55 protein-coding genes (2 of these 55 running past the window's edge) are annotated in these 55,419 nt (G+C 66.4%); 41 read left to right on the top strand and 14 right to left on the bottom strand.

Annotated features, from left to right (window positions below; genetic code table 11):
* From ACX3PH_RS15170 to ACX3PH_RS15190, 5 genes are all read left to right on the top strand, one after another.
* Positions 1-1,399 carry the 3' end of an FtsK/SpoIIIE domain-containing protein gene (locus ACX3PH_RS15170; RefSeq protein WP_459093531.1) on the top strand. 1,538 nt of this gene lie to the left of the window's left edge, so only the last 1,399 of its 2,937 coding nucleotides appear in the window; its start codon lies off the left edge, out of view; it ends in the stop codon at positions 1,397-1,399.
* Positions 1,400-1,630: 231 nt separating this feature from the next.
* Positions 1,631-2,839 carry an ABC transporter substrate-binding protein gene (locus ACX3PH_RS15175; protein WP_459093532.1) on the top strand — a complete coding sequence of 403 codons (1,209 nt, stop codon included), beginning with the start codon at positions 1,631-1,633 and terminating at the stop codon, positions 2,837-2,839.
* Positions 2,840-2,841: 2 nt separating this feature from the next.
* Positions 2,842-4,038 (top strand): ABC transporter ATP-binding protein, encoded by a 1,197-nt coding sequence (locus ACX3PH_RS15180; RefSeq protein ID WP_459093533.1) that lies wholly within the window; start codon positions 2,842-2,844, stop codon positions 4,036-4,038.
* Between the two features lie 2 nt (positions 4,039-4,040).
* A complete protein-coding gene (locus tag ACX3PH_RS15185) occupies positions 4,041-4,952 on the top strand; it encodes an ABC transporter permease (protein WP_459093534.1) in 912 nt (303 codons plus the stop codon).
* On the top strand, positions 4,949-5,749 hold the full coding sequence (locus ACX3PH_RS15190; RefSeq protein WP_459093535.1) for an ABC transporter permease: 801 nt from the start codon (positions 4,949-4,951) through the stop codon (positions 5,747-5,749). The genes ACX3PH_RS15185 and ACX3PH_RS15190 overlap by 4 nt, the downstream gene beginning before the upstream one ends.
* Here the strand turns inward: ACX3PH_RS15190 and ACX3PH_RS15195 are convergent, their stop codons facing one another.
* A complete protein-coding gene (locus ACX3PH_RS15195; RefSeq protein ID WP_459093536.1) occupies positions 5,750-6,718 on the bottom strand; it encodes an asparaginase in 969 nt (322 codons plus the stop codon).
* A 36-nt stretch (positions 6,719-6,754) separates the two neighbouring features.
* Here ACX3PH_RS15195 and ACX3PH_RS15200 point away from each other — a divergent pair, with 36 nt between their 5' ends.
* From ACX3PH_RS15200 to ACX3PH_RS15210, 3 genes are read left to right on the top strand one after another with little or no spacing between them, the layout of a single operon-like run.
* Positions 6,755-7,231, top strand: a complete 477-nt coding sequence (locus ACX3PH_RS15200; protein WP_459093537.1) for an OsmC family protein — start codon at positions 6,755-6,757, stop codon at positions 7,229-7,231.
* A gap of 30 nt (positions 7,232-7,261) precedes the next feature.
* Positions 7,262-8,257 carry an FKBP-type peptidyl-prolyl cis-trans isomerase gene (locus tag ACX3PH_RS15205; RefSeq protein ID WP_459093538.1) on the top strand — a complete coding sequence of 332 codons (996 nt, stop codon included), beginning with the start codon at positions 7,262-7,264 and terminating at the stop codon, positions 8,255-8,257.
* A 5-nt stretch (positions 8,258-8,262) separates the two neighbouring features.
* A complete protein-coding gene (locus ACX3PH_RS15210; RefSeq protein ID WP_459093612.1) occupies positions 8,263-9,342 on the top strand; it encodes a 1-deoxy-D-xylulose-5-phosphate reductoisomerase in 1,080 nt (359 codons plus the stop codon).
* A gap of 8 nt (positions 9,343-9,350) precedes the next feature.
* Here ACX3PH_RS15210 and ACX3PH_RS15215 read toward each other — a convergent pair whose 3' ends face one another.
* Positions 9,351-9,794 carry a hypothetical protein gene (locus ACX3PH_RS15215; protein ID WP_459093539.1) on the bottom strand — a complete coding sequence of 148 codons (444 nt, stop codon included), beginning with the start codon at positions 9,792-9,794 and terminating at the stop codon, positions 9,351-9,353.
* The gene (locus ACX3PH_RS15220; protein WP_459093540.1) at positions 9,791-10,921 is read right to left on the bottom strand and encodes a serine/threonine-protein kinase; all 1,131 of its coding nucleotides are present in this window, start codon (positions 10,919-10,921) and stop codon (positions 9,791-9,793) included. The genes ACX3PH_RS15215 and ACX3PH_RS15220 overlap by 4 nt, the downstream gene beginning before the upstream one ends.
* Before the next feature lie 160 nt (positions 10,922-11,081).
* On the opposite strand from ACX3PH_RS15220, the gene ACX3PH_RS15225 reads away from it, so the two are divergent.
* Complete coding sequence (locus ACX3PH_RS15225) at positions 11,082-12,410, top strand: M50 family metallopeptidase (RefSeq protein WP_459093541.1); 1,329 nt, start codon at positions 11,082-11,084, stop codon at positions 12,408-12,410.
* A gap of 141 nt (positions 12,411-12,551) precedes the next feature.
* Here the strand turns inward: ACX3PH_RS15225 and ACX3PH_RS15230 are convergent, their stop codons facing one another.
* The 3 genes from ACX3PH_RS15230 to ACX3PH_RS15240 form a co-directional block, all read right to left on the bottom strand.
* The gene (locus ACX3PH_RS15230; RefSeq protein ID WP_459093542.1) at positions 12,552-13,091 is read right to left on the bottom strand and encodes an RNA polymerase sigma factor; all 540 of its coding nucleotides are present in this window, start codon (positions 13,089-13,091) and stop codon (positions 12,552-12,554) included.
* Positions 13,092-13,129: 38 nt separating this feature from the next.
* Positions 13,130-13,753 carry a hypothetical protein gene (locus ACX3PH_RS15235; RefSeq protein ID WP_459093543.1) on the bottom strand — a complete coding sequence of 208 codons (624 nt, stop codon included), beginning with the start codon at positions 13,751-13,753 and terminating at the stop codon, positions 13,130-13,132.
* A 177-nt stretch (positions 13,754-13,930) separates the two neighbouring features.
* The gene (locus ACX3PH_RS15240; protein ID WP_459093544.1) at positions 13,931-15,112 is read right to left on the bottom strand and encodes an acetyl-CoA C-acetyltransferase; all 1,182 of its coding nucleotides are present in this window, start codon (positions 15,110-15,112) and stop codon (positions 13,931-13,933) included.
* Between the two features lie 144 nt (positions 15,113-15,256).
* Between ACX3PH_RS15240 and ACX3PH_RS15245 the strand changes: the two genes are divergently transcribed.
* The 17 genes from ACX3PH_RS15245 to paaZ all read left to right on the top strand — a co-directional run bounded on the left by ACX3PH_RS15245 (position 15,257) and on the right by paaZ (position 32,524).
* A complete protein-coding gene (locus ACX3PH_RS15245; RefSeq protein WP_459093545.1) occupies positions 15,257-16,447 on the top strand; it encodes a substrate-binding domain-containing protein in 1,191 nt (396 codons plus the stop codon).
* A 22-nt stretch (positions 16,448-16,469) separates the two neighbouring features.
* Entirely contained in the window at positions 16,470-17,225 is a 756-nt protein-coding gene (locus tag ACX3PH_RS15250) for an ABC transporter ATP-binding protein (protein ID WP_459093546.1), read from the top strand.
* A complete protein-coding gene (locus ACX3PH_RS15255; protein ID WP_459093547.1) occupies positions 17,222-17,989 on the top strand; it encodes an ABC transporter ATP-binding protein in 768 nt (255 codons plus the stop codon). The genes ACX3PH_RS15250 and ACX3PH_RS15255 overlap by 4 nt, the downstream gene beginning before the upstream one ends.
* Positions 17,986-18,861 (top strand): branched-chain amino acid ABC transporter permease, encoded by an 876-nt coding sequence (locus ACX3PH_RS15260; protein ID WP_459093548.1) that lies wholly within the window; start codon positions 17,986-17,988, stop codon positions 18,859-18,861. Before ACX3PH_RS15255 ends, ACX3PH_RS15260 begins: the two co-directional genes overlap by 4 nt.
* Positions 18,858-19,943, top strand: a complete 1,086-nt coding sequence (locus tag ACX3PH_RS15265) for a branched-chain amino acid ABC transporter permease (protein ID WP_459093549.1) — start codon at positions 18,858-18,860, stop codon at positions 19,941-19,943. The genes ACX3PH_RS15260 and ACX3PH_RS15265 overlap by 4 nt, the downstream gene beginning before the upstream one ends.
* Positions 19,943-21,517: an AMP-binding protein gene (locus ACX3PH_RS15270; RefSeq protein WP_459093550.1), complete on the top strand. Its 1,575-nt coding sequence runs from the start codon at positions 19,943-19,945 to the stop codon at positions 21,515-21,517. The genes ACX3PH_RS15265 and ACX3PH_RS15270 overlap by 1 nt, the downstream gene beginning before the upstream one ends.
* On the top strand, positions 21,514-22,176 hold the full coding sequence (locus ACX3PH_RS15275; protein ID WP_459093551.1) for a TetR/AcrR family transcriptional regulator: 663 nt from the start codon (positions 21,514-21,516) through the stop codon (positions 22,174-22,176). The genes ACX3PH_RS15270 and ACX3PH_RS15275 overlap by 4 nt, the downstream gene beginning before the upstream one ends.
* Positions 22,173-22,922 (top strand): 3-hydroxybutyrate dehydrogenase, encoded by a 750-nt coding sequence (locus ACX3PH_RS15280; protein ID WP_459093552.1) that lies wholly within the window; start codon positions 22,173-22,175, stop codon positions 22,920-22,922. Before ACX3PH_RS15275 ends, ACX3PH_RS15280 begins: the two co-directional genes overlap by 4 nt.
* Positions 22,919-23,839: an alpha/beta fold hydrolase gene (locus ACX3PH_RS15285; RefSeq protein WP_459093553.1), complete on the top strand. Its 921-nt coding sequence runs from the start codon at positions 22,919-22,921 to the stop codon at positions 23,837-23,839. Before ACX3PH_RS15280 ends, ACX3PH_RS15285 begins: the two co-directional genes overlap by 4 nt.
* Positions 23,840-23,890: 51 nt before the next feature.
* Positions 23,891-24,664, top strand: coding sequence for a CoA transferase subunit A (locus ACX3PH_RS15290; RefSeq protein ID WP_459093554.1), 774 nt, complete (start codon positions 23,891-23,893; stop codon positions 24,662-24,664).
* A gap of 2 nt (positions 24,665-24,666) precedes the next feature.
* Positions 24,667-25,308 carry a CoA transferase subunit B gene (locus tag ACX3PH_RS15295; protein WP_459093555.1) on the top strand — a complete coding sequence of 214 codons (642 nt, stop codon included), beginning with the start codon at positions 24,667-24,669 and terminating at the stop codon, positions 25,306-25,308.
* On the top strand, positions 25,305-26,357 hold the full coding sequence (locus ACX3PH_RS15300; RefSeq protein WP_459093556.1) for an alpha/beta fold hydrolase: 1,053 nt from the start codon (positions 25,305-25,307) through the stop codon (positions 26,355-26,357). The genes ACX3PH_RS15295 and ACX3PH_RS15300 overlap by 4 nt, the downstream gene beginning before the upstream one ends.
* A 42-nt stretch (positions 26,358-26,399) precedes the next feature.
* Positions 26,400-27,548: a flavodoxin-dependent (E)-4-hydroxy-3-methylbut-2-enyl-diphosphate synthase gene (ispG, locus tag ACX3PH_RS15305; RefSeq protein ID WP_459093557.1), complete on the top strand. Its 1,149-nt coding sequence runs from the start codon at positions 26,400-26,402 to the stop codon at positions 27,546-27,548.
* 98 nt (positions 27,549-27,646) lie between these two features.
* Complete coding sequence (locus tag ACX3PH_RS15310; RefSeq protein WP_459093558.1) at positions 27,647-28,831, top strand: acetyl-CoA C-acyltransferase; 1,185 nt, start codon at positions 27,647-27,649, stop codon at positions 28,829-28,831.
* The gene (locus ACX3PH_RS15315; RefSeq protein ID WP_459093559.1) at positions 28,831-29,577 is read left to right on the top strand and encodes an enoyl-CoA hydratase/isomerase family protein; all 747 of its coding nucleotides are present in this window, start codon (positions 28,831-28,833) and stop codon (positions 29,575-29,577) included. Before ACX3PH_RS15310 ends, ACX3PH_RS15315 begins: the two co-directional genes overlap by 1 nt.
* The gene (locus tag ACX3PH_RS15320) at positions 29,574-30,470 is read left to right on the top strand and encodes a 3-hydroxyacyl-CoA dehydrogenase family protein (RefSeq protein WP_459093560.1); all 897 of its coding nucleotides are present in this window, start codon (positions 29,574-29,576) and stop codon (positions 30,468-30,470) included. Before ACX3PH_RS15315 ends, ACX3PH_RS15320 begins: the two co-directional genes overlap by 4 nt.
* Entirely contained in the window at positions 30,467-32,524 is a 2,058-nt protein-coding gene (paaZ, locus tag ACX3PH_RS15325; RefSeq protein WP_459093561.1) for a phenylacetic acid degradation bifunctional protein PaaZ, read from the top strand. Before ACX3PH_RS15320 ends, paaZ begins: the two co-directional genes overlap by 4 nt.
* Positions 32,525-32,528: 4 nt before the next feature.
* Here the strand turns inward: paaZ and paaK are convergent, their stop codons facing one another.
* The gene (gene paaK / locus ACX3PH_RS15330) at positions 32,529-33,848 is read right to left on the bottom strand and encodes a phenylacetate--CoA ligase PaaK (RefSeq protein ID WP_459093562.1); all 1,320 of its coding nucleotides are present in this window, start codon (positions 33,846-33,848) and stop codon (positions 32,529-32,531) included.
* 173 nt (positions 33,849-34,021) lie between these two features.
* Between paaK and ACX3PH_RS15335 the strand changes: the two genes are divergently transcribed.
* The 4 genes from ACX3PH_RS15335 to ACX3PH_RS15350 are packed head-to-tail and all read left to right on the top strand — an operon-like array spanning position 34,022 to position 38,697.
* Positions 34,022-35,212, top strand: a complete 1,191-nt coding sequence (locus ACX3PH_RS15335) for an ABC transporter substrate-binding protein (protein ID WP_459093563.1) — start codon at positions 34,022-34,024, stop codon at positions 35,210-35,212.
* A gap of 4 nt (positions 35,213-35,216) precedes the next feature.
* Positions 35,217-36,098: a branched-chain amino acid ABC transporter permease gene (locus ACX3PH_RS15340; protein ID WP_459093564.1), complete on the top strand. Its 882-nt coding sequence runs from the start codon at positions 35,217-35,219 to the stop codon at positions 36,096-36,098.
* On the top strand, positions 36,095-37,990 hold the full coding sequence (locus ACX3PH_RS15345; protein ID WP_459093565.1) for a branched-chain amino acid ABC transporter ATP-binding protein/permease: 1,896 nt from the start codon (positions 36,095-36,097) through the stop codon (positions 37,988-37,990). Before ACX3PH_RS15340 ends, ACX3PH_RS15345 begins: the two co-directional genes overlap by 4 nt.
* Complete coding sequence (locus ACX3PH_RS15350) at positions 37,987-38,697, top strand: ABC transporter ATP-binding protein (protein WP_459093566.1); 711 nt, start codon at positions 37,987-37,989, stop codon at positions 38,695-38,697. Before ACX3PH_RS15345 ends, ACX3PH_RS15350 begins: the two co-directional genes overlap by 4 nt.
* Here ACX3PH_RS15350 and ACX3PH_RS15355 read toward each other — a convergent pair.
* Both ACX3PH_RS15355 and paaI read right to left on the bottom strand, forming a co-directional pair.
* Positions 38,694-39,302, bottom strand: a complete 609-nt coding sequence (locus tag ACX3PH_RS15355; protein WP_459093567.1) for a TetR/AcrR family transcriptional regulator — start codon at positions 39,300-39,302, stop codon at positions 38,694-38,696. The genes ACX3PH_RS15350 and ACX3PH_RS15355 overlap by 4 nt on opposite strands.
* Positions 39,295-39,729, bottom strand: a complete 435-nt coding sequence (gene paaI, locus ACX3PH_RS15360; protein WP_459093568.1) for a hydroxyphenylacetyl-CoA thioesterase PaaI — start codon at positions 39,727-39,729, stop codon at positions 39,295-39,297. The genes ACX3PH_RS15355 and paaI overlap by 8 nt, the downstream gene beginning before the upstream one ends.
* Before the next feature lie 112 nt (positions 39,730-39,841).
* Here paaI and paaA point away from each other — a divergent pair, with 112 nt between their 5' ends.
* Genes paaA through ACX3PH_RS15390 form a run of 6 tightly spaced genes read left to right on the top strand, consistent with a single transcriptional unit; the run spans position 39,842 to position 44,364 of the window.
* Positions 39,842-40,816 (top strand): 1,2-phenylacetyl-CoA epoxidase subunit PaaA, encoded by a 975-nt coding sequence (gene paaA / locus ACX3PH_RS15365; protein ID WP_459093569.1) that lies wholly within the window; start codon positions 39,842-39,844, stop codon positions 40,814-40,816.
* The gene (paaB, locus tag ACX3PH_RS15370) at positions 40,813-41,118 is read left to right on the top strand and encodes a 1,2-phenylacetyl-CoA epoxidase subunit PaaB (protein ID WP_459093570.1); all 306 of its coding nucleotides are present in this window, start codon (positions 40,813-40,815) and stop codon (positions 41,116-41,118) included. Before paaA ends, paaB begins: the two co-directional genes overlap by 4 nt.
* Positions 41,115-41,930 (top strand): 1,2-phenylacetyl-CoA epoxidase subunit PaaC, encoded by an 816-nt coding sequence (gene paaC, locus ACX3PH_RS15375; RefSeq protein WP_459093571.1) that lies wholly within the window; start codon positions 41,115-41,117, stop codon positions 41,928-41,930. The genes paaB and paaC overlap by 4 nt, the downstream gene beginning before the upstream one ends.
* Before the next feature lie 5 nt (positions 41,931-41,935).
* Positions 41,936-42,460: a 1,2-phenylacetyl-CoA epoxidase subunit PaaD gene (paaD, locus tag ACX3PH_RS15380; RefSeq protein WP_459093572.1), complete on the top strand. Its 525-nt coding sequence runs from the start codon at positions 41,936-41,938 to the stop codon at positions 42,458-42,460.
* Positions 42,460-43,584: a 1,2-phenylacetyl-CoA epoxidase subunit PaaE gene (paaE, locus tag ACX3PH_RS15385; RefSeq protein WP_459093573.1), complete on the top strand. Its 1,125-nt coding sequence runs from the start codon at positions 42,460-42,462 to the stop codon at positions 43,582-43,584. The genes paaD and paaE overlap by 1 nt, the downstream gene beginning before the upstream one ends.
* Positions 43,585-43,593: 9 nt before the next feature.
* Positions 43,594-44,364: an enoyl-CoA hydratase/isomerase family protein gene (locus ACX3PH_RS15390; protein WP_459093574.1), complete on the top strand. Its 771-nt coding sequence runs from the start codon at positions 43,594-43,596 to the stop codon at positions 44,362-44,364.
* A gap of 198 nt (positions 44,365-44,562) precedes the next feature.
* Here the strand turns inward: ACX3PH_RS15390 and ACX3PH_RS15395 are convergent, their stop codons facing one another.
* From ACX3PH_RS15395 to ACX3PH_RS15410, 4 genes are all read right to left on the bottom strand, one after another.
* Positions 44,563-45,909 (bottom strand): dihydrolipoamide acetyltransferase family protein, encoded by a 1,347-nt coding sequence (locus tag ACX3PH_RS15395; protein ID WP_459093575.1) that lies wholly within the window; start codon positions 45,907-45,909, stop codon positions 44,563-44,565.
* Positions 45,909-46,901, bottom strand: coding sequence for an alpha-ketoacid dehydrogenase subunit beta (locus ACX3PH_RS15400; RefSeq protein ID WP_459093576.1), 993 nt, complete (start codon positions 46,899-46,901; stop codon positions 45,909-45,911). Before ACX3PH_RS15400 ends, ACX3PH_RS15395 begins: the two co-directional genes overlap by 1 nt.
* Positions 46,898-48,010 (bottom strand): thiamine pyrophosphate-dependent enzyme, encoded by a 1,113-nt coding sequence (locus ACX3PH_RS15405; protein WP_459093577.1) that lies wholly within the window; start codon positions 48,008-48,010, stop codon positions 46,898-46,900. The genes ACX3PH_RS15400 and ACX3PH_RS15405 overlap by 4 nt, the downstream gene beginning before the upstream one ends.
* A gap of 108 nt (positions 48,011-48,118) precedes the next feature.
* Positions 48,119-48,601, bottom strand: coding sequence for an Lrp/AsnC family transcriptional regulator (locus tag ACX3PH_RS15410; RefSeq protein ID WP_459093578.1), 483 nt, complete (start codon positions 48,599-48,601; stop codon positions 48,119-48,121).
* 65 nt (positions 48,602-48,666) lie between these two features.
* On the opposite strand from ACX3PH_RS15410, the gene ACX3PH_RS15415 reads away from it, so the two are divergent.
* The 5 genes from ACX3PH_RS15415 to rbfA all read left to right on the top strand — a co-directional run bounded on the left by ACX3PH_RS15415 (position 48,667) and on the right by rbfA (position 55,390).
* Positions 48,667-50,454 (top strand): proline--tRNA ligase, encoded by a 1,788-nt coding sequence (locus ACX3PH_RS15415; RefSeq protein WP_459093579.1) that lies wholly within the window; start codon positions 48,667-48,669, stop codon positions 50,452-50,454.
* A 96-nt stretch (positions 50,455-50,550) separates the two neighbouring features.
* A complete protein-coding gene (nusA, locus tag ACX3PH_RS15420; RefSeq protein ID WP_459093580.1) occupies positions 50,551-51,561 on the top strand; it encodes a transcription termination factor NusA in 1,011 nt (336 codons plus the stop codon).
* A gap of 19 nt (positions 51,562-51,580) precedes the next feature.
* Entirely contained in the window at positions 51,581-51,850 is a 270-nt protein-coding gene (locus tag ACX3PH_RS15425) for a YlxR family protein (protein WP_459093581.1), read from the top strand.
* A gap of 141 nt (positions 51,851-51,991) precedes the next feature.
* Positions 51,992-54,667 carry a translation initiation factor IF-2 gene (gene infB, locus ACX3PH_RS15430; protein WP_459093582.1) on the top strand — a complete coding sequence of 892 codons (2,676 nt, stop codon included), beginning with the start codon at positions 51,992-51,994 and terminating at the stop codon, positions 54,665-54,667.
* A gap of 231 nt (positions 54,668-54,898) precedes the next feature.
* On the top strand, positions 54,899-55,390 hold the full coding sequence (gene rbfA, locus ACX3PH_RS15435; RefSeq protein WP_459093583.1) for a 30S ribosome-binding factor RbfA: 492 nt from the start codon (positions 54,899-54,901) through the stop codon (positions 55,388-55,390).
* A gap of 18 nt (positions 55,391-55,408) precedes the next feature.
* Here the strand turns inward: rbfA and ACX3PH_RS15440 are convergent, their stop codons facing one another.
* Positions 55,409-55,419, bottom strand: partial view of a phosphoribosylanthranilate isomerase gene (locus ACX3PH_RS15440; protein WP_459093584.1) — the end only. The gene runs 577 nt beyond the window's last position; the window shows 11 of its 588 coding nt (coding positions 578-588); its start codon lies beyond the right edge, outside the window; the stop codon is at positions 55,409-55,411.

Genomic DNA, 55,419 nt, shown 5'->3' on the forward strand with positions numbered 1-55,419 from the left:
CGGAATCCACCTCATCCTGTGCACGCAGCGTCCAGCAGGTGTCGTTCGCGACTCCGTTCTCGCCAACTGCTCGCTGCGCCTGTCGCTGCGGGTGAACAACGGCGCGGACAGCACTGCCGTTGTCGGGACACCACATGCTGCCGAGCTTCCGGTGCACCCGGCCGGCCGCTGCCTGGTCAGTATCGGCGGAGGGCCGCCGGTTGCGATCCAGGTCGCGCTCGCCACAGGCGACGATGTCGCCGAGGCCTCCGAACGACACGCCTCCGAACGACACGCCGCTGATCGACACCGTGCCGACCGGCATCCGGTGCGCCGGCCGTGGTGCGAGCCGTTGCCGCCGGTCCTTCCGCTCGACGTCGTCCTCGCCGGGTACACCGGACCCGGACTGCCGTTCGGCCTGGCAGACGTTCCGGAGGCGCAGAGCCAGCCTCCTGCCGTCTACGACCCGGAGAAGGACGGCAACCTGGTCGTTCTGGGCGCGCTGGGCTCGGGGAAGACCGGAACCCTGTCGACCCTTCAGGAGGCGTGCCGGGTGCGATCCCTGAACACGGTGCGCATCCCGTCCGACGTCGAGGGCGCATGGGACACAGTCGCTGCCGCCGTCGATGAGCTCGGCGCCGTCGATGAGCTGGGCGTGGCCGCGGGAGCCCCCAGGCTGTACCTGCTCGACGACGTCGACACGCTGGTCGGGCGGTTCGGCGTCGATCACCAATCGGCGTTCATCGACCTGCTGACCCGCCTGATGCGAGAAGGCGCGGGCCGGGGACGCGCGACGGTGCTGAGCGCCGGCAGGGTGACCTCCAGCATCCAGTCGGTGGTGGCCAACTGCGACACCCGGCTCATCCTGCGAATGCAGAACCGCCAGGAGCACCTGCTGGCCGGCGCCGATGCGGCACTGTTCAACGTCGAGTCGGCGCCGGGGGCGGGCGTATGGCGCGGTCACCGGATGCAGGTCGCCCTGGGCCCTGCCGAGCCGCTGCGATCGCCATCCGCCGGCTCGGCCAGGGCCGAATGGCCGTTACAACGCGAGCAGGGTTTCGCGCTGGTCGCCCCGGCTCCAGCGGCGACCGCCGAGCGGATTCGGTCCGCGCACCATCCGGAGCCGGCAGCGCTCACGGTCATCGACGTGTCAGGCCAGCCTGATCGAAGCCTCCAGATCACCGCTGACAGGGGTGCGCAGGCGCTCATTCTGGCGGCCAACCCGGGGGACTGGCAGTCGCAATGGGGCCTTTTCGCAACGGCGAGGTCCACCGGCCCCGTCGTGTTCGTCGGCTGCACTGTCGCGGAATTCCGCACGCTGGTCGGTACCAGGCAACTACCGCCGCCGCTGGGTTCCGCCCCCGGGGCCGCGTGGGTCCTGGGACGTGACGGGTCCGTCATCCGCGCACAATTGCCCTAGTGGATGACATTTCCGCACCGGCGCATGCTGAACCTCCTCGATCGCAATTGATTCCGCATCAAAACCGTCCCAACTCTGCTGATTTCGTTAGAAATTCAAGGTATCGAGGATGTTTCCGAAGTTTTCGGGTACAACTCTCCCCGCGGTTGTGCCAGTATCGACAGACACGGAACACTGCAGTTCCGCTACCCGGCGCTGAGTAGGTCAGCAGCACGTCGAGAAGGAGCAGCCATGACGAGGCAACTGCCAGAAGACCCGATGATCCGCGAGCTGATCAGGCAAGCACGCCGGGCCCAACTCTCCCGCCGCACGGTACTCGCCGGTGCCGGTGCTGGAGCGACCGCGCTGGCGCTCGCCGCGTGCTCCACCGGTGGAGACGAGGCACCGAGCGCCGCGAAGGACAACTCCGCCAACGACAAGACCCTCACCTGGGCGAACTGGGCCGCCTACATTGACGAAGACGACAATGGCGACTACCCGACAATCATGAAGTTCGAGGAACAGACCGGGATCAAGGTCACCTACGACGTCGCGGTAGACGACAACAACACCTACTACGGCAAGGTCAAGGACCAGCTCGCGCTCGGCCAGGACATCGGTGCGGACGTGGTCTGCCTGACCGACTGGATGATCAGCCGCCTGATCCGCTTCGGGTATGTCCAGGACCTCAACCACAGCAACATCCCGAACATCAAGAACCTTGTCCCTGACCTGGAGAACCCGGACTTCGACCCTGGACGCAAGAAGTCCATTCCGTGGCAGGGCGGCTTCGCCGGCATCGCCTGGAACAAGGAGAAACTGCCGGATGGCCTGAAGTCGGTGTCCGACCTCTGGGATCCCTCGCTCAAGGGGCGAGTCGGCGTGCTCTCCGAGATGCGCGACACCATGGGCGTGCTGATGGCCGAGAACGGCGTCGACATCAGCAGCGACTGGGGTGGCGACGAATTTTACGCCGCACTGGACACCTTCAAGGAGCAGGTGGAGAACGGCCAGATCCGCAACATCAAGGGCAACGCCTACCTGGAAGACCTGAAGAGCGAAGACACCCTGGCCGCCATCGTGTGGTCCGGTGACATCACCATTATCAATGCCGAGGCCGGCGACAAGTGGGAGTTCGCCATCCCCTCCGGGGGAGGAACCCTGTGGAACGACAACTTCGTCGTTCCCATCGGTTCGACGCGCAAGGCCAACGCTGAAGCGCTGATCAACTACTACTACGAGCCGGAGGTCGCCGCCGAGGTTGCCGCCTGGGTGAACTACATTCCCCCGGTCGTCGGTGCGAAGGAGGCAGCCATCGCGATCGACCCTGAGCTGGCCGACAACCAGCTGATCTTCCCGAGCGACGAAACGCTGGCAACCACCAAGATGTTCAAGACGCTGGACGGCTCAGAAGAGAGCGAATACGGCGCGGCATTCCAGGCTGTGCTCCTGGGCTCCTGATCATGGTTGGTTCATTCGCTGAGGCCGGCGCCGACCTGGAACTGATCGGCATCCACAAGCGCTTTCCCGGGTTCACCGCGATCGAGGAACTCGACCTGAAGATCCCGGCCGGGTCCTTCTTCGCGCTTCTCGGGCCGTCCGGTTGTGGCAAGACCACGACCCTCCGCCTGGTCGCCGGGCTCGAGGACGCGACCGCAGGCAAGATCCTGATCGGTGGGAAGGACGTCACCAGGACCAAGCCGTTCCAGCGTCCGGTCAACACCGTGTTCCAGAGCTATGCACTCTTCCCGCACATGACCATTCTCGAGAACGTCGCGTTCGGGTTGAAGCGACGGAAGATCGCGGATGCCGTTGCCAAGGCCCACGAGGCGCTGCGCCTGGTGGAACTCGATCACCTGGCCGGCCGGAAGCCTTCCCAGTTGTCCGGCGGGCAGCAACAGCGGGTCGCCCTGGCCAGGGCCGTGGTGAACCGCCCAGCCCTGCTGCTGCTGGACGAGCCGCTCGGCGCCCTCGACCTGAAGTTGCGCAGGCAGATGCAGCTGGAGCTGAAGTCGATCCAGGAGGAGGTCGGCCTCACCTTCCTGCATGTCACCCACGACCAGGAGGAGGCCATGACCATGGCTGACACGGTTGCGGTCATGAACAAGGGCCGCATCGAGCAGCTTGGTGCACCTGAGCTGCTGTACGAGCTGCCGCGGACCGCCTTCGTCGCCAACTTCCTCGGCCAGTCGAACCTGTTCGGCGGGGAGGTGGTCGCCACCACGGCTGACAGCATCACCGTCGCGGTCGCCGGCGGCAAGATCGTGGTACCGAAGTCCAGGGCCCACCGCCACACCGGGGACGTGACCGTCGGAGTGCGACCTGAGAAGCTGAGCCTCCACGAAACCGAACCAGCCGCATCCGCCAGCCGCAACTCGCTCGGCCCCGGCCGCGTGATCGACGTCTCGTTCAGCGGCGTGAGCACCCAGTACCTGATCGAGGTCCCCGGGGCGGGCAGGGTCGTCGTCTTCGCCCAGAACATGGCCTTCGGGCCGACGGTGAACGAGGGCGCCGAGGTCTGGGTGTCGTGGCAGGTGGAGCACGGTTTCGGACTGGAAGACGAACCGGAGGCCGCTCCCCGTTTCCCGGCGGATGCCGACACGGCCACCATCGCCACCGAGCGCAAGCGTGCGCTCGCCTCGGAGCTCGGGGAAGCCTGAGCATGGCATTCGGTGCATTCGCGTCCGGCGTCGAGGTAGAGCAGAAGCCACGGAGATTCAGCAAGATCGCGCTCCTGCTGCTGTTGCCGGGCATCCTCTACCTGGCGCTGTTCTACCTGGTACCGCTGGTCTCCCTGTTGATCACCTCGCTGCAGGCTCCTGCGGAGTTCGGCGACATCGGCGAGTACGAGACGGCCTTCCGGTGGGAGAACTACCAGACCGTCATCGGCCTCTACGGCGAGCACATCATCCGCTCGTTCGTCTACGCGATCCTCGCGACGATCTTCGCCCTGCTCTTCAGCTACCCGCTCGCCTACTTCATCGGTGTGGTCGCCCGCCCGTGGCCGCTGGTGCAGAAGCTCGCGCTGGTGCTGGTGATCGCCCCGTTCTTCATCAGCTTCCTGCTTCGTACGCTCGCCTGGAAGCAGCTGCTGTCCGATGAATCGCCGCTCGTCGGCATCCTGAAGAACCTGACGATCCTGCCGGCGGACGCCCATGTCACCGGTACCGCGTTCTCGGTGGTGTTCGGCCTGACCTACAACTTCATCCCCTTCATGACGCTGCCGATCTACGCATCGCTCGAGCGCCTCGACACCCGCTACCTGGAGGCCGGAAGCGACCTGTATGCGAAGCCGGCCACCACCTTCTTCACGGTGACGGTGCCCCTGTCGATGCCCGGCATCGTCGCAGGCGTGCTGCTGACGTTCATCCCGGCGGCCGGCGACTACATCAACGCCAGTTCGGCGTTCCTCGGCGGCTCGGGTACGGCGATGGTGGGCAACGTGATCGAGAGCAACTTCCTGATCGTGCTCAACTATCCGGCGGCGGCTTCACTTTCGATCATCCTGATGGCGGCGATCCTGGTGATGGTCGTCGCCTATGTGAAGCGAAGTGGAACGGAGGACCTGCTGTGAACCGGTTCTCCTTCGGCAAGTGGCTACTGCCGATCTACGCCGTGCTGGCGCTCGCGTTCCTGCTCGTTCCGATCGTCTACACCTTCGTGTTCTCGTTCAACGATTCGATCAAGTCGAACATCGCCTGGCGCGGTTTCACCTGGGAGAACTGGCTGAACGTCTGCAACAAACAGGATGTCTGCGAGGCGTTCGGAAACAGCCTCCTGGTCGGAGTCACCGCCACTGTCATCGCGACAGCGCTCGGCACGATGATCGCCATCGCCCTGGTGCGGTATCGGTTCAGGTTCCGCTCCTCGATCAGCCTGCTGCTGTTCCTGCCGATGGCGACCCCGGAGGTCGTGCTCGGTGCCGGACTCGCAGCCGAGTTCCTCATGGTGGGCATGCAGAAGGGCATCGTGACGATCATCATCGCGCACACCATGTTCTGCATCAGCTTCGTGGTGGTAACGGTGAAGGCGAGGGTGGCCAGCCTCGACCCGGCGCTGGAGGAGGCCGGACGCGACCTGTACGGCTCCCCACGCCAGGTTTTCTGGCGCATCACCTTCCCGCTCCTGCTTCCCGGCATCGTCGCAGCGGCATTGCTGTCGTTTGCCCTGAGCTTCGACGACTTCATCATCACCAGCTTCAACTCGGGCTCGGCGACGACGTTCCCCAAGTTCGTCTATACGGCGGCCGCTCGCGGGATCCCGGCTGAGGCGAACGTGATCGCGTCGGCAGTGTTCCTGCTCGCGATCATCCTGGTCGTCAGCCAGCAGGTGACCTCCGCCCTGCGGGCGAAGCGCATGCGGTCCAGGTAGCTAGAACGCCACGCGCAGCTCGCCGACCGGCTCTCCGCCACCGAGCACCCGCTCCGTGGCGAGTTCGGCGACGCGCCTTGCCTGCGCGGCGTCCACCGCGCCGACGGAGGCCAGCAACTCGAGCGCCACCATGGTGGTCGCTCGTCCATTGCCGTCCAGCATCTTCACGGCGACCGATGTGCCGTCCCTGGCAGCCATGACGTTGACCCCTTCAGCACCCAGCTTGGCGACCAGCCCTAGTTCCTCGATCACGATGGTGTTCGACCTGCCTGGACCGTCGATCGCCCAGGGGTGCTGCAGGAGCGCCGACACCAGGCGGGCGGTGGCGTCCTCCGTGCCGCGGGCCACCCGCGACAGGGCGATCGCCAGGGCACGCAGGCTGATGCCGAAAAGCGGTGCGCCGCACCCGTCCGTGCCGAAGTGGGCAATCGGTGCTCCGGTGAATTCTTCGACCACAGCCTGGATGCGCCTCTGCAGCGGATGCAGCGGATCGAGGTAGTCGTCGATCGACCACCCGTTGTGCGCGCAGGCCAGGAGGAACGCGGCGTGCTTACCCGAACAGTTCATGGCCAGTCGTCGTGGCCCGCCGGAGGTCCGTGCCGTCGCCTCGGCCGCCGGGTCCGATGGCCAGTCCTCAGGGCAGCCCAGGTCGTTTTCGCCCAGCCCGGCCCTGGCCAGCATCTCGCCCGCGACGCGCTGGTGGGCGGCGGTACCGGAGTGGCTGGCGGTCGCCAGGGCGAGCTGCTCTCCGTCGAGATCGACGCCAGAGCGCAGCACCGCGACGGCCTGGAGCGGCTTGAGGGAGGACCGCGGGTAGATGAGCGCATCAGCGTTGCCGAGCATCCGCAGTTCTTCGCCATCCGGGGACAGCACGATGGCTGCGCCCAGGTGGCGGGACTCGATCATTCCGCTGCGTTCGAGGACGGCCAGTTCGACGGTGTCGCGTGTGGTGAGTGGTTGGGAGGTCATGATCTTCCGAGCCTAGCGCCGGTGTAACCTGCCCATATGGGGTTGGAACATCACTACGCAATCGGCTTGGTCTGGACCGGCAACCGCGGAACGGGAACCAGCAACTACAAGGCGTACGGTCGGGACCACGTGCTGTCGTCGGCGGGGAAGCATGACATCGCCGGGTCGAGCGACCGCCCATTCCACGGTGACGCCGACCGCTGGAATCCCGAAGAGATGTTGCTCGCCGCCCTCAGCCAGTGTCACCTGCTCAGCTATCTCCACGTTGCCGCATCCGCCGGCGTGGTGGTGACCGACTACCGCGACGAGCCGGTCGGGGTCATGGAGCAGGGCGCGGATGGCGGCGGCCATTTCACCTCGGTGACGCTCCGCCCCGTGGTGACCGTCGCCAGCGCCGACATGGCAGAACGGGCCACGGCACTGCACCACGATGCGGCACAGAAGTGCTTCATCGCGGCGTCGGTGAACTTTCCGGTGGGTCACGAGCCGCGGGTGACTGTGGCCGTAGGCTGATTACTCAACCCGATCCGGAGAGCAACAACCGTGCAGAAACCCTTCGCCCTCGTGGCAATCGCCAGCATGGCGCTGTTGCTCGCGGGATGCCAGAGCGCGCCGAGCGACCTCGTCGGCGACCTCTCCTGCCAGCCGACCGCGCCCGGCACCGCCTCCGACGCAGTAGTGGTGCTGGGCGGTGCCGATGCCGTGCCGAGCGTGCGCTTCGAGGAAGCGCTCGCACCCGCCAGAACGCAGCGCACCGTGGTGAATCCCGGTGAGGGCAGGCTGGCCGAGCCTGGGTCGCAGGTGACATTCGCCTACGCCGCGTTCGATGCGGCGACCGGCGACGTCATCGACGCCGTCGGGTATGGCACCCCGCACGCACAGGTCGTCCTCGACGGCAGGTCGATGGTGTCCGGGTTGGAAGGCGCGCTCCGGTGTTCGGCCGAGGGCTCCCGGATCGCCGCCGTGGTTCCTCCGGAGGAAGCGTTCGGCGACGCCGGGAGCGAGAAGCACGGCATCGCAGCATCCGACTCTGTTGTGCTCATCGTCGATGTCGTCTCCATTGCCGCTGACCGCGCCCTGGGTGAGCGCCAGCCCGTGATGGACAGCCTTCCGCAGGTGCACGTCGGGGCAACCGGCGAGCCGCAGGTCACGATCCCCCCGAAGTCGCCACCGACCGCATTCTCGGCCACCGTGATGAGGAAGGGCGAAGGGCTGGTGGTCACCGAGGGCGCCACTGTGACGGTGGAGTACCGCGGGGTGGTCTGGGCGAGCGGCAGGACCTTCGACTCCAGCTGGCAGCGGGACGACCCCGTCCGAATGCCCACATCGAGCTTCATGAAGGCGTTCGGGGATGCAATCGTGGGGAACACGGTCGGATCCCAGGTGCTCGCCATCGTCCCGCCGGCGTTGGGGTTCGGTGACGAGGGCAGCCGCGAGTTCGGCATCGACGCGGCTGACACCATGGTCTACGTGATCGACATCCTGGCCGTGGTGCAGCCGATTACGCCTGCGCCGATTACTCCTGGGGAAGGGGAGTGAACCTCGTGCGACGCGTCATCATCCTCGGCTCCACCGGGTCGATCGGCGTGCAGGCGCTCGACGTGATCGGCGCAAACCGCGATCGTTTCGAGGTGGTCGGCCTCAGCGCCGGCTCCAACCGGGAGTTGCTGGCCGAGCAGGCCGCCGCGTTCGGTGTGGCCGACACGGCCATCGGGGCGGGGGAGTCCGAACGACTGGTCAGCTCGGTACAGGCCGACGTCGTGCTCAACGCCATCACGGGGTCGATCGGCCTGGGCTGCACCCTGGCCGCATTGGCGACGGATGCCACGCTGGCGCTCGCCAACAAGGAGAGCCTGATCTGTGGCGGGGACCTGGTGAAACGTGCGGCGGCCCCGGGCCAGCTCGTGCCGGTCGACTCGGAGCACTCGGCGATCGCGCAGGCACTACGCAGCGGCACGGAAGCCGAGGTTCGCCGCCTGATACTGACCGCATCCGGTGGCCCGTTCCGGGGCAGGAGCCGCGAGAGCCTCATCGACGTCACCCCTCGTGAGGCCCTCGCCCACCCGACCTGGGACATGGGGCTGGTGATCACCACCAACTCGGCAACCCTGGTGAACAAGGGGCTCGAGGTGATCGAGGCGCACCTGCTCTTCGACGTCCCGTACGACAACATCGAGGTCACGGTGCATCCGCAATCCATCGTGCATTCCATGGTGGAGTTCGTCGACGGGTCCACCATCGCACAGGCGTCGCCGCCCGACATGCGCCTGCCCATCTCTCTCGGACTCGACTGGCCGAACCGGGTGGCCGGGGTCGGGCGACCGCTGGACTGGACGGCGTCGCACAGCTGGACCTTCGAGCCGTTGGATGCTGCGGCATTCCCTTCGGTCGAGCTGGCCAAAGCCGTCGGTCGTGCTGGCGGGACCTACCCTGCGGTGTTCAACGCCGCGAACGAGCAGGCGGTGAAGGCGTTCCACGCCGGCGGCGTCGGCTACCTGGGCATCGTCGACACGGTCGCAGAAGTGGTGGACGCCCACGACGGAGGCGACGTCAGCCTTCCGGGGATCATTGAAGCCGAACGCTGGGCGCGGGAGACGGCGGACCGGATCATCGCCGGCAACTGACAACCGGGTCAGTCGTCGTCTCCGTTGTCGTTGCCCTTGCCCTTGTCTCCATTCCCCTTACCGCTATTGCCCTCGCCCTCGTCGTCACCGCCGTCGCCGCCCTCCTCAGGCTCTGGTTCAGGGGCCGGGGGCGGCGCCTGAGCCGCAATCGCAGCTTCGAGGTCGGCCTTCACCAGTGCCAGGGCTGCCGTGATGCTCTCAAAGCGTTCCTCGGTGAGCAACTCACGCGCACGCGCATCTTTCAGCGACACCTCCAGTTCGCTGAGTGCGAGCAACGCCGCCGCAAAGTCGGAGTCTGCCGACAGCTCCGAGATTTCAAGCACCTCACCCTGCAGGAGTTCTGCCGTGTCCGCGCCGTAGTCGGACTGTTGTGGTGCGCATCCGGTCAGCGCGACGGCGACCACGAAAACGACGGAGGTCAGCATTCCGCGCAGCATCGTGGTGGGCGTCATGGTTCAACGCTCCTCTGCAGTTGTTCCAGGTGGGTACCCAGCGTGCCGTCCACGGGCGGGTACTCGACCCCGGTGTCAGGTTCGGTCGGCGGGAACATCGACGAGACGGCGAGGGTGGCCGGCCACACCAGCAGCAGGGCTGCGACGACCGCTGCCACGATCAGCACCGTGCGGCGCCGCGGGCGGCGCGGCAGCGGGTTCTTCGCCGTCTTCGGCATGAGAGGGGCGTCCACCGGGGCGTATGCCTTCGTCGGAGCATCCGTCGCCTCGAAAGCCTCGGTCGTCGCGCCGGTGTCGGCGAGGCGTCCGAGCACGCCGGCAACATCGCGCGCGGTGGGGCGGGCTTCCGGTGCCCGGTGGGTCATCCCCTTCAGCAGGCCGACCCAGCTGTCGCCCAACTCGGCTGGCACCTCAGGGTCGCGCGCGAGCCGCGCCATCATCGACTCGACGGCGGACCCGTCAAAGGCCTTCTCGCCGGTCAGGCACTCGAGCAGCACCAGACCGAGAGAGTAAACGTCGCTCGCCGGGGTGAGCGGATCGCCGAGCGCCTGCTCTGGAGAGAAGTACGTGGCGGTGCCGAGGATCTTCCCGGTGGCAGTCAGCCGGGCGCCGTCGACGATCCGTGCAATTCCGAAGTCGGCGAGCTTCGCGCTCGGGCCGCTGTGGTCGGCATCAGGATCGGGAAGCAGGATGTTTCCCGGCTTGATGTCTCGGTGGATCACCCCGTTGGCGTGCACATAGACGAGGGCGTCCGCCAGGTTCGCGCCGATGGTCGCCACCAGCACGCGCTCGAGCGCTCCTTCGCGCAGGCGTGAATGAAGGTCAGTGCCGTCGACCAGCTCCATCACCAGAAAGGCGTTTCCGGTTTCATCGGTCGACGCATCGAACAGGGTGACCAGGCTCGGATGGTTGAGCGCCGCCAGCAGCTGGATCTCATCGTTCTGTCTTTGCAGGTCGTCCCCGTCGGCCAGGTCGCGGCGGAATACCTTGACGGCCACCGCTCGCCCCAACGTCTCGTCGTCGGCAAGGTACACCGTTGCCATACCGCCCCGGCCGAGAAGGGCTGAGATCCTGAAACGTCCCGCCAGCAGGCTGCCGATCAGGTTGTCTACATCTGTTCCGGTCATTCGCACCTCACGATGTTGTCCCTTCAGGGTACCCACCTGGACTGGATCGTGCCCGTGAGGTGTTCTGAGCGTGACGCCGCCGCGCCGGTCACGGCGTCGCGCTCGAATCGCCGCGCCGCCTGGCAGCAAGTTCCGAGCGAGCCGAAGGTAGTCTGTGCAGGTGGAAACGGCCCTGCTCTATATCTTCGGCATCCTGGTCGTCTTCGTCGGCCTCGCGGTGTCGATCGCGCTGCACGAGGTGGGGCACCTGGTTCCGGCGAAGCTCTTCGGAGTGCGGGTCGGCCAGTACATGGTCGGGTTCGGGCCGACACTGTGGTCGAAGAAACGCGGTGAGACCGAGTACGGCGTGAAGGCGATCCCGCTGGGCGGCTACATCTCGATGGCCGGCATGTACCCGCCGGTCGACTCCGGCGGCAAGGGCAGGACGGCGAGCACCGGGTTCTTCCAGACACTGGTGCAGGATGCGCGTTCCGCGAATGCCGAGACCATCCTGGCGGGCGAGGAGGAGCGGACCTTCTACCGTCTCCCCATCTGGAAGCGCGTCGTCATCATGCTTGGCGGGCCATTCATGAACCTCGTCATCGCCGTTGTGCTGTTCGCCGTCGTGCTCTGCGGGTTCGGCGTGCAGCAGGTGAGCACCACGGTGGGGAGCGTCAACGAGTGCCTTCTGCCCGCGACCAGCGAGCGGCAGGAGTGCGCGCCAGGCGACCCCCTGGCGCCGGGAGCGGAAGCCGGACTCAAGCCGGGGGACACCCTGCTCAGGGTGAACGGCGCCGAGGTGACCTCGTGGGAGCAGGCAACCGAATTCATCCGCACCTCTCCAGGCCAGCCGCTGACCATCGTCGTGGAGCGCGACGGCTCCCAGGAGACCCTGACCGCGACGCCGTTCCTCACCGAGCGCTACGTCGCGGCCGATGACGGCGGCATCAAGACGGATGCTGCGGGCGACCCGGTCACGGAAGAAGTCGGCATGCTCGGGATTACCGGCGCCTGGGAGCTCGCCCCCCAGCCGGTGACGGCGGTGCTGCCCGCGGTCGGGGACAACATTGCATCGGTTTTCAACATCATCCTGAACCTGCCGCAGCGGCTGATCGACGTGGCGGAGGCGGCCTTCGGGCCGGAGGAACGCGACCCGAACGGTCCGCTCAGCGTGGTCGGTGTCGGCCGTATCGCCGGCGAGATCTCGAGCATCGACACGATTCCGATCGCCGAACGGGCCAGCTACCTGATCGGGCTCATCGGATCGGTCAACATCGCGCTGCTCGTGTTCAACCTCATCCCGCTCATGCCACTCGACGGTGGCCATGTCGCCGGGGCGCTGTGGGAGGGCATCCGGCGCTTCTTCGCCAAACTGTTCAAGCGGCGCGACCCTGGTCCCGTCGATGCTGCGAAGCTGATTCCGTTGACATTCACGGTGGTGATCCTGCTTGGCGGCATGAGCCTGCTGCTCATCTACGCCGACATCGTGAAGCCGATCAGCATCCTGTAGTCGCGGCGCATTCCTGCTACCCCCGCGTCGCTGGATTCCCGCTCGATGATGACGGCCTTTGTCGTCGATGACGCGAGTTGAAACACCGTCATCGACGACAAAGGCCGTCATCGTTTGGGCCCGAAGAGCTCGACTGCCTCGCTACCCCACGTCTCCTGATTCGCGAAGCGCGTCTCTGAGTCGTGCTCGTGCTCGCGAATATCTGGTTCGTGCGGTCGAGGGGTTGAGTTGCAAGATCTTGGCGGCCTCGATGATGCTGAACCCCTCCCAGTGCACAAGCGACACCAGGTCACGCTCTCTCGGGTCGAGGTCTGCGATCAGTCCGCGGACGTGCTCAAGGAGATCAGCCTCAGCGCCGCCCGCTTGACCATCTCCTCCGCCCACGCGGTGGGCTAGGTCGGATCGGAGCTTGTCGGCAAGCGCGAATTGACGCACCCGGCTGCGCCGGTGATTGGCGAGCACGTTGTTGGCTATGCCGTACATCCACATTCGCGCACCTGCGTCATCGCCCGGGATCGACCTGGCGCGCCGCCAGACAGCAAGCAGCGTCTCGCCGAGCAGGTCGGCGGCATCTTCCGGCTGCTCAACCCGCCGTGAGAAGAATCGAAGTAGGGCCGTGGCGTTCAGTTCGACAGCTGCGGTGACTCGCTCGGCACTGGTTCTGGGCGCCGTGCGCGCCACAGTGGCGTGAATTATTGTCTCCTGACTCGACGAGGCACTCACCTCAACTGGCCCGTGCAGTCGCTCGTCCCGGCGCTGGAGGTACCGGCTGGCGTCAATTCTTCGGGAATCTCCCCGTAGATGACCCTGGACTCGGCGTTGCGGTATGAGAAGGAGTCGATGATGCCCTGCGACGCGTTGTCGAAACCATGGTCATTCGGACCGGAAACGAAGGGGTTGCGGACCGCCTCCTCATAGATCTCCTGTCCTATGCCGGTCCAGTCGTGTTCACCGAGGAACGCACTGAGCTCCGCTACGTCGCCCGGGTTGTCCTGCGGTGGGAAAGCGATGGCGTAGCTGCAGGAGACGACCACCCCGGAAGCCGTCTGATAGTTGATCGGAATGACGGCATCCGCCTCGATTGGTACGCCGTCCGAAGTCCAGCCGTCCAGGTTCAACTGCGGGATCACCGTTCCAGCCGTGGTTCCCAGAGCCAGGATGCCAGCAGCGGCGAGAATAACGCGTCGCCTCCTCCAGAACGGAAGTTCAGTGCGCTTCCGCTGCTCGGCTTCAACGCCGAGCGCCATTTCCCGCACCCGGACTGCAAGGGCCGGATCCTCGTCAACGCTGCTGTCCGCGCTGAGCGCGAGTAGCGCATCGAGATCGTCGCGTTTGCTGTCCATGGGCTCTCCTTGCCGGTGAATCAGGCTATTACCCCTGTTCATGTCCGGCTAAGCCCCAAACGTCTCGCTACGCGCCCAATCCCAAGAACAGCGAGCCGGTTTGTCATCTGCGCAGCACATTGTTTCGCAGCGCTGATGACAAACCGGCTCGTGGTTGCGTTCGCGAGGGGGGAGCAGTTACAAGGAGAGCAGGAGCGCCTCGCCCTGGCCTCCACCGCCGCAGAGTGCGACGGCTGCGCGACCCGAACCTCGCCGGGCGAGTTCGTGCGCCGCGTGAACGGCCAGGCGGGCACCGGATGCCCCGATCGGGTGCCCGATGGCGATCGCACCACCATGAATGTTGACCAGGTCGTGAGAGACGCCCAAATCCCTGGTCGACTGGATGGCGACGGAGGCGAAGGCCTCGTTGATCTCGATGAAGTCGAGGTCGGATACCGACCAGCCGGCTCGGGCAAGCGCGGAGTTGATCGCGTTCGACGGCTGCGAGTGCAGCGAGTTGTCCGGCCCGGCAACCTGGCCTGACGCCTCCACCACCGCGAGAATGGTGAGCCCGTTCTTCTCGGCGTAGTCGCGGCTGGTCAGGACCAGCGCCGATGCGCCGTCGCTGAGCGGCGACGAGTTTCCTGCCGTGATCGCACCGTCCGGGCTGAACGCCGGGCGCAGCTTCGCGAGCGTGTCGACGGTGCTCTCGGCCCGGATGCCCTCGTCCGCCGTGATGGTCGTCTTGTCGCCCTTCCGGCCGGTGATCTCCACGGGGGCGATCTCGGCGTCGAACACGCCGTCCGCGATCGCCTTCGCGGCGCGCTGGTGCGACGCCGCCGCCACCTCGTCCTGCTCGGTGCGGCTGATGGAGAGCTTCTCGTTGTACTTCTCTGTTGAGCTTCCCATCGACTCGTTGTCGAAGGCATCCGTCAGTCCGTCGTGCGCGACGGAGTCGACGGCGGAGATGGCTCCATAGTTCCAGCCCTTGCGTGAGCCGGGAAGCACGTGCGGCGCATTGGTCATCGACTCCATACCGCCGGCCACCACGACATCCGCTTCACCGCCGCGGATCATGCGGGCAGCGTCGATGACGGCCGCGAGCCCGGACAGGCACACCTTGTTGATGGTGACCGTCGGCACATTCCAGCCGATGCCTGCCGCGATCGAAGCCTGCCTGGCGGGGTTCTGCCCGGCGCCGGCCTGCAGCACGTGGCCCATGATGACCGCCTGCACCTCGTCCGCGGCCACACCGGAGCGCTCGAGCGCGCCCGAGATGGCTATGGCTCCCAGCTGCACTGCGGAGAGGGGTGCCAATTGCCCGAGGATTCGCCCCTGGGGGGTTCGCGCTGCTGCGACAATGACTACGTCGTTCGACATGGTGAGCTCCTTTGCCTGTGATCCACGGCAATTCTAGTGAACCTATTTGACAGTACCGCCCTAGCGGACCTATCTTTACTGAAACCTGAATCAACTGTCAGGTTAGCACCGACTCCTTCAATGACAGCAGGAAAGGCTACCTCCATGAGGGCTACAAAGAAGTACCTGATACCGGCAATCATCGCGACGGCCGGCATTGCGCTGGCCGGCTGCGCCCCGACCACCCCCGAAGCAACCACCGACGACCTCGCCCCAGTCAACATCGCCATGGTCTACTCGCAGAGCGGACCACTCGCCGCCTACGGCGAGGCCTACATCAACGGCTTCGAAGCCGGCCTCGACTACGCAACAGAGGGCACCGGAGAGGTCGACGGCCGCGAGCTGAACATCGAGCGGGCGGATGACGCCGGCGACGCCGACAAGGCCGTCAGCCTGGTCAAGGACTACATCGGCCAGGGTTTCAAGATCATCGCGGGCACGGCATCGTCCGGGATCGCGCTCGCGGTCGCCGAGCAGGCTGAGCAGAACAAGATTCTCTACATCTCAGGGCCGGCGGCAGCGGATGCCATCACCGGCATCAATGAGTACACCTTCCGTTCCGGCCGCCAGACCCAGCAGGATGTGGCAACCGCCGGAACGTTCGTCGGCGACCCGTCCGGCAAGAACATCGTCGTCTTCGCCCAGGACAACGCATTCGGGCAGGGCAACGTCGCCGGTGTTGACGCCGTTCTCGGTGCCAAGGGCGCGACTGTTTCCAGCGTGCTGGTTCCGGAGGACGCGACGGAATTCACCCCGTTCGCCCAGCAGGTGCTGCAGTCCGACGCGGACCTGGTGTTCGTCGCCTGGGCTGGTGCAACATCCGGTGCAATGTGGCAGTCGCTGTCGCAGCAGGGCGTCTTCGATGCCATGCCGGTAGTGACCGGACTCGGCGACATCTCCACTTTCGGAGCCTACGGTGAGGCCAGCGACAAGATCAGCTTCCTCAACCACTACTTCGCAGGCGCCAGCGACAACGCCGAGAACCAGGCGATGATCGAGTACCTCGAAGCGAACGGTCACCAGGCGGACCTGTTCTCACCGGACGGCTTCAACGCGGCGCTCATGATCGTGCGTGCCATCTCAGAGGGCGGCGGCGAGGATGTCGACAAGATGATCGAATCGCTCGAGGGCTGGAGCTTCACCGGGCCCAAGGGTGAGACCACCATCCGGGCGGAAGACCACGCCATGATCCAGCCGATGTACCAGGCAAAGCTTGTCGCCGACGGTGACACCTGGAAGCCTGAACTGGTCGAGGTAGTCGACGCCGAAACCGTGGCGCCGGCCATTGTCAAGTAATCACCTCAGCTAGGAATAGGCAATGACCAACCAGCCCGTGCTCGCCGTCGACCATCTCGGACTGCAGATCGGTGGCGCACGCATCATGGATGACGTGTCGATCGCCGTGACGCAAGGCGAGCTGCTCGGAGTGATCGGCCCCAATGGGGCAGGCAAGACAACCCTGTTCAACCTGATTTCCGGAGTGCTCATCCCCACAGAGGGCACCGTGAAGCTGCAGGGCAGGGATGTCACCGCCGAACCGATCCACCGGCGCGCACGGGCTGGCCTGGGCCGCACCTTCCAGACCTCCAGCCTGTTCCCGGCGCTCAGCGCGCTGGAGAACGTGAGACTGGCGGCGCAGGTCGCCCTCGGCAAAGAGGTGTCTGTCATCCGCTTCCCGCGATCGACGGATGATGCCACCCGCGTTGCCAGGGAGCGGCTCGATGAGGTGGGGCTCGCCCACCACCACGCCACCGATGCCGGCGTTCTCTCGCACGGCGACAAGCGCAAGCTGGAGATCGCGATGCTGCTGGCAACGGAGCCTCAGGTGATCCTGCTCGACGAGCCGATGGCCGGCGTCGGTTCAGCTGACGTGCCGGGGCTGGTGGAGGTCATCCGCCAGGTTCACCGATCCGGCCGCACCGTCCTGATGGTGGAACACCACATGGATGTCGTGCTCGGCCTGGTCGACCGGGTCGCCGTCATGCACCACGGCCAGCTGCTGGCCATCGACACACCGAGCGCCATCATGGCCAACCCGGCCGTGCAGAGCGCTTACCTGGGGGAGACCGTATGAGCACCACCGCGCCCATCCTGAGCGTGAAGAACCTGAGCGCCCGGGTCGCCGGTCAGCAGGTGGTTGAAGATGTGAGCTTCGAAGTGCCTGCCATCGGCGTGACCGCACTCCTCGGGAGGAACGGCGTCGGCAAGACGTCGACGATCAAGGCCATCCTCGGCCTCATCGAGCGCAAGGGGATGGTGAACTTCGCGGGCGACCGCATAGATTCCGAGCCGACTCACCGGATCGTCAGGCGCGGTGTCGGCTACATCCCTGAAGACCGGGAGGTCTTCTCCAAGCTGACCGTGGCTGAGAATCTCCGCCTGGCGGAGCGGGACGGCGCGCCGGGGCGCGCGCTTGTCGCCGAACTCTTCCCCGACCTCACCCAGCGCGCGGCACAGGCCGCAGGCACGCTCTCCGGCGGACAGCAGCAGATGGTCTCCCTGGCCAGGGCGCTGCTCAATGCGAACCGGCTTCTGCTGGTCGATGAACCGACCAAGGGCCTCGCCCCGCTCATCGTTCAGGACGTAGCGGTCGCCCTGGCGAAAGCGGCAGAAACGGCACCGATCCTGCTGGTGGAACAGAATCTCCAGGTGGTGCGGCAGCTTGCAAGCACGGTGGTGGTCATCGAAGGCGGCAGGGTCGCGTTCACCGGGCTCGCCAGCGAACTCCTGGACGACGACGAACTCACCAGGAGACTGCTCGGCGTGCACTCCAGCACTGCGGATGCCACACCGAGCGATGCGCGCAGCGCGCGGTCCGATGGCGAGGCCACCCGATGAGCACCGTCGTCCTTCTTCTGATCACCGGACTCGGCCTGGGAGCGCTCTACTTCCTGGTGGCGTCCGGGCTATCCCTCATCTACGGCCTGATGGGCGTGCTGAACTTCGCCCACGGGTCCTTCCTCACTCTCGGCGCCTTCGCCGGCTGGGAGGTCGCCCGCCGAATGGGTGACGGCAGCTGGGCGAGCTTCCTCGTCTCGATCACGGTCGGAGCCATCGTCGGCGCATTGATCGCCGCCGCGACCGAGTTCTTCCTCATCCGGCCCCTGTACCTGCGCCACATCGAGCAGGTGCTGGTGACGGTCGGGCTAGCGCTCGCCACCGTCGCCCTGTTCGAGGGCATCTGGGGAGTCGACCCCATCTACGTCACCGGACCCGAGTGGTTCGGGCAGACCACGAACATCCTCGGGGCGCTCATACCGAACGACCGCTTCGTGCTCATCATCGCCGCGGTCCTGGTGCTGCTCGCGCTCGTGCTGTTCCTGAAGTTCACCAGGTACGGGCTCATCATCCGAGCCGGCGTGGAGAACCGTTCGATGGTGACGGCCCTCGGCATCGACGTGCGCCGCGCCTTCACGCTGATGTTCGCCATCGGTGGTGCCGCAGCCGGGCTCGGCGGTGTGCTGGCATCGCACTACTTCGGCTACGTCTCACCACACATCGGCGGATCGCTGCTGATCTTCGCCTTCATCGTCACCGTGATCGGTGGTCTCGGCTCCCTCGCCGGCGCTGCCATCGCATCCGTCGTCGTCGCCATCCTGCAGCAGTTCGCCAACTTTTACCTCGCCGGAACCGGTGACCTGGTAGTCGTCCTGCTGCTCGCCGTGGTGCTGCTGATCAAACCCTCCGGACTACTGGGGAGCAAAGCATGAACAAGGTCCGCACGCTGATGGAAAGCCGCTACACCCCTTGGATCGTCGGTGGTGCCCTGGTTGCCCTGTTCGCGATCATCCCGTTCCTGAACGTGTCGATACCGGGAGTGCTGCCAGGGCCGACATACCTGCCGGGCACCCTGCAGCTCCTGGCGCTCAGCCTGCTGTTCGCGTCGCTCGCGCTCAGCTACCACCTGCTCTTCGGAACAGCCGGCCTGCTGTCGTTCGGCCATGCCCTCTACTTCGCTGCCGGCGCGTACGGCCTCGGAATCCTGCTGAAGAACACCGACCTGGGCCTCGTGCCCGCCATGGGGCTGACCCTGGCCGGGGTGGTCATCGTGGCATACCTGCTCGGAGCGGTCAGCCTTCGCGTGACCGGAATCTCGTTCGCCATGGTGACTCTCGCATTCGCGCAGGCCGGCTCGGTGCTGGTGCGACGCAACCCGCAGGTGACCGGTGGTGAGGAGGGATTGACCCTCAACACCGACAACGTTCCGGACTTCCTCGTCGGGGTGCTCAACACCCGCAACCTCTACTGGGTGGCGCTCGTCCTCGTCGTCGTCGTGTTCCTGATCGTCACCTGGTTCGAACGTTCCAGGGCGGGCCACGTCGTCACCGCCAGCCGGGAGAACGAATTGCGGGTACGCGTGATCGGCATCCGCCCATTCGTGGTGAAACTGATCACCTTCGTGATCGCATCAGCGCTCGCCGCGCTCGTCGGAATGGTCTACATGCTGCTGCAGAGCGGGGCGACACCGCGAGCAACGTCGGCAGACTTCACGCTGACCATCCTGGTGATCGTCGTGCTCGGCGGGGTCGGGTCGCGCTGGGGCGCTGTCGTCGGCGGCATCGTCTACACGATCCTCGACCAGCGCCTGACCACGCTGGCCAGCTCCGACTTCATCGAAGGGCTTCCCGCGGTGCTGCGGATCCCGCTGTCCGAGCCGCTGTTCATCCTCGGTACCCTGTTTATCCTGGTCGTTCTGTTCCTCCCAGGAGGTCTCGCCGGCCTGGCCAGGAGAGCCGGCAACCCGCGCCGGAACACGACGGCTGACCGTGATGCACTGGAAGAGGTCGTCTGATGCCCCAGTACGACAGCAGCAGCGACGGCCTGCACACCCTGGGCCGCTGGACGGCGGACCGCGCGCTCGCAACCCCCAGCCGGGTCGCCGTCGACGACCGCGGGGTCGTGGTGACCTACGCCGAGCTCGACGCGCGCGCCTCCCGGCTCGCCGCAGCCCTGCTCGACGCCGGTTACGGGGTAGGCGACCGGGTGGCAACCGTAACCGGCAACAGCTCAGACCACGTCGTGGTGTTCTTCGCCTGTGCGAAGGCCGGACTGGTGCTCGTTCCCCTGTCCTGGCGCCTCTCGCCGCGCGAATTGGCGATACAACTGGACACCGCGGACCCCGCCCTCCTGCTGGTGGAGGAAGAGTTCTCCTCCCTGGCAAGCGCCGCCTACCGCAGGCTGCCCCAGACCCTTGCGGTCTCCAGCCCCGGAGCACACGGCATCGAGCGAAGCGTGCCGGCACCGAGCCGCAAACTGGATGCCGCGCTCATCCGCCGCCCGGTGCAGGATGACGACCCGCTGATCATCGTCTTCACCTCGGGAACGCTCGATCGGCCCAAGGGCGCGATCCTGACCCACGCCAATTGCTTCTGGACCAACCTGGCGTTGTCGCGCACGGTCGAGATCACCAGCGTCGACGTTGTCCTGGCTGTCATGCCGCAGTACCACGTTGGCGGCTGGAACGTTCAACCCCTGCTCGCCTGGTGGACCGGCGCGACCGTGGTGCTGGAGCGCACCTTCGACCCCGGTCGCATCCTGCAACTCATCCAGGAACGCCGGATCACGACCACCATGGGTGTGCCGGCCAACTACCTGTTCCTCGCCGAGCATCCGTCCTTCCAGGCTGCCGACCTGACCAGCCTCAAGCACGCGGTCGTCGGCGGCGCACCCATGCCGGAACCGTTGCTTCGCACGTGGCACTCGCGCGGCGTCGCCCTCACCCAGGGATACGGGCTCACGGAGGCCTCCCCGAACGTGCTCTGCCTGCCGGACGAGGACGCCCGCACCAAGATCGGCCTGGCCGGGAAGCCGTACCCGCACGTCGAGGTCGCGGTCGCCGACCCGGTCACCGGGGAACACGTGGATGGCGCAGCGGAGGGTGAACTCCTGGTGCGCGGCCCGAGTGTCTTCGCCGGGTACTTCCGTGAGCCCGAACTCACCGACGCAGCGCTCCGAGGCGGATGGCTGCACACCGGCGACCTGGTGATCCGCGATGCCGAGGGCTACTACCAGGTGGTCGATCGCATCAAGGACATCTTCATTTCGGGTGGAGAAGGCGTCGCCCCTGCCGAAGTCGAGTCGGTGTTGTTCGCACACCCGGGCGTCGCCGACGCAGCCGTCATCGGTGTTCCTGACGACCGGTGGGGAGAAACCGGTGCGGCATACATCGTCGCGCGGAAAGGTGTCGCCACCGACGAGCAGGAACTCATCGCCTGGTGTGAGAGTCAACTCGCCAGGTTCAAGGTGCCCAAGTACATCCGCTTCGTCGCGGAGATTCCCCGATCATCCTCGGCAAAGGTACTGAGACGCGAACTCCTGCAGCGGTGGAGCGCCGAGCAGCCGGCCGAGAACGAGGTCATCCGATGAACCGCACGCCCAGAACCGCCAGGGGCACCGCCACCCGGGCGAAGATCCTTGCCGCAGCAGAGACAGTCTTCGCACGGCTCGGCTATACCGAGGCGTCGATCGTGCGCATCACCGAAGAGGCCGGCGTCGGGCAAGGCACGTTCTACCTGTACTTCGAGAGCAAGCTGCAGGTGTTCGAGGAGCTGGTCGAAGACCTGAACCGCCGGGTGCGCCACTCCATGTCCGAGGCGGCGTCCCGCGGAACCACCCGGCTGGAGGCCGAACGCCTCGGGTTCCTGGGCTTCTTCGAATTCACCGCCGAGCATCCTGCCCTCTACCGGATCGTGCGCGAAGCGGAGTGGGTGTCCCCACGAGCGCTCCGATTGCACTACACGCGCATCGTGGAGGGCTACATCGAGGCGCTCGGCAAGGCCAGGGATTCCGGCGAGATCAGCAGCATCGACCCGACCGTCGCCGCCTGGATGCTGATGGGCATCGGCGAGATGATCGGCATGCGGTGGGTGCTGTGGGGCGACGGATCCGTCGAGGGCGACGGAAGTGACCCGTCGGCGAGCGGCACCAGCGCGGTCCCCCCGGCCGTGCTCGAAGAGATGATGCGGTTCATTCGGGGCGGGTTGGGGACTTCAGCCGCCGGGCAGGAAGAGGAGACTGGGCGATGACAATCGATCTGAGCGGCAAGAAGGCGCTCGTCACCGGTGCGGCCAGCGGCATCGGGGCCGCCTGCGCGCGCACACTAGCCGCGGCAGGGGCCCACGTCGTGATCGCCGACCTGGACGGGGATGCTGCCAGGTCGGTGGCGTCGGAGATCGGCGGGGAGGCCTGGCACGTGGACCTGGCAGACACGAGCACCCTCGTGTCCCTGGAACTCGACGTGGACATCCTGGTCAACAACGCAGGAATCCAGCATGTGAGCCCGATCGAGAAATTCGATCCGGCGAAGTTCCATCTGATCATGACGCTGATGCTCGAGGCGCCGTTCCTGCTGGTCCGCGCGGCGCTCCCGCACATGTACCGCAACGGCTTCGGCCGCATCGTCAACATCAGTTCGGTGCATGGAGTGCGGGCCAGCGAGTTCAAGTCCGCCTATGTCGCGGCGAAGCACGGTTTGGAAGGGCTGTCCAAGGTCACCGCGCTCGAAGGCGGTGAGCACGGCGTGACCAGCAATTGCGTCAACCCCGGTTACGTTCGCACCCCGCTGGTCGAGAAGCAGATCGCCGACCAGGCGGCGCTGCACGGCATACCCGAATCGGAAGTGGTCGAGAAGGTGATGCTCACCGAAAGCGCGATCAAGCGCCTGTTGGAGCCCAGCGAGGTCGCCGACCTGGTGCTGTGGTTGAGCGGCGATAACGCCGGCATGGTGACCGGAGCCTCATACATGATGGACGGCGGATGGAGCGCACGATGAGCAATACGGACATCAGCTATCGCACGGTGCAGGTGCCGGTTCGCGGCGGGATGCTCGCGGTGGGCCTGTGGGGGCCGGACACCGGCCCAGCCATCCTGGCCATCCACGGCATCACGGCGACACACAAGGCCTGGCAGACGCTGGCGGAGGTCATGCCGCACCTTCGCATCATCGCCCCGGACCTTCGGGGGCGCGGCCGAAGCAGTGAGCTTCCCGGCCCGTGGGGCATGCCGTCCCACGCTGATGACATGAAGGCCGTGCTGGACGAGCTCGGCGTTGCACGCACCGTCGTGCTCGGCCACTCGATGGGCGCCTTCGTGGCGTCGACGCTCGCCCGGCGCTATCCCTCCACCGTGTCAGAAGTGATCCTGGTCGACGGCGGGCTTCCCATTCCCGCTCCAGTCGGGGTGTCGGCTGAGGACCTGCCGAAGGCGCTGATCGGGCCGGCAGCAGAACGCCTGTCGATGATCTTCGAGAGTCCGGAGGCGTATCGCGCTTTCTGGCGCAATCATCCGGCACTGAGCCCCGACTGGTCGCCCGCCATCGAGGCCTACATCGACTACGACCTGCGCGGCACAGCCCCGGAAATGTCCCCGTCAGCCAGCTACCAAGCGGTGCTCGAAGACACCCTGCAGCTCAGCGGAGATGTCGGATACGCGGATGCGCTCGCGGCCACCCCGGTGCGCATCAGCTTCCTGCGGGCGCCCCGCGGCCTGCTCAATGAGCCACAGGCGCTCTACTCGGCGAGTACTGTCGAAGAGTGGGAGGCTCGCGTACCGAGCCTGACCGCCTATGACATCGCCGACGTCAATCACTACACCATCGTGATGTCGAGGCGAGGAGCCGACCAGCTCGGCACCTTTGTCACGGATGCACTGGCACGGGCGACACAGGACGCCGAAACCCGGGCCAGCTAACCGAGCGACGATGCGAAAGCCGCACCCCACATCAGAACCATGGAGGCATGAATGACGATCAACAAAGAGGTTGGCTCGGCCCTGGAGGCGGTAGCGGACATCCCGTCCGGAGCATCCATAGCGGTAGGCGGATTCGGGCTCTCCGGGAACCCGATGGTGCTGATCAACGCGCTGCTCGAACAGGGCGCCGAAGACTTGCGCATCGTCAGCAACAATTGCGGTGTCGACGACTGGGGCCTCGGCGTGCTGCTGGCAGCGCGTCGCATCCGCAAGATGACTTCGTCCTATGTGGGGGAGAACAAGGAGTTCGAACGGCAGTTCCTGTCTGGCGAGCTCGAGGTCGAGTTGACCCCGCAGGGCACGCTGGCCGAGAAGCTGAGGGCCGGAGGCTCCGGGATCGCTGCGTTCTTCACGCAGACCGGAGTGGGAACGCAGATGGCGGAAGGCGGGCTGCCGGTTCGGTACGACGGATCAGGAGGCGTTGCGCTGGCATCCGAACCCAAGGAAGTGCGCAGTTACGAGTACCGCGGCGAGGAGCACGATTTCGTGCTGGAGACGTCGATCACCACCGACTTCGCCCTGGTGCACGCCCTTCGCGGCGACCGCCACGGCAACCTGGTGTTCAACAAGGCGACGCGCAACTTCGCGACCCTGGCTGCCATGGCAGGCAAGGTCTGCATCGCCCAGGTCGAAGAGCTGGTGGACGCCGGCGCCATCGACCCCGATCAGGTACACCTTCCCGGGATCTACGTCCACCGCGTTGTCGAGGTCGGCAGCGACATCGAGAAGCGCATCGAACGCCGCACGGTCAGGGAAGGAAAGTAACCATGGCTTTGACACGAAACGAGATGGCGGCCCGCGCGGCGCTTGAGCTCACCGACGGATCCTACGTGAACCTCGGCATCGGGCTTCCGACCCTGGTGCCCAACTACGTTCCCGACGACCTGACCGTCGTGCTGCAGTCGGAGAACGGCATCCTCGGCGTCGGGCCATACCCGACAGAAGACGCGGTGGACCCCGACCTGATCAACGCGGGCAAGGAGACGGTCACCGTCCTTCCCGGTTCGGCGTTCTTCGACTCATCAATGAGCTTCGGGATGATCCGCGGCGGCAAGATCGACGCGGCCATCCTCGGCGCGATGCAGGTGTCGGCATCCGGCGACCTGGCCAATTGGATGATCCCGGGAAAGATGGTGAAGGGCCCAGGCGGCGCGATGGACCTGGTGCACGGAGCCCGGCGGGTGATCATCCTCATGGAGCACGTGGCCAAAGACGGCTCGGCGAAGATCGTGAACGACTGCTCGCTGCCGCTGACCGGCAGGGGGGTCGTCGACCGGATCATCACCGACCTGGCCGTCATCGACGTCACCCCTGACGGCCTGGTGCTCACCGAGCTGGCTCCGGGAGTGACCGTGGAGGAAGTCATCGCAGCGACCGAGCCGCCGCTGACCGTCGCCCTCAGCGCATGACCGACACGATCTTCGACGGGATCACCCAGCACGAGGTACGAACCCCGCGCCTCCGGGCATCCGTTCTGGAGCGTCCGTCGAATACGCTGCAGAAGACTGTCTTGTTCATTCACGGCAACGTGTCGTCCTCGCTGTTCTGGCAGCCCACCATGCTGGCGCTGCCTGATGATGTCCGCGCGCTTGCCGTGGACCTTCGCGGTTTCGGTGACAGCGAGACGCTGCCGGTGGATGCCGCGCGGGGCCTCGGCGACTACGCGGACGACGTTGCGTCCGTGCTCGACGAGCTGGGCATCCGCTCGGCACACCTGGTCGGCTGGAGCATGGGTGGTGGCGTCGCAATGCAGCTGCTGCTCGACCGGCCGGAGCTGTTCGCGACCCTCACCCTGGTGGCGCCGGTGTCCCCTTACGGATTCGGCGGCACCACCGGGCCGGACGGGCGGATGCTCACCGCCGATGGCGCCGGAACCGGTGGTGGTGGGGCGAACCCCGACTTCGTGGCGCGGCTGGCCGCAGGAGACACCTCGGCGGACGAGCCGACGTCGCCCCGTTCGGTTCTTCGTTCGGCGTATGTGAAGAACGGCGAGAGCCTGCCCTTCGAGGACGTGTGGGTGCAGTCGATGCTGTCGACGAAGACCGGCGACGGCAACTACCCGGGCAACTCGACTCCGTCGGAAAGCTGGCCAGGGTTCGCCCCCGGCAATTCCGGGGTACTCAACACCATGGCGCCCACCCGCTTCAACGTTTCCCGCATTGCCGATGCCGCAGCGAAACCACCCATCCTGTGGATCCACGGCACCGATGACGCGATCGCCTCAGACACCTCGTTCTTCGACCTCAACTACCTGGGTCAGCTCGGAGCCATCCCCGGCTGGCCCGGCGAAGAGGTAGCGCCACCGCAGCCGATGAAGGCGCAGACGCGGGCAGTGCTCGACCGCTATCAGGCGAACGGCGGGGAGTACCGCGAGGTCGAACTCGCCGAGTGCGGTCACTCGCCGCACCTCGAGCACCCGACCGCGTTCGCGGAGGCGTTCCACGCCCACATCGCCTGACCGTCCAGCAATCCCTCCAGCGCCGCGAAGTAAGCTGGGACCGTGGCTGCAATCAACTTAGGTATCCCGACAACCCCTCCCGTACTGGCTCCCCGTCGCAAGACGCGCCAGATCATGGTCGGCAAGGTCGCCGTCGGCAGCGACTCCCAGATCAGCGTGCAGTCGATGACGACGACGCAGACCACCAACATCAACGCCACGTTGCAGCAGATCGCCGAGCTGACGGCATCCGGATGCGACATCGTGCGTGTCGCTGTCCCGCACCAGGACGACGCCGACGTGCTGCACATCATCGCGGCGAAGAGCCAGATCCCGGTGATCGCCGACATCCACTTCCAGCCGCGCTACGTGTTCTCGGCGATCGACGCCGGGGTCGGCGCCGTGCGGGTCAACCCGGGGAACATCCGCAAGTTCGATGACCAGGTCGGGGCGATCGCGAAGGCGGCGAAGGCCGCCGGGGTGAGCATCCGCATCGGCGTGAATGCCGGTTCGCTGGAACCGTCGCTCCTGCAGAAGTACGGCAAGGCGACGGCGGAGGCGCTCGTTGAGAGCGCCGTCTGGGAGGCGAGCCTGTTCGAGGAGCACGACTTCCATGACTTCAAGATCTCGGTCAAGCACAACGACCCGATCGTCATGGTGAAGGCGTACCGGCAGCTCGCCGAGCGCGGCGACTGGCCGCTGCACCTCGGCGTCACGGAGGCCGGGCCGGCGTTCCAGGGCACCATCAAGTCGGCGACCGCTTTCGGCATCCTGCTCTCGGAGGGGATCGGGGACACCATCCGGGTCTCCCTGAGCGCTCCGCCGGTCGAGGAGGTCAAGGTCGGCCTGCAGATCCTGCAATCGCTGAACCTGCGTGAGCGCAAGCTCGAGATCGTCTCCTGCCCCAGCTGCGGGCGCGCCCAGGTGGATGTCTACACGCTCGCCGATCAGGTCACCAAGGGCCTGGAGGGTATGAGCGTTCCGCTGCGGGTAGCCGTGATGGGCTGCGTGGTGAACGGTCCCGGTGAGGCTCGCGAGGCTGACCTGGGCGTCGCATCCGGTAACGGCAAGGGCCAGATCTTCGTCAAGGGTGAGGTCATCAAGACCGTTCCGGAGGCCGACATCGTCGCGACATTGATCGAGGAGGCGAACCGCATCGCCGCCTCCATGCCGGATGCCCCGGTAGGCGAGCCGGTAGTAACCCGGGGCTGATGCCGCACGCTGGTTGACCGGCGTCGAACGGCATGACATCCTTTACAGAACGAACGGTCAGTCAGTTGCTGGCCCAATCCGGCGGTGAAGGCGGACAGATGGCTGAAGCATTCCTGGTAGGCGGCGTACGAACCCCGATCGGCCGCTACGGCGGCGTATTGGCCGGCGTCCGGCCCGACGATCTGGCCGCGCTGGTGCTCCGTGAGGTCGTGAACCGCACCGGTGTCGACCCCGACGCCATTGACCAGGTGCTGTTCGGCGCTGCGAACCAGGCAGGCGAGGACAACCGCAACGTGGCCCGCATGGCCACCCTGCTCGCGGGGCTCCCCGACCACATCGCGGGCGTGACGGTCAACCAGCTGTGCGCATCCGGTCTCCAGTCGGTGACCATGGCCGCGCAGGCGATCAAGGCCGGCGAGGCAGACCTCATCCTGGCCGGCGGTGTCGAGTCAATGACCCGTGCTCCCTGGGTCCAGGCCAAGCCCGAGAAGGCGTTCGCCAAGCCGGGAGAGCAGTTTGACACCTCGATCGGCTGGCGCTTCACCAATCCGCGATTCGCGAACCGCGACAAGGCGACCTACTCCATGCCGCAGACGGCAGAAGAAGTCGCCACAGTCGACCAGGTTACGAGGGCGGATGCCGACGAGTTCGCATTGGCGTCCCACCAGCGGGCGGTCGCGGCCATTGATGCCGGCCGGTTCGCCGACGAGATCGTGGCCGTGCCCACGGCGAAGGGCGACGTCAGCACAGACGAGGGGCCGCGTCGGGATACCAGCCTGGAGACTTTGGCCGGGTTGCGCTCGGTCGTCGGATCGAACGGCGTGGTCACGGCGGGCAACGCGAGCTCGCTCAACGACGGAGCTGCCGCGATCCTCGTCGCCAGCGCCGAAGCGGTCGAGCGTTACGGACTCACACCGCGGGCTCGGGTTCTCGGCGGCGCCAGCGCGGGAATCGCACCGGAGATCATGGGCCTCGGCCCGGTCCCAGCCACCCAGAAGCTGCTCGCACGACTGGGTCTCTCGATTGACGACCTCGACGCCATCGAGCTCAATGAGGCGTTCGCCACCCAGTCGCTGGCCTGCATCCGCCGGCTCGGCCTCGACCCGGACCTGGTGAATCAGGACGGCGGCGCGATCGCCCTCGGGCACCCGCTCGGCGCATCCGGCACCCGCATCCTGGTCACCCTGCTGGGCAGGATGGACCGTGAGAGTGCCAACGTTGGACTCGCCACCATGTGCGTCGGTGTCGGCCAGGGTGCCGCCCTCGCGGTGGAGCGCGCCTGATGGCCGCTGAGCCCGGCAAGACCCTGATCGTTGATGAGCGGCCGGACCGCCTGTTCGTCACCCTCAACCGCCCGGACGCTCGCAACGCGATCGACCAGGCGATGGTCGACGAACTGCACGAGGTGTGCGGGCGGCTGGAGCGCGAGCCGAAGGTGCTCGTCATCTCGGGCGGCGGCGGCATCTTCGCCTCGGGCGCGGACATCCGCCAATTGCGCGATCGTCGCCGTGATGACGCGCTGGCCGGTATCAACACCACCCTGTTCTCCCGGATCGCTGCGCTGCCGATGCCGGTGATCGCCGCCGTCGACGGGTATGCGCTGGGCGGCGGCGCTGAGCTGGCCTACGCGGCCGACTTCCGGATTGCGACACCGAGCCTGAAGATCGGCAACCCGGAAGTCTCCCTCGGCATCATCGCGGCAGCCGGCGCCACCTGGCGCCTGGCTGAGCTGGTGGGGGAACCCGTTGCCAAACAGATCCTGCTTGCCGGGCGCGTGCTCACCGCCGATGAGGCGCTCGCGCTGCACCTGGTGACCGAGATCCATGAGGCCGACGAGTTGCTGCAGGCAGCGGATGCGCTGGCCGACCGGATCCTGCGCGGCGACCCCGCAGCGCTGCAGGCCACCAAGCGCGCCCTGGCCGCACCGCGGTCGGCGCACCCGGCCATCGACCTCGAGGAGCAGTCCATCCTGTTCGAATCCGACGCCAAGTACGAGCGGATGACCGCATTCCTGGAGCGAAAGAAATGACCGGGGTCCCCAACAGCGCCGTCCCAGGCAGCACTGTCCCGAGGAATGTCGGCGTGCTGGGCGGCGGGCGGATGGGCGCCGGGGTTGCGCACGCCTTCTGCCTGGCCGGAGCATCCGTCACCGTGGTGGAACGTGATGCGGCCAGCAGCGACCAGGCTCGGGAGCGCGTTGAAGCGTCCATTGCCGCCAGCGTGAAGCGCGGCAGCACCCAGGAGAGCGCGGATGCGCTGAACGCCCGCATGCGCTACTCGACCGACTACGCCGACTTCGCCCCGGCCGGGCTGGTCGTCGAGGCTGTTCCGGAGTCGCTGGAGCTGAAGCTCCCCGCGCTCGCGGGCGTCGAGGCGGTCATCTCACCTGACGCCTGGCTGGCCAGCAACACCTCATCGATCTCGATCACCTCGCTGGCGACCAACCTGTCCCGCCCTGAGCGGTTCTGCGGACTGCACTTCTTCAACCCGGTGCCGGCATCGAAGCTGGTCGAGATCGTCGTCGGCGAGTCGAGTGCTGACGAGCTGATCTCCCAGGCGCGGGGCTGGGTCGCCGCACTCGGCAAGACGCCGATCGTGGCGCGAGATGTGCCCGGATTCGCGAGCTCTCGCCTGGGCGTTGCGCTGTCCCTGGAGGCAATGCGCATGCTCGAGGACGGCGTGGCCAGCGCTGAAGACATCGACGCTGCAATGGTGCTCGGCTACGGGCATCCGATGGGCCCGTTGAAGCTCACCGATGTTGTGGGCCTCGACGTGCGCCTCGGTATCGCCGAGTACCTGGAGGAGTCGCTCGGCGAGCGGTTCAGCCCACCGGAAGTCTTGCGCGCCAAAGTCGCGCGCGGAGAACTCGGGCGCAAGTCCGGCCAAGGTTTCTACACCTGGAACGAAGGAGACAAGTCATGACGCTAGTTGCCAGCCACGTGAGCGGTTCGTGGTGGACCCCCAGCCATGCAGCGGATGCGACCGAGCTGCTCGACGCCAGCACTGGCGCGTCGCTCGCGTCGGTCAGTGTCGACGGCATCGACCTGTTCGCGGCCGTCGAGTACGGCCGCAGTGTCGGGCAGGCGGGCCTCGGGAAGCTGACCTTCCACCAGCGCGCGCTCAAGCTCAAGGAGCTCGCCCTGTACCTGAACGGCGTGCGGGACGAGTTGTATGAGGTCTCCGCCCAGACTGGTGCCACGAAGATCGACTCGATGGTCGACATCGACGGCGGTATCGGCGTGCTGTTCGCCTATGGCTCCAAGGGTCGCAGGGAGCTGCCGAACTCGCAGATCGTCATCGACGGGCCGGCCGAGATCCTGTCCAAGGATGGTTCATTCCTCGGGCAGCATATTTTCACGCGCATCCCCGGTGTCGCGGTGCAGATCAACGCCTTCAACTTCCCGGTCTGGGGCATGTTGGAGAAGTTCGCACCCGCATTCCTCGCCGGTGTCCCCACCATCGTCAAGCCGGCCACGCCGACCGTGTACCTGGCCGAGGCCGCTGTCCGCCACATTCTCGCGTCGGGGATCCTGCCCGAAGGCTCCATCCAGCTGGTCGCAGGGCCTGCCCGTGGCTTGCTGGACTTCCTCGACTACCGCGACCTGGTCGGCTTCACCGGCTCGGCATCGACCGCCAACACGCTGAAGGCGCATGCCAGCGTCGTCACCGGGGGAGTGCGCTTCACCGCGGAGACCGACTCGCTGAATGCCGCCATCCTGGGGCCGGATGCAACACCGGACACCCCGGAGTTCGACGCCTTCGTCAAGTCACTGGTCACCGAGATGACCGTCAAGGCCGGGCAGAAATGCACGAGCATCCGCCGCGCCATCGTGCCTGCCGAGTCGGTGGATGACGTGATCGCCGCCGTTCGCGACCGCATCGCCAGTCGCGTGGTGGTCGGCGACCCGCGGGCCGATGGGGTAACCATGGGTGCCCTGGTCAGCCGCGGCCAGCGTGACGAGGTCGTCGCGCGGGTTCGCGAGCTGCTGGCGGCCGGGGGAGAACTCGCCGTCGGTTCCCTGGACGCTCCGGAAGTCCGCCTCGCGGACGGGTCGACCGGAGTCGCCCCGGATGGTGCGTTCCTCGAACCGATCCTGCTGAAGTTCGCGGATGCCCGCACCCCCGCCGTCCACGAGATCGAGGCATTCGGACCGGTGTCGTCGGTGATCGGCTACCGCAGTGTGGACGAAGCCATCGAACTGGCCGCGCTCGGCGGTGGATCACTGGTGGCGACCGTCGCCACCCACGACCAGGACGTCGCACGCCAGCTCGTCATCGGCATCGCCGCCCACCACGGACGCACCCTGGTGCTCGACCGCGATGACGCCCGGTCGAGCACCGGCCACGGTTCGCCCGTGCCGCATCTCGTTCACGGTGGCCCGGGGCGTGCCGGTGGCGGGGAGGAACTGGGCGGCATCCGCTCGGTCATGCACCACATGCAGCGCACCGCCGTGCAGGGTTCGCCTGACATGCTGACGGCCATCACCGGGCAGTGGGTCAACGGTTCCGCCAGGCGCGCCGACGGTGTGCATCCCTTCCGCAAGTCCCTCGCCGAGTTGCGGGTGGGGGATTCCCTGGAGTCCGGCCTGCGCGAGGTCACCCTCGACGACGTGAGCGCGTTCGCCGAGGAGACCGGAGACAAGTTCTACGCCCACACCAACGCGGAGGCGGCGGCTGCGAACCCGTTCTTCCCCGGCATCGTGGCGCACGGCTACCTGCTGGTGTCGTGGGCCGCAGGGCTGTTCGTTGACGCCGAGCCTGGGCCGGTCCTGGCAAACTACGGCCTGGAGAACCTGCGGTTCATCACGCCGGTCTCGCCCGGCGACAGCATCCGCGTGACGCTCACCGCCAAGAAGATCACGCCGAGGGAGACGGATGAGTACGGCGAGGTCTGCTGGGACGCCATCATCCACAACCAGAACGACGAGATCGTCGCCACCTACGACGTGCTGACCCTCGTCGCGAAGCACAACTAGGCGCCTACTCCCGCAGGTCGTAGAGGCGCTTCAGCTTGCCGGCGCTCCGCTCGAGTGATCGCGGTGCCACCACGACCACCTGGACGCTGCAGCCGATCAGTGTCTTCACCCGGTGAGCCAGTTCCCGACCACCGGCGACCCCTTCGGCCTCCTGTCCACCGTCGCGCCGTTCGACCCGCACGGTCAACTCGTCCAGGTGCCGCACCCGAGTCAACTCCAGCACGAAATGCGGCGAGAGGGACCTGACTGCGAGCACGATCTCCTCGATCTGGGTGGGGAACAGGTTCACGCCGCGAAGGATGATCATGTCGTCGTTTCGGCCGGTGATCTTCTCCATGCGCCGCATGTTCGGCCTGGCCGTCCCTGGCAGCAACCTGGTCAGGTCGCGTGTCCGATAGCGGATGACCGGCATCGCCTCCCTGGCCAGAGTGGTGAAGACCAGCTCGCCGCGCACGCCGTCCGGAACGGTCGTTCCGTCCTCGGCGATGACTTCGGGGAGGAACTGGTCCTCCCAGAGGTGAGGTCCGTCCTTCGTCTCGATGCACTCGTTGCCGACGCCGGGCCCCATCACCTCACTCAGGCCATAGATGTCCAGTGCGTCGATGTCGAGGCGGTCCTCGAGTTCCTGCCGCATCTGGTTCGTCCAGGGCTCAGCGCCGAGCACCCCGACCTTGAGGCTCGATGAGCGGGAGTCCATGCCCGCCTCCTCCATGGCATCCGCGATGGTCAGGAGATAGCTGGGGGTGCAGAGGATCACATCCGGCTCGAAGTCGCGGATCAGTTGCACCTGCTTGGCGGTCTGTCCTCCGGACATCGGGACGACGGTCGCGCCGAGCGCCTCGATGCCGCCGTGGAGGCCAAGCCCGCCGGTGAAGAGCCCATAGCCGTAGGCGTTGTGCACCATCATTCCCGGGCGCACCCCGCTCGCTTTCAGGCTGCGGGCAATCAGCATCGCCCAGTTCTTCAGATCGTTGGCGCTGTACCCCACGACGGTGGGCCGGCCGGTGGTGCCGGAGGAGGCGTGGATGCGCGCGATCTGGTTCCTCGGCAGCGCGAACATGCCGAAGGGGTACGTTTGGCGCAGGTCCTCCTTCGTGGTGAAGGGCAACTTCTCGACATCCTTCAGTTCCCGGATGTCATCCGGATGCACTCCAGCCTCATCGAACTTTGCGGTGTAGAGCGGGACATTCTCATACGCGGACCGGACAGTCTGCTGCAGACGACGTAACTGGAGTGCCTCGAGTTCGTCACGGGAGAGTCTCTCCTCCGGGTCCAGCTCTTCTCGCTCGGGAGCCCTGAGTCGGGACTTCTCAGTGCCTGTCATCGATACCTCCATTGGTTCGATCGTTTCTATGGCGACTCTATTCCTGCAACCGGCATGTTCGTCAAACCGTCAGGCTGTCCCCCGAATTGGTGCCGTGGGGGCCAGATCGCGGGCATAATGAAAGCTCGGGCGTTCGGGTTCCTCGATCGCTGTCGTCAAGGAAAGAGATTCCAATGAAGAAGTCTCGTAATCGTTCATTCGTTCCCATCGCCGTCATGGCATCCGTCGCCCTCGCGCTCACCGGGTGCGGTGCCTCCAACCTGGGTGGTGGCGACGACGACGCGACTTCCGATGACGGCCCGATCAGGATCGGCGCTGTGCTCGACATCACGGGTGTCGGTGCCAGCCTCGGCGTTCCGGAGCAGAACACGCTGAACATGCTCGCCGACCAGCTCAACGAGGATGGCGGCCTGGACGGACGCGAAGTCGAGCTCATCATCGAAGACAACCAGTCGACGGAGGACGGGGCCGCACGGGCGACGACCAAGCTCATCGAAGGCGACGATGTCGACCTGATCATCGGTGCCTCCCGCACCGGCCCGAGCATCGCGATGCGCCCGATCGCGGAATCCGCCGAGATCCCGATGATCTCGATCGCGGCCAACGTGGCGATCGTCGAGGGTTCCGAGTGGGTGTTCAAGACAGCGCAGAACGATGTCATCGTGCTTGAGCGGATCCTCGCCGACGCCGAGGAGATGGGCTATACCAAGCTGGCGCTGATTCGTGACGCCACCGGATTCGGTGAGGGCGTTGCCGACACCATCACCGAGCTTGGCGCAGACCACGGCGTCGAACTGGTCATGACCGAGGCCTTCGAGCCGAGCGCGACGGACTTCACCCCGCAGATGACGAGTGTCCGCGGTTCGGATGCCGACGCCGTCCTCATTTGGGGCATCACCCCGTCGGCCGGACTCGCGCAAGCGGCGTATATGAAGCTCAGCGTGAACAAGCCGGTGTACCAGTCGCACGGCGTCGCCAACGCGGCGTTCTTCGACGCGGCCGGGGACGCGGCAACCGGTGCGATCGCGCCGATGGGCCGATTGCTCGTGGTTGACCAACTCCCGTCCGACGACCCGCAGCGCGAGGTCATCGAGCAGTTCAAGGCCGACTACAGTGCCGAGTTCGGCGAGCAGCCGTCGAGCTTCGCTGGACACGCTTACGATGCCTGGCACATCGCGATCAACGCGATCTCCGAGGTGGGCACCGACCCGGATGAACTCCGCGACGCCATCGAGAAGACCGACGGTTTTGTCGGGATCTCCGGGATCTTCACCATGACGCCAGAGGACCACTCCGGACTGGATGCGTCCGCCCTGATCCTCGCCGAAGCGAAGGACGGTCGCTGGAACCTGTACAAGGACTGACCCGGTGCTCACCGACTTCCTGCAGTTGACGGTGGCAGGGCTGTCGCAGGGAACTGTGTACGCCCTGCTCGCGGTCGGCCTTATCGCGGTGTACACCGTGCGCAATGTGATCAACATTGCGCAAGGTGACTACGCAACCCTCGCCGGTTTCGGCGCGATCTGGCTGACCGTCGCAGGCATGCCGTTGCTGCTGTCAATCCTGGTGGCCATCCTGTCGGTCATCCTCGTCTCGATCCTGGTGGAGCGACTGGTGATCGCGCGCGTGAAGAACATGACGGTGCTGGTATCGCTCATCGTCACGCTCGGCGTGTCGATCCTGCTCGAGGCGACGATGCTCGTCATCTGGGGGCCCGAGGCCCGGCGGCTGCCGGCCTTGCCGGGTGAAGACATGCTCATCGGTGGCGTGAGCATCCGTTCCCAGGACCTGTGGATGGTCGGAGCGCTGGTCGTTGTCGGCGGCGGTATCGTGCTCTTCTACGAGAAGTCGCGCTGGGGCAAGGCGCTGCGCGCCTGCGCGGAGCAGCCGGTGGCGGCCAGGATCGTCGGGATCTCGCCGGTGATGGCATCCGTCATCGCGTTTGCCATCGCCGGGCTGGTCGGCGCGGTTGCCGGAGTCGTCTACTCGCCGATCTACCTCACCATCTGGTCTGGTGGCCTGCTGCTGGGGCTCAAGGGCTTCGTGGCCGCCGTGCTTGGCGGGCTGACGTCCTTCCGGGCGGCGATCGTCGGGGCGCTGCTGCTCGGGGTCCTCGAGTCCTACGTGGCGGCATACCTCCACTCCGGCTACCGGGACGCGGTCGCATTCTTCATCCTGATCGCGGTGCTGGTCTTCCGCACCGAAGGTCTCGTGCTGAAGCCGCGCGACCGCCGGAAGGTGGCGTCATGACGGTGGCACCGGGCCTGATTCGCGGGGAAGCGGCGGCAAGCGGCTTCTGGGCGATCAACCGCGGCACCATCATCGGCTGCGGGATCTTCCTCGCGGTGATCATCGCGATTCCGTTCACCGCAAGCACGTCGATGATGAGCATTGCGGTGTTCGCGATGATCTTCGCCCTCCCGGCGATCGGCTTGAACCTGCTGATGGGGCTGGGCGGGCAGGTCAGCCTCGGCCAGGCGGCATTCTTCGCGGTCGGTGGATACACCCACGCGATCCTGTTGACCAAGTTCGACGTGCCAGGGGTCCTTGCCGCGATCGCCGGGATCGTTGCGGCGATGCTCGTGGCACTGCTCGTCGGGCTCCCGCTCATGCGCCTCCGTGGGCACTATCTCGCCCTGGCGACACTCGGCCTCGGCTTCATCGTGACCATCGCGGTGCGCGAGTGGGACTTCACCGGTCGCACCACCGGCATCTATGGCATCCAGCGGCCGGAAATCTTCGGAATCACGATCAGCAACAACGGGTTCTTCTTCTGGTTCGTCGCCCCGTTCGTGATCATCGGCATCATCCTGGCGCTTAACCTCACCCGCAGCCGGGCCGGACGGGCGCTGTCCGCGATCAATGATTCAGAGCTCGCGGCGGAATCACTCGGCGTGAGCACCTATGCGCTCCGGCTCAAGGTGTTCGTCTTGTCCGCCGGATTCGCTGGCATCGGCGGCGTGTTCTACGCCTACCAGGTGGCAATCGTCTCTCCGGAGATCGCCCATTTCGAACTCTCCGTCGAGATGCTGCTGATGGTGGTCATCGGCGGCCTCGGCTCGGTGTGGGGGGCGCTCGCCGGCGCGTTCCTGATCACACTGCTGGGGGACGGCCTGCGCGAGCTGATTCCGACCCTCATCCCCGGCGCGACCGGCGAAGTGCAGCTGCTCGGCTACGGCCTCGTGCTGATCCTGGTCATCCTCCTTCTGCCTGGTGGGCTCCACCAGGCGGCAACGACAGTATGGCGGCTGATTCGCAGGCAGAGGCCGGCTGTTGAAGCGGCTTCCGGCGCTGAGGGGGAAGACGTTCCCCTTCCGGCGGTGAGCGCGCCCCTCGCTGTCGGTGAACCGATGCTCGAAGTCTCCGGCCTGACCAAGCGCTATGGCGGGGTGGTCGCCCTGGACAACGTCAGCTTCACCGTTCCCGCCGGCCGGATCCTCGGCCTCATCGGACCAAACGGTGCAGGCAAGACGACCTGCTTCAACATCATCTCCGGCGCCCTGGCGCCGACCGAGGGCACCGTTACCTTCCTCGGGAAGCAGATACAGGGGAGAAAGCCGCACGTAGCCGCCGAACATGGGTTGACCCGTACCTTCCAGAACCTGCAGGTGTTCACCTCGACGGATGTCCTGGGCAACGTCTACATGGGCCGATACCGGAAGGGCCGGTCCGGGATCGTTCGCGGGATGCTGGGTCTGCAGGGAGCGGAACAGAACCGAAACCGTGCCGTCGCCCGCGACATCCTGAAATCGATGGAGTTGACGGATGTCGCGGACTTCGCCGCCGTCTCGCTGCCGTTCGGCCGGCAACGGATGATGGAGGTGTGCCGGGCGCTGGCGACCGAGCCTGCCCTGTTGCTCCTGGATGAGCCAATGGCCGGGCTGAGCGGGGCGGAACGGGACGCGCTGGCAGCGCTGCTGAGGCGGTTGCGGGATGCGGGGCTCACCATCGTGCTCGTCGAGCACGATGTGGCGCAGGTCATGTCTCTCGCCGACGAGGTCGCCGTGCTCGATGACGGTGTGCTGATCGCCATGGGCCTGCCCGAAGCTGTGCGAAACGATCCAGCGGTCGTGGTCGCCTACCTCGGCACCGACCGCGATGAAGCCGAGTCCGAACTGATCGAACTGGAGGAGCACTCGTGAGCCTCGTCGTCGTGGGACTCGATGCCGGCTACGGCCAGCTCGAGGTGCTGCACGACGTCTCGCTGGAAGTGGGCGCCGGGGAAATCCTAGCGGTGGTCGGATCGAACGGCGCGGGGAAGAGCACCCTGCTCCGGGCGGTCAGCGGGTTGATCAGGCCGAGCGCCGGGACGGTGACCCTGGACGGGCGGAACATTACTGGGCGTCCCGCCGAGAAGATGGCAGCGCTCGGACTCACCCACGTGCCCGAGAACCGACTCTGCTTCCCCACCCTGTCGGTGCGCGACAACCTCGCGCTTGGAGCGTGGACGAAGAAGGCAAGCGGCAACCTCGACCCGGTGCTGGAACTCTTCCCCCGGCTGAAACCCCGGCTGGGCCAGCTTGCCGGAACGCTGTCGGGCGGGGAGCAGCAGATGGTGGCCATCGGTCGCGGATTGATGGCAGAACCGACCGCCATCCTGCTCGATGAACCGTCGATCGGTCTCGCCCCGAAGATCGTCGCGGAGATCATGGAGGTTCTCGGCCGGCTGCGCACCGAGAACCAGTTGGCCGTGCTGCTGGTCGAACAGAACGTTCGGGCGGCATTCAAGATCGCCGACCGGGCAGTCGTCATGCAGCGCGGGAAGGTGGCGCTGAGCGGCCCTCCGGCCGAACTGGTCGAGCTGCCCGAGGTGCGGAATGCGTACCTGGGCAACCCCGTCGTTTCTTAGGGAGTTCGCAACCCACCGAACGCGACCTTCACCACGTCGTCCGCCAGCTTCTTAGGCGTGAGCGGTCCGGTCGGGTTGAACCATTCGACGATCGAATTGATCATGCCGAACAGCAGCCGGGTGGTGGTCCTGGCGTCGATGTCGCTTCGCAGGGTGCCGTCGCTGCGGGCCTGGTCGACGAGCGCGGACACCGCGCGGTCGAACGCACGGCGACGCTCCAGGGCGGTTCGCTCGATCTCGGTGTTGCCGCGGAGCCGCAGCAGCAGGGTGACGAAAGGGAGCCTTTCGGTGAGCACGGCGACAGCTGAGCGGAGCACGAACTCGAGCCGGGCATCCGCTGCCCCATTCGCCGCCCGATCATCGGCGAGGATCGCCTCCAGGGCGCCTAGAGCCTGCTCGAGAGCAAGCTCCAGCAGGTACTCCTTGCTGGGCACGTGGTGGTAGATGGCCGACTTGGTGATGCCGAGGTTCTCGGCGAGCACGCCCATCGAGGTCGCCTCGTAGCCGTGCCGGTTGAACACCTCGACGGCGACCGTGAGGATCGATTCCTGGTCGTAGCTGGGCCGCGGCGATCTGCTGCGCCTGGCGACCGGTACGTCAACCATTGTCGGTTGCATTGGAGGCGGGTCGCATGGTGCGGCTGTGACCACGAAACTCGGCGACCAGCCCGGTCTCCGAGCGCACGTCAACGTCGTAGATTCCGCTGCGGCCCCGTTTCGACCTCAGCTTGGCTGTCGCGGTGAGCGTCTGGCCGGGGAGGCTCGGAGCGAGGTAGGTGATCTCGGCGCCGGATGACACGGTGACGCTGCCCTCCTCGTTGCAGGCTATGGCGAATGCGGTGTCCGCCAGCGTGAACACCAGGCCGCCGTGCGCGATCCGATGACCGTTCAGCATGTCGTCGCGGATGGTCATGGTCACGACCGCGTGCCCCTCCGCCATCTCGACGACCTCCATGCCCAGCAGCTCGGTGGATGCGCGATCGTCGCGCAGCATGGTGTCTGGTGGGGTGTAATCCGACCGTGTGTCGCTCATCGTTGACCGCCTATCTCTTCGGTGTTAGCCTAAAGCCACCACAAGCCTAAACGAACGGTCGGTCAGTTGCCTAGCATTGATCCGGCCGGGCCACGATCGAAGGTGATTTCCCATGGCGACGGACAACACTGTGACCGCCGAGGTCGACGAAGCGGGCGAGGCCCGGTTCAACGAATTGATTGCGGCCGACAAGCGAGTGGAACCGACCGACTGGATGCCTGACGACTATCGCCGCACCCTGGTGCGTCAGATCTCCCAGCACGCGCACTCCGAGATCATCGGTATGCAGCCGGAGGGCAACTGGATCACCCGTGCCCCGAGCCTGAAGCGCAAAGCCATCCTGATGGCCAAGGTGCAGGATGAGGCCGGCCACGGACTCTACCTCTACTCGGCCGCGCAGACCCTCGGCACCCCGCGGGAGCAGATGACCGCCGACCTGATCAGCGGCAAGGCGAAGTACTCCTCGATCTTCAACTACCCGTCCCCGACCTGGGCCGACATGGGCTCCATCGGCTGGCTGGTCGACGGGGCGGCAATCTGCAACCAGGTGCCGCTCTGCCGGGCGTCCTATGGACCATACGGTCGCGCCATGGTGCGCATCTGCAAAGAGGAATCGTTCCACCAGCGCCAGGGATTCGAGATCCTGCTGCACCTGATGCGGGGCACGGATGCCCAGCGCCAGATGGCCCAGGAATCAGTGAACCGCTGGTACGCACCGGCACTGATGATGTTCGGCCCGCCGGATGGCGACTCCCCGAACTCCGCCCAGAGCATGGCCTGGAACATCAAGCGCTTCAGCAACGACGACCTGCGCCAGCGTTTCGTCGACATGCTGGTTCCCCAGGCGGAGGTGCTCGGTGTGACCCTGCCCGACCCCGACCTGAAGTGGAACGAGAAGCGCGGCCACTACGACTACGGCCAGCTCGACTGGGACGAGTTCACCGAGGTGTTGAAGGGCCGCGGGCCGATGAACGCGGTGCGCCTGGAGCGCCGCCGTACCGCCCACGAGGACGGCTCCTGGGTTCGGGAAGCCGCAGCAGCCTATGCGTCGAAAATGGCCGCGCGCACCGAGAGGATCGCCTCATGACCAGCCCCGGCGCATCCGCTGCAGAACAATGGCCCCTCTGGGAAGTGTTCATCCGTTCCTCCCGCGGGCTGTCGCACGTGCACGCCGGCTCCCTGCACGCCCCAGACGCCGAAATGGCGGTGCGCAACGCCCGCGACCTGTACACCCGCCGCAACGAGGGCGTGTCGATCTGGGTGGTCGCGGCCAGCGACATCACGGCGTCAGATCCGGATGCCCGCGGCGCGTTCTTCGAGTCGCCGCAGGGCAAGGACTACCGCCACGCCACCTACTACAAGGAGTCTGAAGGGGTGAAGCACTTATGAGCGAGACCGCCACCCGCATCACCCCCGGCACCGGGCTGCGGCCGGAAGATGTCATCGAGTCGAGCGAAGTGCCGACGGATGCTGTCGCCCAGTACGCCCTCCGCCTCGGCGACGACGCGCTGATCCTCGCTCAGCGCCTCGGCGGGTGGATCGCCCGCGCGCCCGAACTCGAAGAGGATGTCGCCCTCGGCAACATCGCCCTCGACCAACTCGGGCACGCGCGGTCATTCCTGAGTTACGCCGCGAAAGCCTGGGGCAAGACCGAAGATCATTTGGCCTACTTCCGCGACGAGCACGAGTTCCGCAGTGCCTGGCTGTTCGAGCAGCCGAACGGTGACTTCGCCCGCACCATCGCCCGGAGCTTCGTCGCCTCGTTCTACCAATACGAGCTCTACCGCCGCCTGACGGAGTCGACGGATGCCACGCTCGCCGCCATTGCGGCGAAGGCCGTCAAAGAGGTCGACTACCACCGCGACCACGCCGGGCAGTGGGTCTTGCGCCTGGCGCTCGGCACCGACGAGTCCCGCCGCCGGATGACGGTGGCGCTCGCGGACACCTGGCCGTACGTCGACGAACTGTTCCGCGACGACGCGCTCATCGACGAACTGGCTGGCGTCGCTGTTCGGCCGTCTGAACTGCGCGAAGACTTCGACCGACTCGTCGGCACTGTGCTGACCGAAGCCGACCTGGAGGGCCCGACCGGGTTCGTCGCCCGCGGTGGCGGCCGTATCGGCAACCACACCGAGCACCTCGGGCCGCTGCTGGCGGAGCTGCAGGTGCTGGCCCGCGCGCATCCGGAAGCCACCTGGTGATCGCCATGGACAGCACGCTTGAGAGAACCGCCCGACCCAAGCCCGCCGAGGGTGAGGCTCTCCGGGTATGGGAGATCGCCGCGACGGTTCCCGACCCCGAAGTGCCGGTGCTGACCATCGAAGACCTGGGCGTGCTGCGTTCGGCCGAGGTGGTCGACGGTGTTGCCGAGGTGACGATCACCCCCACCTACTCCGGGTGCCCGGCCATGGACGCCATCCGCGACGACGTGGTGAGCGCCCTGAAGGCCGCCGGCTTCGAGGAGGCTCGGGTACGCATCGTGCTGTCCCCGGCCTGGACCACCGACTGGATGTCAGAAGACGGCAAGCGCAAGCTGGCCGAGTACGGCATCGCCGCGCCGACCGGAAAAGCAGCGCACAGCGGACCGATCAGGGTGCGAATGTCCGTCAAGTGCCCACAGTGCGGGTCCCTCGACACCAGGGAGTTGTCGCGATTCGGCTCCACCTCCTGCAAGGCGCTCTACGCCTGCCAGGCCTGCCAGGAGCCGTTCGACTACTTCAAGGTGATCTGATGACGGATGCCCCTGTGCTGGCTAACGATCCCATCCGCACGCGGAAGCGTGCCGAGTTCCACCCGCTGGCGGTCAGCGACGTACGACGGCTGACCGAGGACTCCATCGAGGTCGCGTTCGAGGTTCCGCAAGGATTGTCCGGCCACTACGACTACCTGCCCGGCCAGTATGTGGCGCTTCGCAAGAAGTTCGACGGACGGGAGCTGAGGCGAAGTTACTCGATCTGCGCCGTTCCGACGGCGGGGGAGATCCGGGTTGCGATCAAGCGGGACCTCGGCGGCGAATTTTCCACCTGGGCGAATGAGTCGCTGAAGCCGGGCGAGGTGCTCGACGTGATGAGCCCGCAGGGTACATTCACCACCGAGCTCGGCACTGGGAAGCACTTCGCCGCGATCGTCGCCGGTTCCGGGATCACCCCGATCATGTCCCTGGCGCGGAGCGCGCTCGCGGCATCCCCGGGAGCCAGGTTCAGCCTGGTCTACTCCAACCGCACGGCTCAGGACGTCATGTTCCTCGAAGAGCTCGCCGACCTGAAGGACCGTTACCCCGACCGGTTCGCCCTGTTCCATGTGCTCACACGCGAGCACCGCAACTCCGAGCTGCTGTCCGGCCGCGTCGACGAGGAGAGGCTTGCGACCTTCCTCGAGCACCTGGTGCGGCCCGCGGATGTGGATGAGTGGTTCATCTGCGGCCCATTCGACCTGGTGCAGCTGGTCCGGGACACCCTCGAGGCAGCGGGCGCACCACGCAGTCAGGTGCACTTCGAGCTCTTCACCACGGATCGCCCCGACCGCCCGTCCGGGTCGCACGGCCGCTCCGCCCCGGTCGATGACGGTGCGGGAGTGCACACCATCACCTTCACGCTCGACGGGCGCACGGCATCCGTCACCACTCCGGTTCACGGTCAGGAGAGCATCCTGAACGCCGCCCTCCGACTGCGGTCCGATGTGCCGTTCGCCTGTGCTGGCGGTGTCTGCGGCACCTGTCGCGCGAAGCTGGTCACCGGTACGGTCGACATGGCGGAGAACTACGCGCTCGAGCCGGAAGAGCTGGAGCGCGGGTACATCCTCACCTGCCAGTCCCACCCCACCAGCGAAACCGTGACCGTGAACTACGACAACTAGGGAGCCCGCTTGATCGACCTCACCATCACCGACGGCCTGGCCGAGATCACGCTGAACGCCCCGAAGAAGCTCAACTCGCTGGATGCTGACGACCTCGACCAGCTCGGTGCCGCCTATCTTGAGGCAGCGGATGCCGATGTTCGCGCGCTCGTGCTGCGCGGTGAGGGCCGCGCGTTTTGTGCCGGCCGTGACATTTCCCAGGTCGACGCCGCAAGCGATGACGGTACGGCGTTCCTGCGCGACATCGTTACCCCGGTGTTGCGCACTATTGCTGCGTTCCCTGCACCAACCTTCGCAGCCGTTCAGGGCGGATGCCTCGGGGTCGGCCTGGGGCTGGCGATCGCCACCGACGTGGTCTACGTGGGGGAGAAGTCGATGTTCGGTTCTCCCTTCGCGTCCCTCGGCGCCGCCCTCGACTCCGGCGGGCATGCGCTGTTCTTCGAGCGGCTCGGTGCCCACCGCGCGCTTGACCTGATTTACACGGGCGAGATGATGAGTGGTGCGGATGCGGTGGACGCTGGGCTCTTCAGCCGCGCGGTCCCGGACGACGAGCTCCTCGAGTTCACGCGGGGGAAGGCGCGGGCAGCAGCATCCGGTGCCACGCAGGCGTTTCTCGCCAGCAAGCGGATGATCGCCCAGTTGCGCGACGAACGGGTCGGTCTCTGGGCATCCGTCGAGGCGGAAAACGCGGCGCAGGGCGATCTCGGTCGCACCTCGGACTACGCGGAGGGCTTCCGTTCGTTCCAGGAGAAGCGCAAGCCGACGTTCAGCGGCCGCTGACCCCTCCGTGGTTTGGCTCACCGGGCGCGGGCGATTTTTGCGGGCGCGGGCGAAACTTCACGCGCGCGAGAAAGAAGACCCGCGCAACGTGTTCAGGCTAATGGCGATAGTGCCCGTTCCGGAGGAAAGTGGCCCGCGGAAAGGGTGCATCTCGCCGGAACGGGCACTTTCGAAAGTCGCTTGCGTGCGGCGTGGTGGCTACAGCTCGGCGAGCAGCGAGATCGGATTCTGGATGCAGCTCGCCACGAAGGTGATGAACTGCGACGGCACGTCGCCGTCGCACACCCGGTGGTCGAACACGAGTGAGAGCACCACGACCTTGCGCACCACGACCTGCCCGCCGACCACCCAGGGGCGGTCGATGATCCGTCCGATGCCGAGGATGGCGACCTCCGGGTGGTTGATGATCGCGGCCGAACCGTCAACCCCGAACCCGCCGTAGTTGTTGAGCGTGAAGGTTCCGCCACTGAGCTGTGGACCGCTGAACGAACCGGTCTCCGCCGTGGAAACGAGCTCGCCGATACTGTCCCTCAATTGCCGAGTGGTGAGCGAACCGGCGTCGTGCACTACCGGCACCATGAGGCCGCGGGCAGTCTGCGCCGCCAGGCCGAGGTTGATCTGTCCGTGCTGCACGATCTCGCCCGCTTCGGTGTCGACCGAGGAGTTGAGGATCGGGTACTGCTTCAGCCCGGCGACGACGAAGCGGGCGATGAGCGCGTTCAGGCTGAACCGTTCCCCGGTGCTGCGCTGCAGGGCGTCTTTCGCCTCGATCAGCGCGGTGGCGTCCACGTCGAGCCAGATGGTCGCTTCCGGGATCTCCCGCCGCGACGTCGACAACCGCTCCGACACGATCTTCCGCAGGCCGCTGATCGGAATCCTCCGGTCAGCCAGCCCCAGCAGTGGCAGGCCCTGGTCAACGGATGCTGTCGGCACCACAGCAGGCGCGTCACCTTCCGCGATGCGGGCCTCGACATCGGCCCGCATGACCAGCGAGTTCGGGCCGCTGCCGGCGAGGTCACTGGCATTGAAGCCGTGGTCGCGGGCGAGCTTGCGCACCAGCGGGGAGACGACGGGGGAGGGGCCGGAGGTCGCTTGCTCAGTTGTCCCAACGGTTGGGACAGATGTCGGTGCTTCCGGTGCCACGGCCGTTCGCGCACCGAACCGCCCCGACCCGGCCTTGCTGGGCCCGCGCTTCCGCGCCTGCGTCCCGTAGCCGATGAGCACCGCGCCGGAGCCTTCTTCCGCAGCATCCGCCACCTCACGCACCGCCGTACCGGGCACGACGTCCGGTGCCCCTGCCTCTTCGGCGTTCCCGGCCATGGTGAGCAGCGGCTGTCCGGCATGCACGGTGGTGCCCGCCTCGGCGTGAAGCGTCTCGACCACGCCGCCGAACGGGCTCGGCAGCTCGACGACCGATTTGGCCGACTCGACCTCGACGACCGGCTGGTCGATGCTGATCGTGTCGCCAGGCGCAACCAGCCAGCTGACGATCTCCGCCTCGGTCAGGCCCTCGCCGAGGTCGGGCAGGATGAACTGCTTGCCCATCACGCCTCCCAGACCCAGGTGTTGAGCGCGTTCAGGATCCGCTCCGGCGTCGGCAGGTAGTACTTCTCCAGCTTCGGCGAGGGGTAGGGGATGTCGAAGCCGGTGATCCGCAGGATCGGCGCCGCCAGGTGGTAGAACTCGCGTTCGGTCACCCGGGCGGCCACCTCGGCGCCGTAGCCGCCGAACTGGGCTGCCTCGTGCAGCACGGCGGCGCGCGACGTCTTGCGAACGGATGCCCCGACCGTCGCGTCATCGAAGGGGGAGAGGCTGCGCAGGTCGACGACCTCGACGGAGAGTCCCTCCTCCTCGGCGAGTTCTGCGGTCTCCAGCGCGGTCTTGACGGTCGGCCCGTAGGCGATCAGCGTGACATCCGTGCCCTCGCGGCGCACCACCGCGGTGTTCATCGGCTCGGTGGTGACCGGCAGCGTCAGTTCCTGCTTCGACCAGTAACGGCTCTTCGGCTCCATGAAGATGACTGGATCGTCGGAGCGGATGGCTTCGCGCAGCATCGAGTAGGCATCAGCCGGATTCGACGGCGTGACGACGGTGAGCCCAGGGGTGTGCGCCCAGTAGGCCTCGGAGGAGTCCGAGTGGTGCTCCACCCCGCCGATGTCGCCGGCACACGGGATGCGGATGACGATGGGCAGCGTGACGCGGCCCCGCGTGCGGTTCCGCATCTTGGCCAGGTGGGAGACGATCTGCTCGAACGCGGGGTAGCTGAAGGCGTCGAACTGCATCTCGACGACCGGGCGCAGGCCGTAGATGGCCATGCCGATCGCGGTTCCGACGATCCCGGATTCCGCCAGCGGCGAGTCCCAGATGCGCTCCTCGCCGAACTGCGCCTGCAGGCCGTCGGTGATGCGGAACACCCCGCCGAGCGGACCGACGTCCTCACCGAAGACGACGACGCTCTCGTCCTCGGCCATGGCATCGCGCAACGCGGTGTTCAGCGCGGCGGTCATGGTGACGGATGCGGTTGCCTGGGTAGTCATTCAGCGCCCACCTCAGACAGTTCCTGCTCCAGCAGCGCGCGCTGCTCGGCCAGGTTGGAGCGCGGTGCCCCGTAGACGTTGGCGAACAGTTCCATCGGGTCGACGACCGCTTCCACGTTCATGGCGTCGCGGGTGGCGGATGCGAGTTCCTCGCCCTCCGCTGCAATGGAGTCCCGGTCTTCCTGGCAGAGGATCTCTTCGCTCAGCAGGTACTTCTCGAGGCGCTCGATCGGGTCGCGCCCCTTCCAGACGTCGACCTCTTCCTTGCCCCGGTACCGGCTCGGGTCATCCGAGTTGGTGTGTGCTTCGATGCGATAGGTGAGGCATTCGACGATGCTGGGGCCGCCTCCGCTGCGTGCACGCTGCATGGCCGCCGAGACGACGGCGTACACGGCTGCCGCATCGTTGCCGTCGACGTAGTACCCCGGCACGCCGTAGCCGATCGCGCGGTCGGACAGCGCACGAGCCCTGGTCTGCTTGGAAATGGGCACACTGATGGCGAACTGGTTGTTCTGCACCAGGAAGACGACGGGAGCCTGCCAGACGCCGGCGAAGTTGAACGCCTCGTGGGTGTCGCCTTCACTGGTGGCGCCGTCACCGACGAAAGTCAGGGCGGCGATCGGGTCCTTGCGCAGCCTGGCGGCGGTGGCGAGGCCCACCGCGTGCAGGGCCTGAGTCGCCAGCGGGGTGGACTGGGGCATGGTGCGGTGCTCGTGCGGATCGAAGGCGCAGTGCCAGTCGCCGCGGAACGCCTGCAGGATCTCGCCGGGAGCAACCCCGCGCGTCATCACGGCGATGGAGTCGCGGTAGGTGGGGAACAGCCAGTCGGTCTGCTCCATGGCCAGCACGGCACCGATTTCGGATGCCTCCTGGCCGAGCGCCGAAGGATAGGTCGCCAGGCGTCCCTGGCGGGTGAGGGCACTCACCTGAATGTCCCAGCGGCGCGCGATGACCATGCGTCGGTAGAGGTTCATCAGCGCTTGCGGGTCTGGCAGTGCGAAGCCGCCGGACTGTGCGGCGGGCGCTGCATGGCCGGAATCATCGATCAGGCGAAGCGGCTCTTCGCTCGGAAGCGTCACGGCATCCGGGGTCTCTACTTTGAGGCTCATAACCCCATAGTCGGTCGCCGTCACGGCTGGTGCCAACCCGGAAAATCAGGTCAGCACGAGTGGCTCGTTACTTGTACCTAAGTGTGCCATTCGTCCGGATTTCCGGGCCTAAAGCTCCCAACTGTCCGTCGACTGCTCGGGGGCGGTTCCGGCCAGTTCTTCCAGAACGATGTACGACCTGGTCGAGGCAACGCCTGGCATGTTGTGAATGCGACGCAGGATGGTGTCGGACAGTTGTTCCTGGGTGGGGGCGCTCACGGTGAGCAGGATGTCGATGTCGCCGCTGAGCGCCTGTGCCTTCTCCACGAAGGGCAGTGAGGCGAGCGCTGCGGACACGGTCGGCCAGTCGGCGTCCACCTTGACGATGACGATCGCTGAAACGCCGAGGCCCAGCGCCTGCCGGTCGACGGTGGCGGTGAAGCCGGTGATCACGCCGTGCTCGATGAGCGTGTTCAGCCGGGTGTTCACCGCGGTGCGGGAGATGTGCACCCGTTCGGCGAGTGCACGCACCGACAGCCGGGCGTCGCGGCCGAGTTCGGCGATGATCCGCCGGTCGATCGCGTCAACCTCGTGTTTGCGGGTGCGCTCCATGCTCCACAGCGTACCGGCGGCACCGCGCCGGGGCCGCTCGCCTCGCGCCGGTAGAATCACCTGTTGTGACCACTCGCCTTTCGCAACTCTTTGTCCGCACGCTCCGTGACGACCCGGCTGACGCAGAAGTGACCAGCCACCGGCTGCTGGTACGCGCGGGCTACATCCGCCGCCAGGCTCCGGGCATCTTCGCCTGGCTGCCGCTGGGCCTCAGGGTGCGCCGCAAGGTTGAGCAGGTCATCCGCGAGGAGATGGCCACTGCTGGTGCACAGGAAGTCCATTTCCCGGCGATGTTGCCCAGGGAGCCCTACGAGCAGACCGGCCGCTGGACCGAATACGGTGACGCGCTGTTCCGCCTCCAGGACCGCCACGGGGCCGACTATCTTCTCGCGCCGACCCACGAGGAAGTGTTCACCCTGCTGGTGAAGGACTTGTACTCCTCATACAAGGACCTGCCGCTGTCGATCTACCAGATCCAGGACAAGTACCGCGATGAGTTTCGTCCTCGCGCCGGACTTCTTCGGGGCCGTGAGTTCTCGATGAAGGACGCATACTCCTTCGACTACACCGACGCCGGCCTGGACGCCAGCTACCAGGCGCAGCGTGATGCCTACGAGCGGATCTTCCAGCGCCTCGGCCTGGAGTACGTCATTGTGAAGGCGGATGCCGGTGCCATGGGTGGCTCGCGCAGCGAGGAGTTCCTGCACCCCACCCCGGTCGGCGAAGACACCTTCGTGCGCACCGCCGGTGGGTACGCTGCCAATGTTGAGGCGTACGTCACGCCGGTGCCGGATGCGCTTCCGATCGACGGGCTGCCCGAGGCGCAGGTCTTCGACTCGCCAAACACTCCGACGATCGACACGCTGGTCGCGCTGGTCAACGCCGAGCATCCGCGCCCGGATCGCGAGTGGACCGCCGCTGACACCCTCAAGAACGTCGTGCTCACCCTGGTGTCGCCCGATGGCACGCGTGAGCTCGTCGTCGTGGGGCTCCCCGGCGACCGTGACGTCGACCTCAAGCGCGCAGAGGCAGCCTTCGGGCCCGCGCAGGTGGAGACCGCGACGGAGGCCGACATCGCCAGGAACCCCGGGCTGGTGAAGGGCTACATCGGGCCGTGGTCGCCGGCGGGCGCAGTGCTCGGAGCGTCCGATGACCGCCCGGCGTCAGCCACCGGCATCCGCTACCTTCTCGATCCCCGCATCGTGGACGGAACCCGGTGGATCACCGGCGCGAACGTCGACCAGAAGCATGTGCTCGGCCTGGTCGTCGGGCGTGACTTCGTCGGCGACGGCGTCGTCGAGGTGTCGGATGTTCGCGCAGGCGACCCGGCGCCCGACGGTTCAGGGCCGCTGGAGACCGCACGAGGCATGGAGATCGGCCACGTCTTCCAGCTGGGACGCAAATATGCGGATGCCCTGGGCCTCAAGGTGCTCGATGAGAACGGCAAGCTGGTCACCGTGACCATGGGGTCGTACGGCATCGGTGTCACCCGCGCGATGGCCGTGATCGCCGAGACCAACAATGACGAGCGCGGGCTCATCTGGCCGCGAAACGTCAGCCCGTTCGACGTGCACGTTGTCGCGGCGACCAAGGAGGAAGTCGTCTACGAGGCGGCCGAGAAGCTGGTCGCCGACCTGGAGGCACGTGGTGCCGACGTGCTGTTCGACGACCGCCGCAAGGTGTCACCGGGCGTGAAGTTCGGCGATGCCGAGCTGATCGGCGTGCCCATCATCGTGATCGTCGGCAAGGGCGCAGCCGACGGCATGGTCGAGCTCTGGGACCGCCGCACCGGTGTGAAGACACCGGTCGCACTCGACGGCCTGGTCGAGGCGTACCTCGCCCTCGACCAGTAGGGCGGTACGCCAGCCCAGCGCGACTCGGGTACCGTAGAAGGACGACTGCGGGAGAAGACTTCCCCGGCGTTCAGACCTGAATAGTGGAGGCCCTCCGTGGACATTGACCTCAGAGTGCTGCGGCTAATGGAGAGCGAGCGCGAGATTCCGTTCGAGGAACTCGTGCAGATCATCGAGCAGGCCATCCTGACGGCCTACCTCAAGCACACCGCCCCTGATGACCACCACAAGCACAGCGCGGATGAAGAACCACAGGCCCGCGTCGTGCTGGACCGCAAGACCGGTCACGTCTCGGTGTTCGTGCCGGAGGTCGACGAGGAGGGCAACGTCGTCGGCGAGTCCGAGGACAGCCCCAGCGACTTCGGCCGTATCGCGGCGTTCGCGGCGAAACAGGTCATCAACCAGCGGCTGCGCGATATAGCGGATGACGCCGTCCTCGGCGAGTTCCGCGGTCGCGAGGGCGACATCGTCGCGGGGCAGATCCAGCAGGGGCCGAACCCGCGGATGATCCACGTCGACCTCGGCTCGGTGGAGGCCATCCTGCCTCCGGAAGAGCAGGTCGCCGGCGAGGAGTACTCCCACGGTTCGCGCATCCGGGTCTACGTGACCGGTGTGAGCAAGGGGGTCAAAGGCCCGCAGATCACAGTGTCACGCACGCATCCGTCACTCGTGCGCAAGCTCTTCGCCCTCGAGGTTCCGGAGATCGCCAGCGGCGCGGTGGAGATCATCTCCCTGGCGCGCGAGGCCGGCCACCGCACCAAGATCGCGGTGCGCGCCAACGAGCCGGGCATCAACGCCAAGGGCGCGTGCATCGGCGAGCTGGGCCAGCGGGTTCGAGCCGTGACGGCGGAACTGAACAACGAGAAGATCGACATCGTCGACTACTCCGAAGACCTCGCGACCTTCGTCGCCAACGCCCTGTCCCCGGCAAAGGTGAGTTCGGCGTTCGTGATCGACCAGTCGACGAAGGCGGTTCGGGCACTGGTGCCCGACTACCAGCTGTCCCTGGCGATCGGCAAGGAGGGCCAGAACGCCCGCCTCGCCGCGAAGCTGACGGGCGCGCGCATCGACATCCAGCCGGACAGCATCCTCGAGGACCCGGCCTAGTCCCAGCTAGGCGTGTAGGATGGTCCCCGTAAGAACCTGCCTTGGCTGCCGACAGCGGGCCGCCGCCTCAACTCTATTGAGGTGTGTGGCGCAAGACGGTGAAGTGGTACCGGATGCTTCCGGAGCCCTTCCTGGTCGAGGTGCGTGGGTGCATCCCACCCTCGAATGCGTTGACAGCTCCATCAGACGCCGAGCCTTCGGGCGGGCGCTGAAAGTCGCCGACTCACTCGACACGCGCAAGCTGAGACTGCACATCGCGTCTCAGGCAGGCAATTCGCCCCACCAATAGCACCACCAGTCGGAGCTCCGTCCGGAGTTCCATGAAGAACAGGCTGATTGACCTATGGACAACTAATGAGCGGCTCGAAATGAGACCCGTCCGTAATTAACGGCTTACTCCTGTCCGGAGTGGGCCCGAGACAGGAGAACAGTGGCAAAACCACGCGTGCACGAGATCGCAGCAGAACTCGGCATTGAATCAAAGCAGGCCCTTGAGAAACTCAAGGAAATGGGCGAGTTCGTCAAGGGACCGTCGTCCAGCATCGAGCCGCCAGTGGCTCGCAAGCTTCGCGCTGCGCTGGAAGCAGACGGCGTCAAGGCCCCCGTCAAGGAGGAGCCCAAGGCTGCCCCCAAGGCACCGGCGAAGCCGGCACCGGCCGCCCCGGTAGCCGCTGAAGCTCCGGCGCCTGCCCCGAAGGCTGAGGCACCCCAGGAGGCCGCGCCGCAAGCGCAGGAAGCCGAGAAGGCAGCGGATGCTCCTGGCGACGCCCCGACGCCCGGCACCACCCCATCATCCATTCCCCGCCCGGGCGCCGCGCGTCCTGGCAACAACCCGTACGCGAGCACGCAGGGCATGCAGCGCCCGGGCGCGCCCCGCCCGGGCAACAACCCGTATGCGAGCGCCCAGGGCATGAACACCCGTCCGACGCCGTCGCCGAGCGGGATCCCGCGTCCGGCGGCACCGCGTCCGGGCAGCCCGCGCCCAGGGGCTCCGCGCCCCGCAGGTGCAGGCCGTCCAGGCGCCGGTGGCTTCCGTCCGGGAGCCCCAGGCGGAGCACGCCCAGCCGGTGGCGGCTTCCGCCCAGGCGGAGCACCGGCCGGTGCACCAGGATCCAACTTCGGCCCGAACCGCCCAGCCGGTGGTGGCGGCCGTGGCCGTGGCCCCGGCGGTGGAACCGCTGGAGCGTTCGGCCGCGGAGGCGGCAAGAGCAAGGCCCGCAAGTCGAAGCGTACGAAGCGGGCAGAGTTCGAGCTGCGCGAGGCCCCATCGCTGGGAGGCGTGAGCGTTCCCCGCGGTGACGGCAAGCAGGTCATCCGCCTGCGTCGTGGCGCATCGATCACCGACTTCGCCGACAAGATCGACACCAGCCCAGGCAACCTGGTCACGGTGCTGTTCCACCTCGGCCAGATGGCGACGGCGACGGAGTCCCTCGACGAGGCCACCTTCGACATCCTCGGCGAAGAGCTCGGCTTCAAGATCCAGATGGTCTCCCCGGAGGACGAGGACCGCGAGCTGCTCGCCGGCTTCGACCTCGACCTCGACCAGGAACTCGAAGACGAAGACGACGAAGACCTGGCGGCACGCCCGCCGGTCGTCACCGTCATGGGTCACGTCGACCACGGTAAGACCAGGCTGCTCGACGCCATCCGCAACGCGGAGGTCGGAGCAGGCGAGGCCGGCGGCATCACCCAGCACATCGGTGCCTATCAGGTGATGGCGCAGCATGAAGGCGTCGACCGCAAGATCACCTTCATCGACACCCCGGGTCACGAGGCGTTCACCGCCATGCGCGCCCGTGGTGCGCAGGTGACCGACATCGCCATCCTGGTGGTCGCAGCCGACGACGGCATCATGCCGCAGACGGTTGAGGCCCTGAACCACGCCCAGGCGGCGAACGTGCCCATCGTGGTCGCGGTCAACAAGATCGACAAGCCAGACGCCAACCCGGCCAAGGTGCGCCAGCAGCTGACCGAATTCGGCCTCGTCGCCGAAGAATACGGTGGAGACACCATGTTCATCGACGTGTCAGCGCTGAACAAGATCGGAATCCCGGAACTGCTCGACGCGGTACTGCTGACAGCGGATGCCGGACTCGACCTGCGTGCAAACCCCAACAAGGATGCGCGCGGCGTGGCCATCGAGGCCAAGCTCGACAAGGGCCGTGGTGCGGTTGCGACCGTGCTCATCCAGTCGGGAACCCTCGAAGTCGGAGACCCGATCGTCGCCGGAACGGCCCACGGCCGCGTTCGTGCGATGTTCGATGAGAACGGCGAATCCGTCGAGAAGGCGACCCCGGCTCGTCCGGTGGCCGTGCTCGGCCTGACCTCGGTGCCCCGCGCTGGTGACACGTTCCTGGTCACCGACGACGACCGCACCGCCCGCCAGATCGCCGAAAAGCGTGAGGCAGCAGAGCGCAACGCCCTGCTCGCCCGCAGCCGCAAGCGCATCAGCCTCGAGGACTTCACCAAGGCCCTCGAAGACGGCAAGGTCGAATCGCTCAACCTCATCATCAAGGGTGACGTCTCCGGTGCCGTCGAGGCCCTCGAAGAGTCGCTGCTCAAGATCGATGTCGACGACTCGGTTCAGCTGCGCATCATCCACCGCGGTGTGGGTGCGGTCACCGAGAGCGACATCAACCTCGCCACGGTCGACAACGCCATCATCATCGGCTTCAACGTGCGCCCCGACCCGAAGGCCCGCGACCGCGCGGCCAGGGAAGGCGTGGATGTGCGGTTCTACTCGGTCATCTACAACGCGCTGGAAGACGTCGAGAACGCACTCAAGGGCATGCTCAAGCCCGAGTACGAAGAAGTGCAGTCCGGTGTCGCCGAGATCCGCGAGGTGTTCCGCTCCTCCAAGTTCGGCAACGTCGCAGGTGTCATCGTTCGCTCCGGAACCATCACCAGGAACGCCAAGGCGCGGGTCATCCGCGAAGGCGTCGTGGTGGGGGACAACCTGGCGATCGAGTCGCTTCGCCGCTTCAAGGACGACGTCACCGAGGTGCGTACGGACTTCGAGGCTGGTATCGGCCTCGGCAAGTTCAACGACATCCAGGTTGGGGACGAGATCGAGACGATCGAACTCAAGGAGAAGCCGCGGGTGTAACTCGTGATTGGCTCAGGATGCCGGCATCCGGCACGGAACTTTGCGGGGCCCCTACCCCGAGGTTCCTTAGCCGGATACCGGCATCCTGAGCCTTGAGCAGCACGAAGGACGGCAGCCGGAGTTCGATCGCCGACTGCAAGGAACGGCGAAAAAGCGGGTCGAGCTTGTCGAGACCAATCGAGCTTGTCGAGACTGGAACGCACACTGAAGTAGAAGGGCAGGGCAGCAAGCATGGCTGATCCAGCACGCGCGGCCAAGATGGCCGACCGCATCAAGGTGATCGTCGCCAAGACGCTCGAGCGCGGGCTCAAGGACCCGCGGCTGGGGTTCGTTACCATCACCGACGTGAAGGTGACCGGCGACCTGCAGCACGCATCCGTCTTCTACACCGTCTACGGGAGCGACGAGGAGCGCAGCGACACCGCCGCCGCCCTCAAGTCGGCCACCGGCATGCTGCGGAGCGAGGTGGGTAAGAACATCACCTCCCGCCTCACGCCGTCACTCGAGTTCATCGCGGACGCCATCCCCGAGAACGCCAAGCACATCGAATCGCTGCTCGCCGAGGCCCGCGAACGCGACAACGCGACCGAGAACCAGGCCGCCACCGCGCAGTACGCCGGCGACGCCGACCCGTACGTCAAGCCGCGCGTCATCGGAACCGACGAGGTCGATGACGTCGACGATGATGAGCTCGACGACGAAGAAGGCGCCTCCGGGCGCTAGCCTTTCGCGGCCAGCAGGCTAGCCTTTTG

The organism is Homoserinimonas sp. A520, from assembly GCF_054489245.1.

What these genes read in the sequence shown, in the direction of transcription:
- ACX3PH_RS15175 (WP_459093532.1), top strand. Translation starts at nt 1,631, where the DNA reads ATGACGAGGCAACTGCCAGAAGACCCGATGATCCGCGAGCTGATCAGG.
- ACX3PH_RS15180 (WP_459093533.1), top strand. Translation starts at nt 2,842, where the DNA reads ATGGTTGGTTCATTCGCTGAGGCCGGCGCCGACCTGGAACTGATCGGC.
- ACX3PH_RS15185 (WP_459093534.1), top strand. Translation starts at nt 4,041, where the DNA reads ATGGCATTCGGTGCATTCGCGTCCGGCGTCGAGGTAGAGCAGAAGCCA.
- ACX3PH_RS15195 (WP_459093536.1), bottom strand. Translation starts at nt 6,718, where the DNA reads ATGACCTCCCAACCACTCACCACACGCGACACCGTCGAACTGGCCGTC.
- ACX3PH_RS15200 (WP_459093537.1), top strand. Translation starts at nt 6,755, where the DNA reads ATGGGGTTGGAACATCACTACGCAATCGGCTTGGTCTGGACCGGCAAC.
- ACX3PH_RS15215 (WP_459093539.1), bottom strand. Translation starts at nt 9,794, where the DNA reads ATGACGCCCACCACGATGCTGCGCGGAATGCTGACCTCCGTCGTTTTC.
- ACX3PH_RS15220 (WP_459093540.1), bottom strand. Translation starts at nt 10,921, where the DNA reads ATGACCGGAACAGATGTAGACAACCTGATCGGCAGCCTGCTGGCGGGA.
- ACX3PH_RS15235 (WP_459093543.1), bottom strand. Translation starts at nt 13,753, where the DNA reads ATGGACAGCAAACGCGACGATCTCGATGCGCTACTCGCGCTCAGCGCG.
- ACX3PH_RS15240 (WP_459093544.1), bottom strand. Translation starts at nt 15,112, where the DNA reads ATGTCGAACGACGTAGTCATTGTCGCAGCAGCGCGAACCCCCCAGGGG.
- ACX3PH_RS15245 (WP_459093545.1), top strand. Translation starts at nt 15,257, where the DNA reads ATGAGGGCTACAAAGAAGTACCTGATACCGGCAATCATCGCGACGGCC.
- ACX3PH_RS15250 (WP_459093546.1), top strand. Translation starts at nt 16,470, where the DNA reads ATGACCAACCAGCCCGTGCTCGCCGTCGACCATCTCGGACTGCAGATC.
- ACX3PH_RS15255 (WP_459093547.1), top strand. Translation starts at nt 17,222, where the DNA reads ATGAGCACCACCGCGCCCATCCTGAGCGTGAAGAACCTGAGCGCCCGG.
- ACX3PH_RS15260 (WP_459093548.1), top strand. Translation starts at nt 17,986, where the DNA reads ATGAGCACCGTCGTCCTTCTTCTGATCACCGGACTCGGCCTGGGAGCG.
- ACX3PH_RS15265 (WP_459093549.1), top strand. Translation starts at nt 18,858, where the DNA reads ATGAACAAGGTCCGCACGCTGATGGAAAGCCGCTACACCCCTTGGATC.
- ACX3PH_RS15270 (WP_459093550.1), top strand. Translation starts at nt 19,943, where the DNA reads ATGCCCCAGTACGACAGCAGCAGCGACGGCCTGCACACCCTGGGCCGC.
- ACX3PH_RS15275 (WP_459093551.1), top strand. Translation starts at nt 21,514, where the DNA reads ATGAACCGCACGCCCAGAACCGCCAGGGGCACCGCCACCCGGGCGAAG.
- ACX3PH_RS15280 (WP_459093552.1), top strand. Translation starts at nt 22,173, where the DNA reads ATGACAATCGATCTGAGCGGCAAGAAGGCGCTCGTCACCGGTGCGGCC.
- ACX3PH_RS15285 (WP_459093553.1), top strand. Translation starts at nt 22,919, where the DNA reads ATGAGCAATACGGACATCAGCTATCGCACGGTGCAGGTGCCGGTTCGC.
- ACX3PH_RS15290 (WP_459093554.1), top strand. Translation starts at nt 23,891, where the DNA reads ATGACGATCAACAAAGAGGTTGGCTCGGCCCTGGAGGCGGTAGCGGAC.
- ACX3PH_RS15295 (WP_459093555.1), top strand. Translation starts at nt 24,667, where the DNA reads ATGGCTTTGACACGAAACGAGATGGCGGCCCGCGCGGCGCTTGAGCTC.
- ACX3PH_RS15300 (WP_459093556.1), top strand. Translation starts at nt 25,305, where the DNA reads ATGACCGACACGATCTTCGACGGGATCACCCAGCACGAGGTACGAACC.
- ACX3PH_RS15310 (WP_459093558.1), top strand. Translation starts at nt 27,647, where the DNA reads ATGGCTGAAGCATTCCTGGTAGGCGGCGTACGAACCCCGATCGGCCGC.
- ACX3PH_RS15315 (WP_459093559.1), top strand. Translation starts at nt 28,831, where the DNA reads ATGGCCGCTGAGCCCGGCAAGACCCTGATCGTTGATGAGCGGCCGGAC.
- ACX3PH_RS15320 (WP_459093560.1), top strand. Translation starts at nt 29,574, where the DNA reads ATGACCGGGGTCCCCAACAGCGCCGTCCCAGGCAGCACTGTCCCGAGG.
- paaZ (WP_459093561.1), top strand. Translation starts at nt 30,467, where the DNA reads ATGACGCTAGTTGCCAGCCACGTGAGCGGTTCGTGGTGGACCCCCAGC.
- paaK (WP_459093562.1), bottom strand. Translation starts at nt 33,848, where the DNA reads ATGACAGGCACTGAGAAGTCCCGACTCAGGGCTCCCGAGCGAGAAGAG.
- ACX3PH_RS15335 (WP_459093563.1), top strand. Translation starts at nt 34,022, where the DNA reads ATGAAGAAGTCTCGTAATCGTTCATTCGTTCCCATCGCCGTCATGGCA.
- ACX3PH_RS15345 (WP_459093565.1), top strand. Translation starts at nt 36,095, where the DNA reads ATGACGGTGGCACCGGGCCTGATTCGCGGGGAAGCGGCGGCAAGCGGC.
- ACX3PH_RS15355 (WP_459093567.1), bottom strand. Translation starts at nt 39,302, where the DNA reads ATGGTTGACGTACCGGTCGCCAGGCGCAGCAGATCGCCGCGGCCCAGC.
- paaI (WP_459093568.1), bottom strand. Translation starts at nt 39,729, where the DNA reads ATGAGCGACACACGGTCGGATTACACCCCACCAGACACCATGCTGCGC.
- paaA (WP_459093569.1), top strand. Translation starts at nt 39,842, where the DNA reads ATGGCGACGGACAACACTGTGACCGCCGAGGTCGACGAAGCGGGCGAG.
- paaB (WP_459093570.1), top strand. Translation starts at nt 40,813, where the DNA reads ATGACCAGCCCCGGCGCATCCGCTGCAGAACAATGGCCCCTCTGGGAA.
- paaC (WP_459093571.1), top strand. Translation starts at nt 41,115, where the DNA reads ATGAGCGAGACCGCCACCCGCATCACCCCCGGCACCGGGCTGCGGCCG.
- paaD (WP_459093572.1), top strand. Translation starts at nt 41,936, where the DNA reads ATGGACAGCACGCTTGAGAGAACCGCCCGACCCAAGCCCGCCGAGGGT.
- paaE (WP_459093573.1), top strand. Translation starts at nt 42,460, where the DNA reads ATGACGGATGCCCCTGTGCTGGCTAACGATCCCATCCGCACGCGGAAG.
- ACX3PH_RS15395 (WP_459093575.1), bottom strand. Translation starts at nt 45,909, where the DNA reads ATGGGCAAGCAGTTCATCCTGCCCGACCTCGGCGAGGGCCTGACCGAG.
- ACX3PH_RS15400 (WP_459093576.1), bottom strand. Translation starts at nt 46,901, where the DNA reads ATGACTACCCAGGCAACCGCATCCGTCACCATGACCGCCGCGCTGAAC.
- ACX3PH_RS15405 (WP_459093577.1), bottom strand. Translation starts at nt 48,010, where the DNA reads ATGAGCCTCAAAGTAGAGACCCCGGATGCCGTGACGCTTCCGAGCGAA.
- ACX3PH_RS15410 (WP_459093578.1), bottom strand. Translation starts at nt 48,601, where the DNA reads ATGGAGCGCACCCGCAAACACGAGGTTGACGCGATCGACCGGCGGATC.
- ACX3PH_RS15425 (WP_459093581.1), top strand. Translation starts at nt 51,581, where the DNA reads ATGGTCCCCGTAAGAACCTGCCTTGGCTGCCGACAGCGGGCCGCCGCC.
- rbfA (WP_459093583.1), top strand. Translation starts at nt 54,899, where the DNA reads ATGGCTGATCCAGCACGCGCGGCCAAGATGGCCGACCGCATCAAGGTG.